This window comes from Streptomyces sp. NPDC043876 (assembly GCF_056435825.1).
In genome coordinates this window covers 1-57671 of sequence record NZ_JBWKDV010000008.1, presented here as the reverse complement: position 1 = coordinate 57671, position 57671 = coordinate 1, and the positions used below count along the sequence as shown (strand labels likewise).

Annotated in this window: 43 protein-coding genes and 3 pseudogenes (1 of these 46 running past the window's edge); 20 read left to right on the top strand and 26 right to left on the bottom strand. The window is 72.2% G+C overall.

Annotated features, from left to right (window positions below):
• The 3 genes in view from AC0693_RS24415 to AC0693_RS24405 are tightly spaced (at most 12 nt apart) and all read left to right on the top strand, a layout consistent with a single transcriptional unit that may run on beyond the window.
• Window positions 1-25 carry the end of an ABC transporter ATP-binding protein/permease gene (locus tag AC0693_RS24415; protein ID WP_356416873.1) on the top strand. Its footprint begins 2369 nt before the window's first position, so only the last 25 of its 2394 coding nucleotides appear in the window; its start codon lies off the left edge, out of view; it ends in the stop codon at window positions 23-25.
• A gap of 12 nt (window positions 26-37) precedes the next feature.
• The gene (locus tag AC0693_RS24410) at window positions 38-745 is read left to right on the top strand and encodes a hypothetical protein (protein ID WP_478802875.1); all 708 of its coding nucleotides are present in this window, start codon (window positions 38-40) and stop codon (window positions 743-745) included.
• Complete coding sequence (locus AC0693_RS24405; protein ID WP_478740208.1) at window positions 742-1797, top strand: serine/threonine-protein kinase; 1056 nt, start codon at window positions 742-744, stop codon at window positions 1795-1797. The genes AC0693_RS24410 and AC0693_RS24405 overlap by 4 nt, the downstream gene beginning before the upstream one ends.
• A 45-nt stretch (window positions 1798-1842) precedes the next feature.
• On the opposite strand, the gene AC0693_RS24400 is transcribed toward AC0693_RS24405, so the two are convergent.
• On the bottom strand, window positions 1843-3141 hold the full coding sequence (locus tag AC0693_RS24400; RefSeq protein WP_469331703.1) for a streptophobe family protein: 1299 nt from the start codon (window positions 3139-3141) through the stop codon (window positions 1843-1845).
• Window positions 3142-3287: 146 nt separating this feature from the next.
• Here AC0693_RS24400 and AC0693_RS24395 point away from each other — a divergent pair.
• From AC0693_RS24395 to AC0693_RS24385, 3 genes and pseudogenes are all read left to right on the top strand, one after another.
• Window positions 3288-4664: pseudogene (locus tag AC0693_RS24395) on the top strand (DUF6777 domain-containing protein); the annotation flags it as partial.
• A 601-nt stretch (window positions 4665-5265) separates the two neighbouring features.
• The gene (locus tag AC0693_RS24390) at window positions 5266-6840 is read left to right on the top strand and encodes an alpha/beta hydrolase (protein ID WP_478802874.1); all 1575 of its coding nucleotides are present in this window, start codon (window positions 5266-5268) and stop codon (window positions 6838-6840) included.
• Window positions 6841-7059: 219 nt separating this feature from the next.
• Window positions 7060-9153: a SpoIIE family protein phosphatase gene (locus AC0693_RS24385; protein WP_478740210.1), complete on the top strand. Its 2094-nt coding sequence runs from the start codon at window positions 7060-7062 to the stop codon at window positions 9151-9153.
• 137 nt (window positions 9154-9290) lie between these two features.
• Here AC0693_RS24385 and AC0693_RS24380 read toward each other — a convergent pair whose 3' ends face one another.
• Window positions 9291-9980 carry a DUF4328 domain-containing protein gene (locus AC0693_RS24380; RefSeq protein ID WP_478802873.1) on the bottom strand — a complete coding sequence of 230 codons (690 nt, stop codon included), beginning with the start codon at window positions 9978-9980 and terminating at the stop codon, window positions 9291-9293.
• Window positions 9981-10209: 229 nt separating this feature from the next.
• Here AC0693_RS24380 and AC0693_RS24375 point away from each other — a divergent pair, with 229 nt between their 5' ends.
• Complete coding sequence (locus tag AC0693_RS24375; RefSeq protein WP_478802872.1) at window positions 10210-13173, top strand: phosphodiester glycosidase family protein; 2964 nt, start codon at window positions 10210-10212, stop codon at window positions 13171-13173.
• Here the strand turns inward: AC0693_RS24375 and AC0693_RS24370 are convergent.
• Window positions 13160-15115, bottom strand: a complete 1956-nt coding sequence (locus AC0693_RS24370) for an ABC transporter permease (protein WP_478802871.1) — start codon at window positions 15113-15115, stop codon at window positions 13160-13162. The two genes, AC0693_RS24375 and AC0693_RS24370, sit on opposite strands and share 14 nt — an antisense overlap.
• A 70-nt stretch (window positions 15116-15185) precedes the next feature.
• Window positions 15186-16007 carry a molybdate ABC transporter substrate-binding protein gene (gene modA, locus AC0693_RS24365; protein WP_478802870.1) on the bottom strand — a complete coding sequence of 274 codons (822 nt, stop codon included), beginning with the start codon at window positions 16005-16007 and terminating at the stop codon, window positions 15186-15188.
• Window positions 16008-16250: 243 nt separating this feature from the next.
• Between modA and AC0693_RS24360 the strand changes: the two genes are divergently transcribed.
• Window positions 16251-16640 carry an RNA-binding S4 domain-containing protein gene (locus tag AC0693_RS24360; RefSeq protein WP_356407260.1) on the top strand — a complete coding sequence of 130 codons (390 nt, stop codon included), beginning with the start codon at window positions 16251-16253 and terminating at the stop codon, window positions 16638-16640.
• 22 nt (window positions 16641-16662) lie between these two features.
• Here AC0693_RS24360 and AC0693_RS24355 read toward each other — a convergent pair whose 3' ends face one another.
• The 4 genes from AC0693_RS24355 to AC0693_RS24340 form a co-directional block, all read right to left on the bottom strand.
• Window positions 16663-17100, bottom strand: coding sequence for a PTS-dependent dihydroxyacetone kinase phosphotransferase subunit DhaM (locus AC0693_RS24355; protein ID WP_478802869.1), 438 nt, complete (start codon window positions 17098-17100; stop codon window positions 16663-16665).
• Complete coding sequence (dhaL, locus tag AC0693_RS24350; RefSeq protein WP_356407294.1) at window positions 17097-17729, bottom strand: dihydroxyacetone kinase subunit DhaL; 633 nt, start codon at window positions 17727-17729, stop codon at window positions 17097-17099. The genes AC0693_RS24355 and dhaL overlap by 4 nt, the downstream gene beginning before the upstream one ends.
• A gap of 144 nt (window positions 17730-17873) precedes the next feature.
• Window positions 17874-18878 carry a dihydroxyacetone kinase subunit DhaK gene (dhaK, locus tag AC0693_RS24345; protein ID WP_478802868.1) on the bottom strand — a complete coding sequence of 335 codons (1005 nt, stop codon included), beginning with the start codon at window positions 18876-18878 and terminating at the stop codon, window positions 17874-17876.
• Between the two features lie 207 nt (window positions 18879-19085).
• Window positions 19086-23312 (bottom strand): S8 family serine peptidase, encoded by a 4227-nt coding sequence (locus AC0693_RS24340; protein ID WP_478802867.1) that lies wholly within the window; start codon window positions 23310-23312, stop codon window positions 19086-19088.
• Between the two features lie 91 nt (window positions 23313-23403).
• Here AC0693_RS24340 and AC0693_RS24335 point away from each other — a divergent pair, with 91 nt between their 5' ends.
• Window positions 23404-24357, top strand: a complete 954-nt coding sequence (locus AC0693_RS24335; protein ID WP_478802866.1) for a helix-turn-helix domain-containing protein — start codon at window positions 23404-23406, stop codon at window positions 24355-24357.
• 24 nt (window positions 24358-24381) lie between these two features.
• On the opposite strand, the gene AC0693_RS24330 is transcribed toward AC0693_RS24335, so the two are convergent.
• Entirely contained in the window at window positions 24382-24942 is a 561-nt protein-coding gene (locus tag AC0693_RS24330; RefSeq protein WP_469316242.1) for a quercetin 2,3-dioxygenase, read from the bottom strand.
• Between the two features lie 108 nt (window positions 24943-25050).
• Here AC0693_RS24330 and AC0693_RS24325 point away from each other — a divergent pair, with 108 nt between their 5' ends.
• The 4 genes from AC0693_RS24325 (at window position 25051) to AC0693_RS24310 (ending at window position 28159) form a co-directional block, all read left to right on the top strand.
• Window positions 25051-25521 carry a MarR family winged helix-turn-helix transcriptional regulator gene (locus tag AC0693_RS24325; RefSeq protein WP_478802865.1) on the top strand — a complete coding sequence of 157 codons (471 nt, stop codon included), beginning with the start codon at window positions 25051-25053 and terminating at the stop codon, window positions 25519-25521.
• Between the two features lie 92 nt (window positions 25522-25613).
• Window positions 25614-26180 (top strand): TetR/AcrR family transcriptional regulator, encoded by a 567-nt coding sequence (locus AC0693_RS24320; protein ID WP_356407240.1) that lies wholly within the window; start codon window positions 25614-25616, stop codon window positions 26178-26180.
• A 108-nt stretch (window positions 26181-26288) separates the two neighbouring features.
• Window positions 26289-27644: a carotenoid oxygenase family protein gene (locus tag AC0693_RS24315; protein ID WP_478802864.1), complete on the top strand. Its 1356-nt coding sequence runs from the start codon at window positions 26289-26291 to the stop codon at window positions 27642-27644.
• A gap of 56 nt (window positions 27645-27700) precedes the next feature.
• On the top strand, window positions 27701-28159 hold the full coding sequence (locus AC0693_RS24310; protein WP_478802863.1) for an SRPBCC family protein: 459 nt from the start codon (window positions 27701-27703) through the stop codon (window positions 28157-28159).
• Between the two features lie 83 nt (window positions 28160-28242).
• On the opposite strand, the gene AC0693_RS24305 is transcribed toward AC0693_RS24310, so the two are convergent.
• The 4 genes and pseudogenes from AC0693_RS24305 to AC0693_RS24290 all read right to left on the bottom strand — a co-directional run bounded on the left by AC0693_RS24305 (window position 28243) and on the right by AC0693_RS24290 (window position 34499).
• Complete coding sequence (locus AC0693_RS24305) at window positions 28243-30363, bottom strand: helix-turn-helix domain-containing protein (protein WP_478802862.1); 2121 nt, start codon at window positions 30361-30363, stop codon at window positions 28243-28245.
• Between the two features lie 51 nt (window positions 30364-30414).
• Window positions 30415-31809, bottom strand: coding sequence for an MFS transporter (locus AC0693_RS24300; protein ID WP_478740279.1), 1395 nt, complete (start codon window positions 31807-31809; stop codon window positions 30415-30417).
• 810 nt (window positions 31810-32619) lie between these two features.
• Window positions 32620-33541: pseudogene (locus AC0693_RS24295) on the bottom strand (IS5 family transposase).
• 196 nt (window positions 33542-33737) lie between these two features.
• The gene (locus AC0693_RS24290; RefSeq protein ID WP_478802861.1) at window positions 33738-34499 is read right to left on the bottom strand and encodes a 4'-phosphopantetheinyl transferase family protein; all 762 of its coding nucleotides are present in this window, start codon (window positions 34497-34499) and stop codon (window positions 33738-33740) included.
• A gap of 33 nt (window positions 34500-34532) precedes the next feature.
• On the opposite strand from AC0693_RS24290, the pseudogene AC0693_RS24285 reads away from it, so the two are divergent.
• A pseudogene (locus AC0693_RS24285) lies at window positions 34533-34757 on the top strand (hypothetical protein); the annotation flags it as partial.
• A gap of 286 nt (window positions 34758-35043) precedes the next feature.
• Here the strand turns inward: AC0693_RS24285 and AC0693_RS24280 are convergent.
• The 12 genes from AC0693_RS24280 to AC0693_RS24225 form a co-directional block, all read right to left on the bottom strand.
• Entirely contained in the window at window positions 35044-36045 is a 1002-nt protein-coding gene (locus AC0693_RS24280) for an aldo/keto reductase (RefSeq protein ID WP_478802860.1), read from the bottom strand.
• 219 nt (window positions 36046-36264) lie between these two features.
• Entirely contained in the window at window positions 36265-37476 is a 1212-nt protein-coding gene (locus AC0693_RS24275; protein ID WP_478802859.1) for a dTDP-4-dehydro-6-deoxyglucose aminotransferase, read from the bottom strand.
• 139 nt (window positions 37477-37615) lie between these two features.
• Complete coding sequence (locus tag AC0693_RS24270) at window positions 37616-38482, bottom strand: TylF/MycF family methyltransferase (RefSeq protein WP_478802858.1); 867 nt, start codon at window positions 38480-38482, stop codon at window positions 37616-37618.
• Window positions 38483-38670: 188 nt separating this feature from the next.
• Window positions 38671-40128, bottom strand: a complete 1458-nt coding sequence (gene desII, locus AC0693_RS24265) for a dTDP-4-amino-4,6-dideoxy-D-glucose ammonia-lyase (protein WP_478802857.1) — start codon at window positions 40126-40128, stop codon at window positions 38671-38673.
• A 64-nt stretch (window positions 40129-40192) separates the two neighbouring features.
• Window positions 40193-42670 (bottom strand): beta-glucosidase, encoded by a 2478-nt coding sequence (locus AC0693_RS24260; protein WP_478802856.1) that lies wholly within the window; start codon window positions 42668-42670, stop codon window positions 40193-40195.
• A 73-nt stretch (window positions 42671-42743) separates the two neighbouring features.
• A complete protein-coding gene (locus tag AC0693_RS24255) occupies window positions 42744-43949 on the bottom strand; it encodes a cytochrome P450 (protein WP_478802855.1) in 1206 nt (401 codons plus the stop codon).
• 37 nt (window positions 43950-43986) lie between these two features.
• Entirely contained in the window at window positions 43987-45210 is a 1224-nt protein-coding gene (locus AC0693_RS24250; protein WP_478802854.1) for a cytochrome P450, read from the bottom strand.
• Window positions 45200-46048, bottom strand: coding sequence for a thioesterase II family protein (locus AC0693_RS24245; protein ID WP_478802853.1), 849 nt, complete (start codon window positions 46046-46048; stop codon window positions 45200-45202). The genes AC0693_RS24250 and AC0693_RS24245 overlap by 11 nt, the downstream gene beginning before the upstream one ends.
• Window positions 46049-46068: 20 nt before the next feature.
• Complete coding sequence (rfbB, locus tag AC0693_RS24240; RefSeq protein ID WP_478802852.1) at window positions 46069-47040, bottom strand: dTDP-glucose 4,6-dehydratase; 972 nt, start codon at window positions 47038-47040, stop codon at window positions 46069-46071.
• 41 nt (window positions 47041-47081) lie between these two features.
• Window positions 47082-47969: a glucose-1-phosphate thymidylyltransferase RfbA gene (rfbA, locus tag AC0693_RS24235; RefSeq protein ID WP_478803033.1), complete on the bottom strand. Its 888-nt coding sequence runs from the start codon at window positions 47967-47969 to the stop codon at window positions 47082-47084.
• Window positions 47970-48308: 339 nt separating this feature from the next.
• The gene (gene gerF / locus AC0693_RS24230; protein ID WP_478802851.1) at window positions 48309-48899 is read right to left on the bottom strand and encodes a dTDP-4-dehydro-6-deoxyglucose 3-epimerase GerF; all 591 of its coding nucleotides are present in this window, start codon (window positions 48897-48899) and stop codon (window positions 48309-48311) included.
• A gap of 65 nt (window positions 48900-48964) precedes the next feature.
• Window positions 48965-49732, bottom strand: a complete 768-nt coding sequence (locus tag AC0693_RS24225) for a TylF/MycF family methyltransferase (protein ID WP_478802850.1) — start codon at window positions 49730-49732, stop codon at window positions 48965-48967.
• 480 nt (window positions 49733-50212) lie between these two features.
• Between AC0693_RS24225 and AC0693_RS24220 the strand changes: the two genes are divergently transcribed.
• Genes AC0693_RS24220 through AC0693_RS24200 form a run of 5 tightly spaced genes read left to right on the top strand, consistent with a single transcriptional unit; the run spans window position 50213 to window position 55015 of the window.
• On the top strand, window positions 50213-51244 hold the full coding sequence (locus tag AC0693_RS24220) for a cytochrome P450 (protein ID WP_478802849.1): 1032 nt from the start codon (window positions 50213-50215) through the stop codon (window positions 51242-51244).
• A 22-nt stretch (window positions 51245-51266) separates the two neighbouring features.
• On the top strand, window positions 51267-51482 hold the full coding sequence (locus AC0693_RS24215) for a ferredoxin (RefSeq protein WP_478802848.1): 216 nt from the start codon (window positions 51267-51269) through the stop codon (window positions 51480-51482).
• The gene (locus tag AC0693_RS24210) at window positions 51479-52459 is read left to right on the top strand and encodes an NAD-dependent epimerase/dehydratase family protein (protein WP_478802847.1); all 981 of its coding nucleotides are present in this window, start codon (window positions 51479-51481) and stop codon (window positions 52457-52459) included. Before AC0693_RS24215 ends, AC0693_RS24210 begins: the two co-directional genes overlap by 4 nt.
• 35 nt (window positions 52460-52494) lie before the next feature.
• The gene (locus AC0693_RS24205; RefSeq protein WP_478802846.1) at window positions 52495-53703 is read left to right on the top strand and encodes a hypothetical protein; all 1209 of its coding nucleotides are present in this window, start codon (window positions 52495-52497) and stop codon (window positions 53701-53703) included.
• Window positions 53633-55015: a glycosyltransferase gene (locus AC0693_RS24200; protein WP_478802845.1), complete on the top strand. Its 1383-nt coding sequence runs from the start codon at window positions 53633-53635 to the stop codon at window positions 55013-55015. Before AC0693_RS24205 ends, AC0693_RS24200 begins: the two co-directional genes overlap by 71 nt.
• Window positions 55016-55082: 67 nt before the next feature.
• Here the strand turns inward: AC0693_RS24200 and AC0693_RS24195 are convergent, their stop codons facing one another.
• The gene (locus tag AC0693_RS24195) at window positions 55083-55925 is read right to left on the bottom strand and encodes a putative RNA methyltransferase (protein ID WP_478802844.1); all 843 of its coding nucleotides are present in this window, start codon (window positions 55923-55925) and stop codon (window positions 55083-55085) included.
• Between the two features lie 267 nt (window positions 55926-56192).
• Between AC0693_RS24195 and AC0693_RS24190 the strand changes: the two genes are divergently transcribed.
• Window positions 56193-57671 (top strand): beta-ketoacyl synthase N-terminal-like domain-containing protein (locus AC0693_RS24190; RefSeq protein ID WP_478802843.1); only part of this gene is annotated, 1479 nt, incomplete at its 3' end.

Sequence of the window (57671 nt, the reverse complement as noted above, 5' to 3'; positions counted from 1 at the left end):
CGAGCCCGCGATCATGCGGAAGTAGGGGGAGCGGACGATGGCGCCGCCGACGGCAGGCCCGGACGGGCCCGACGACTTCCGGCCCACGCACGTCGTGCCGCAGGAGGGGCTGCCCGCGTGGGAGGCCCCGGACCTCTCCCTGGCCACCACGCCGCTGGACCCGTTCCTCCCCGTACAGCTGCTGTCCCGGCGCGGCGAGTGGGGCGAGATCCTCTGCTCCAACGGCTGGTCCGCCTGGGTGGACGGGCGGCTCCTCGTGGCGGTTCCGCAGCCGCCGCCCACCGCCGGCCGGCCGCTGACCCGGACGGAGGACCCGCGCCCGCTGCTCGCGCGCTCCGGGGACGCCCTGGAGCGCTACCGGCGGGCCGTCGAGGACCTCGCCGCCGGGCAGGCGGACACCGAGGGGTTCCGGCGCGGGACCCGGGGGCTGCGCGTCGGGGTGGTCCTCGACGGCGAGGCCGCCTGGCTCTACGACGACACGGACGGGCGCTGGATGTACTGCGACGGGACGCGGCTCGAAACCTACGCCGTCACGGCCGCCCCGGCCGCCCGCCCCTTGAGGGAACCCGGATCCGGCGCCCGCGGGGCGGAACCCGGCGCCCCGTCGGCCGCGGAGACGGCCGTGCAGGACCCGGGGACGCCGGGTGGCGGGCCCGCGTCCCACGCGCCGACCAGGCTCGTCGGCCTGCCCGACGGTGAGCGGGATCCCGGCGGGGACCAGGGCCGGCGCCCGGAGGCGCGATGAGCGCCGCGGGCGAACCGGAGGGCGCGGACGGGGCCGGGGACGCGGCGGAGGATGAGCGGGAGCCCCGGGCCGCCGGTGCTTCCGGCGACGAGCCGGTCCGGGGCCGGCCGTCCGACCTCCGGGGCAAACGGATCGCGGGCTACCAGGTCGAGAGCGAACTCGGCCGCGGTGGCATGGCCGTGGTCTACCGCGCCCTCGACCTGCGCCTCGACCGTACGGTCGCGCTCAAACTGCTGGCGCCGGAACTGGCCCGCAACGACACCTTCCGCCGCCGCTTCGCCCACGAGTCCAAGGTCGCCGCCGCCATCGACCATCCGCACATCGTGCCGGTCTTCGAGGCGGGCGAGACCGACGGGCTGCTGTACATCGCCATGCGCTACGTTCCCGGGCAGGACCTGCGGGCCATGCTGGACCGCACCGGCCCCCTCTCGGTGGAGGACGTCGCGCGCATCGCGGGCCAGGTCGCCTCCGCCCTGGACGCCGCCCACGAACACGACCTGGTCCACCGGGACGTGAAACCGGGCAACATCCTGGTCGCCGGGGGCACCGACAGCGAGCACCCCGAGCACGTCTACCTGACGGACTTCGGCCTGACCAAGAAGTCGCTGTCGCTGACCGGGTTCACCAGCGTCGGGCAGTTCGTCGGCACCCTCGACTACGTCGCCCCCGAGCAGATCTCCGGTAAACCCGTCGACGGCCGCTGCGACGTCTACAGCCTCGGCTGCGTGGTCCACGAAATGCTGACCGGCGGGCCGCCCTTCCAGCGCGACGACGACATGGCGCTGCTCTGGGCCCACCAGTACGACGCCCCGCCCCCGCCCTCCTCGCTGCGCCCGCAGCTCCCGCCCGCCGTGGACGACGTACTCGCCCGGGCGCTGGCCAAGTCCCCGGAGGACCGCTGGCCGAGCTGCCTGGCCTTCACCTCGGCCCTGCGCCGGGCGGGCACCGGACCCGTTCCCCGGCGCGTCCCCACCCTGCCCCCGTCCCCCTCGGCGCCGGCCCCGCCCCCGCCGGGCTGGGCGCTGCCGGTCTTCCGCGGGCGCGCCGTCTGAACGGGGCCGTACCGGGCCGTGGGCCGAAGCGCGGGGCTTCGGCCGTCAGTGGCGTTGAGCGGGCGGAACCGGGTCGGCCCGGCCGGTCCGGTCGGTTCCGTCCTTCCGGTCGCGGCGGCGGACCGGGGCGGCCAGGAGGGCGCCGAGGAACCCGGCCACCGCCCCCGCGAGGAGGGCGAGGGGGACCGTACGCCCCAGCAGGGGGAGCAGGCGGACCTTGCCGCCGAGGCCGTCCACGTCCCCGATGCCGAGCAGGGACAGGCCGAACCGCGCTTCCACCCCGGCCAGCAGGCAGACCACGAGCGTGGCCAGGGCCAGCGCGACGCCCAGGTGCAGGGCGTGCTGCCAGGGGCGCACCCGCGCGGAGGACCGTACGGCCATCAGGAAGCCCGCACCGAGCAGCAGCGCCACGGCCACCGCCACCAGCCACCAGGCCCTGGCGTCCTGCCGGGCCAGCGAACCGACGTCCACGGTGGACAGGTCGGGGGTGCGCAGCACGTCGTCCAGGACCCGGGGCATCGGCAGCCCGAAGGGGCCCTCGACCCGCCCCTGCCAGGCCCCGCCGAAGCCCAGGGTGAAGGCGAGCCAGGTGAGGTTCGGCACCCCGAGCAGGACGACGGCCAGGGTCTCCCGGGCATGCCCCTGGGTCGCCGCGACGACCAAGCCTGCGACGACGCCGAGCGCGGCGTACGCCAGCAGCAGCGCGACGACCGCGAAGGCGGCCGGCCGCACCGCGTCGTGGAAGCGGACCAGCCGGGCCGGCAGCGGCGCGCGCCGCGACACCAGCAACGACACCAGCACGACGCCCAGGATCCACAGGAGGCCGAGGAACAGGGTGCCGGGGAGGGCGGCTTCGAAGCCCACCGTCGGCGCGGAGTCCAGGAGTTCGCTGATCTCCCCGATCGGTGAATCGCCGGTGGAGATGCCGAAGGTGTGCCGGGCGAAGAGGGCGAAGGCGGTCAGGGCGAGCAGCCAGAGCAGCACCAGGGGGGCCGCCCGGGCCAGGAGCCGGCGGGGTCCCGCGACGGCGTGGTGACGCAGCGGACGCAGGAAGCAGAAGGCGGCGGTGAGCGCTCCGGCCAGGCTGACGGACAGCGGCATGACCGACAGACCGGCCTGGGCTCCCGCGAGGAACCCGGCACCGCCCGTCACGTCCACCGATCCGCCGGCCGCCAGCACGACCACGGCGGCCACCACGTGCGGGAACGCCCCGCCGGGCAGACCGTCGGCGCCCGCGCAGACCAGGCCCGCCGCCGCGACCACGGTCATCGCGACGAAACCGGCCAGGACGGCGACCAACGCGTCCAGCCACACCCGCTCGGAGCCCCGAGATGAACGGCTCACACGCAACGGTAGGCACCCTCCGCTTGCGAGCACCACCTGAACGGCGCACACAATGGTCGGCAGGAGTACACGAAATCCGGAGATTTCCGAGCAATGCGGAACATCCACATGGGTACCGGAACTCCTCCGTCTGGGAAGAAGAGCCCGTGACCACGCAACCTTCCGGCCAGTCGCCGTCCGAGCGCCCCACCGGACCGCCGTCGAGGCCCCCCTCCGGGGCGTCGGGTCCGCCCTCCGGCCCGCTCTCCGGCGGGCGGCACGGCCCACCACCCCCGCCGCCGCCCGGTGCGCCCCCCGGCGCCGGTCCGCCGGCCGGGGGATCCGGGCCGCCGCCGCACGTCGCCTGGTGGCGCTCCGTACCGCGGCTCGTCACCGCCCTCATCGCGGTCGCCGCGGCGATCACGCTCGCGGTCGTCCTCACCCGGCCGTCCGGCACGACGGCCAACGCGGGCGAGGTCTTCCTGCAGAACGCCTCGGCATCGGGCCCCGACCCCTTCACGGAGTCGACGGCCGCCGAGCCCGCGGCCGTGGACACACCGGCCACGCCGGAGCAGACGCAGGTGCCGGGCGGCGAAACGCCAACGGCTCCCCCCAGGGGGACGACGGCCCCGACCCGGGGGACCACGGTCACCCGCAGCGTCAGCGGGGCCGCCCCCGGCCTGTACGGGGGCACGAAGGACGTGGCCAGCTGCGATGTGGAGAAGCAGGTGCGGGTGCTGTCGGCCGACCAGTCCAGGAACAGCGCTTTCGCCGAGGGCGCGGGGATCGAGCCCGGCGCCGTCCCCGACTTCCTGCGCTCGCTCACGCCCGTGCAGCTGCGGATGGACACCCGGGTCACCAACCACGGCTACCGGGACGGCCACGTGACCGCGTACCAGTCGGTCCTCCAGGCCGGGACGGCCGTCCTCGTGGACGGCCGGGGCGTGCCGCGGGTGCGCTGCGCCTGCGGGAACCCGCTGGGCGCGCCGGTGGCGCTGCAGGCCGACCCGAAGCGGTACGGGCAGCCGTGGGCCACGTACCACCCGGCGAACGTGGTGGTCATCGCTCCGGCGGTGACGGTCGTCCACAAGTTCGTGATCTACGACTACCACGAACGGCAGTGGTACGAGCGGGACCGCGGCGACCGGCCGCGGCACGACAAGCCGGTGCCTCCGCCGGTGGTTCCGACGCCGCTGGTGTCCCCGTCGCCCTCGGGGACGGTGACCCGGCCGAACTCGCATTCGCCTTCGACCCCGCATTCGCCTTCGACATCGCCTTCGACATCGCATTCGGCTTCGACGTCGCCGTCCAAGCCGGCTTCGCCGTCCAAGTCGCCGTCCGAGTCGCCGTCCAAGTCGGCGTCGGAGTCTCCGGCGCTGCGGCCCTCGGACTCGGACTCGCCGTCGGAGTCACCGAAGTCTTCCTCGGAGCCCCCGTCGAAGTCGCCGTCGGAGCCCGCGTCGAAGTCCTCGCCGAAGTCGGCGTCGGAGTCCCCTTCGGCGTCCCCCTCGCCCTCGCACGCTCCCTCCTCCTCCCCGTCGGAGTCGGCCTCGCCGTCCCATCGGCGCTCCGGCTCGCCGTCCCGGGCCCCCAGCCACTCCGCGTCCCCCGGCCCCAGCGCCTCTCCATCCGTGAAGCGGTCGGCGGCGCCCACGGCGCTGCCGACGCCGACCAAGCAGGAGCCCCTGCCCGCGGTGACGTCCTCCGCGGCTCAGCTGCCCCCGGTACCGCCCGTGCCGCCGGCGCCCTCCCGGCCGCCCCTGCCCACCGCGACGCTCGCACCGCCCGCGCCGTCCGCACCGGCTGCGCCGCTCCCGACGCCGGGCGGCGGCGAGACCGGGTAGCGCGGTAGCCCCGCAGACAGGACCGGGCCGGCCTCCCCCACGTGGGGGAGGCCGGCCCGGTCCTGTCCGCCTGCCGTCGTACCCAAGGGGGAGGGGACTACGCGCCGTTGTGCGGGCGCGGGCCGGGCGGCGCAGGGGAACGCCCCGATCGAGCGGCCGAATCTCGGCCGTCTGTCCGGATATCGCGTAGTACGCGAGAGGGACGAAAGGTCGGCTCTTGTGGGGGATTCGTCCGAAGTGGTCCGTCCAACACAGTGGAGGCGCAAGGGATTTCACCGGAAGAAAGCACGGTCCTCCGCGCATGAAACGTCTCGTCCCGCTGCTCGCCGCCGCCGGCCTCATCGCCACCGCCCTGCCCTGGGCGGCGTCTTCCCAGGCGTCCGCCGCCCAGACCCCCGAATACCTGCGCCAGAAGCCGACGTGGCAGCGGTGCAGCCCGGACAAACCGGAGGTGGTGGAGTGCGCGACCTTGAAGGTGCCGCTCGACTACCAGCATCCCGAGGGGCGCATGCTGGACCTCGCCATATCCCGGATGAAGAGCGGGGACCCGGCCAAGCGGCGCGGGGTACTGCTCGTCAACCCGGGAGGCCCCGGCGCTAGCGGGCTCTACCGCACGATACGGACGGACAGGGAGATGCCCAAGGACGTGCGGGACCACTACGACCTCATCGGCTTCGACCCGCGCGGCGTCGGTGAGAGCAGCCCCGTCACCTGTGGGCTGAACCGCGACGAGCGCGGCATCGGCGGCGCCTACCGGCCGGAGACCTTCGCCTCGGACGTGGCCTGGGCGCGCGGAATCGCCGACAAGTGCCGGGAGAAGTCCGGCGACGTGCTCCCGCACATCACCACCCGCAACACGGCGCGCGACATCGACGTCATCCGCGCCGCGCTCGGGGAGCGCACGATCTCCTACCTCGGCTACTCGTACGGGACCTACCTCGGCGCGGTCTACTCCCAGATGTTCCCGCAGCGCACCGACCGGTTCGTCCTGGACAGCGGCATAGATCCGCAGCGCGTCTGGCGCGGGATGATCCAGGTGTGGGGAACGGGAGCCGAGCCGGCCTTCGAGCGGTGGACCCGGTGGGCCGCGGAGCGCGACGACTACTACAAGCTCGGCGCGACGCCCCAGGCGGTGGCCGACACCTTCTGGGCGCTGGTGGCCCGGGCCGACCGCGAGCCGTTCCTCTACAACGGGCAGAGGATGACGGGCGACACCATCCGGGAGGAACCCTCGCTCTACTTCTCCCCGCATGAGGCCTCGGTCGGCATCAAGGGCCTCAAGGCGGCCGCCGACAAGGCCGCCCAGCCGCCGGGCGGCACGAACGACCCGGCCGGCAAGGCGCCGCTCGGCACGCCGCGCGCCGGGGGCCCGAGCGTCGGCCAGCCGGAGCCCACCACCGCTTCGGACGATGCTCCCGACGACAACGCGATGGCCGCGTACTGGTCCGTCGTGTGCGGGGACACGGACAGCTGGCCGCGCGATCCCGGCCAGTACGCGCGGGACGCGGCGCAGGACAAGGTGAAGCACCCGCTGTACGGGGACTTCGCCTCGAACATCAAGCCCTGCGCGTTCTGGCAGCCGCCGCTGGAGGCCGCGACGCCCATGAAGACCCGGGCCGCCGTGCTGACCGTGCAGAACGAGTGGGATCCCCAGACGCCGCTGACCAGCGGCCAGGGGCTGCACGCGGCACTGCGCGGGTCGCGGATGGTGACGGCTCTGGGCGCCGAGGGGCACGGCGCGTACCTCGCGACCCCCACGGCCTGCGCCAACATACCCGTCAACGCGTACCTCACCACGGGTCGGCTTCCCGCCCAGGACGTGAGCTGCCAGAACCCGCCGCCCAGCACGGAGCCGGGGCAGGGTCACGGCGGCTGACGGCGGCCCGGGCCACGGCCGGCCTGGCCACAGCGTGCCCCGGCCACGGCGGCGCCGTCCGCGGCGGCCCCGGCCGTGACGGGCCTCCGCCTCCGGTGCGGCTGCCGCGCCGGAGGACCCGCCGGTCGCAGGGCGAGGGGCCGCAGCGCCGGGTGGCCGGATCCCGGTCGGTGCGCCGCTCGCCCCGCGCGCCGGGCGGATGGGTGAGATCCTGGCTGCATGGCCGAAAGGGGCGAATCCCTCGCGGTCGACTGGCCTGCCCGTCCGGACCTGAGCCTCGCGCTGAATCGGATGGGCACCTTCGACTGGGACCTCGACAGCGGGCAGATGCATCTGGACCCGACCGCTCTCGAGGTGTTCGAACTGCGCCCGGAGGAGTTCACGGGCACCCCCGGCGGGCTCCGGGCCCGGATACCCGCCGGCGAAGAGGCGCGGCTCGACGCCCGGGTCGCCCAGGCACTCAAGGACGGGCGAAACCATTACGGCGCCTACTTCCGCATCCGCCGCCGTGACGGATCGGCCAGCTGGACCCACATCCAGGGCCACATCCTGCGCGACCCGACCGGACGTCCGTACCGGATCATCGGGATCGTCCGGGACGCGGACCTCGATCCCGGCGAGCCGGGGGCCGGCAGCGAGCGGGACGAGGGGCGGCGCCGGATGACGGGCGTCGTGGAGCGCACCACCGCCATCCTCGCGCACGCCCGGACCGTCAACGACGTCACCGACATCCTCAAGGACCCCGCCGCGCTCGGCCACCTCGGAGCGGTCAGCATCATGCTCGGCGTGGTCGACGGGGGCCGGGTCCATCTGGTGGCGGAGGGGCAGCTGGGCACGTACGTCCCGGAGATCGAGTACACCCGGATCGAAGCCGACCTCCCGATGAGCGAAGCCGTACGCACGCTGCAACCGGTGTACGTCACTTCCCGGGACGAGTTCCAGCGCCGCTTCCCCCTGCTGTGGCGGTACATCCAGCCGCTCAACGTGCGCAGCGGGGTCTATCTCCCGCTGATCGCGCAGGGCCGCCCGATCGGAGCGCTCGGACTGCTGTACGCGCGGGAGGGAGACTTCACCGCGGAGGAGAGCAACCTGCTGGTCGCCCTCGGCAGCGGCATCGCGCAGAGCCTCCAGCGGGCCATCCTCTTCGAGCAGGAGCACGACCTCGCCGAAGGGCTCCAGCGGGCCATGCTGCCGCGCAGCATCCCGGAGGTGCCGGGCGCGCTGATCGCCGTGCGCTACCGATCGGCCCGGATGGGGCGGGACATCGGCGGGGACTGGTACGACGTGATCCCGCTCGGCGAGGGCCGGGTCGGCGTGATGATCGGCGACGTGGAGGGTCACGACACCGACGCGGCGGCGGTCATGGGGCAGCTCAGGATCGTCCTGCGCGCCTACATCGCGGAGGGGCACACCCCGGGCACCGCGATGGCACGGGCCTCGGCCTTCCTGCGCGAGCTGGAGACGGAGCGCTTCGCGACCTGCACGTACGCGGAGATCGACCTGACCACCGGGATGCTCCAGATCGTCCGGGCCGGTCACCTGGACCCCGTCGTGCGGCGCGGCGACGGCAGCTGTCACCGGGTGTCCGCGGCCGGCGGCATGCCGCTGGGGCTGCCGCCGCGCGACCGGTCCGGGGCGGATTCCGGTTACCCGGTGACCACCATGGAGCTGCATCCGGGAGACACCCTGCTGCTCTGCACGGACGGCCTGATCGAGCGGCCCGGGGCCGATGCGGACACCGGCATGCGGGAGTTCATGGACGCGGTGTGCGACGGACCGGTGGACGTGGAGGAGCTGGCCGACGTGCTGTGCGATCTGGTCGGCGACTCCGGTACGGGCGACGACATGGCCCTCCTGCTGCTGCGCCGCCGGGGCACCCCCACCCCGCGCGGCGGCGGCCCGCTCCGGCAGCGGCTCCTGCCCGGCGACCAGGAGGGCCCGACGCTGGCCCGGCACCTGATCCGCGCGGCGGTGGCCGCCTGGGGCGCCCGGGACATGGCGGACGAGATCGAGCTGGCCGCCGACGAGCTGATGACCAACGCCCTGGTGCACACCGACGGCGGCGGCCAGGTGAACCTGCGGCTCACGGTCGAGGGCCGGATCAGGATCGAGGTCGAGGACTCGTCCAGCGCCCTGCCCCGGCGGCGCGAGGCGGGCGACTGGGCGGTCTCGGGGCGCGGGCTGATGCTGGTGGACCGGCTGGCCGACGACTGGGGCGTCGAGCCGAAGGGCGCGGGCAAATGCGTCTGGTGCGAGTTCGCCGTCCCCGTCGTCGCGGCCCCCGCCGCCGCGGCGCCCGTGCCCGCCGGGTGAACGCGGGCGCGCCCCGTAGCGCGTGCCCGGTGCCCGGTGCCCGGTGCCCGGTGCCCGGTGCCCGGTGCCCGGTGCCCGGTGCCCGGTGCCCGGTGCCCGGTGCCCGTTGTCGGGTGACAGGTGGCCGTGAAGGAGCGTCAGGCGAGGGCGTTGGGTCCTTCGGTCGCCTTCGTGACCTGGAGGGCGGTCAGCTTGCGGACGAAGAGGACCGCGAACAGCGCCGAGACAGCCGACAGCAGGTCGCCGCCCGCCTCGCTGGCGCGGCCGACCAGGTTCGACCCGATGAAGGTGAACCACCAGACGGTGACGGGCGTGACGCCGAGGGCGCGGGCGGAGCCGTCCGGCCCGTACCGGACGCTGGCCCGCCAGGTCTGCTTGGCGATCCGAAAGGGCAGGAAGAGGTTCCCGATCGGGATGAACCAGGATCCGATGGCCCAGCCGGGCCCGTTGTCGAAGAGGTCGGGCCGGAACACTCCGCCGTTCACGCGGACCCGGTGGAACCAGATGATGAAGACGATCCCGGTGCCCAGCAGGAGGACGAGCTGGACCAGCGCGACGGAGCCGGACAGGAGCGCGTCGCCGCTCAGCGCGTCCGTGCCGTCGCCGACGGCGATGTCGCTGACACCGGCGCCCTTGCCCAGCCCGATCAGCGCCGCCGCCAGGTCGACGACGCCCGCGACGCCCAGCAGGATCGTGACCGCGAGGCCCAGTCCACTGGGAGAGCGGAGCGCCGGGGCGGGGGCGACGGGGCCGGAGCCCGGTACGGGCGGATCGTAGGGACCGGGTGCGCCGGACGGACCGGGCGCACTGGTGGCGTCGTAGGACATGACGGAGGACCCCCCACGGGTACATGTGGTGCGCGCATGTGGTGCGCACAAAGAAACCCGCCGAGGGCGGGTCCCGCGCGAACATATGAGAGAGGATCGTCCTCTGTCCAAAGCTTTCCGGCCAGGGTTCTGACGATGCGCGAAGGGTCCGCCCGGCGAATGGCTGAACCGGCCGCGCAGCCGCGGGTTCATCCGCTTGTGTGCTGAGCGGACAGATCATTCTGCCGTGGTGTCCCCACTCCGTCCGTTGCTGGTCCTGCTCCTCGCCACGGCCGCGCTCGCGGGCCCCGCCCCCACCGCTGCCGCCGACCCGGGCCCGGTCGCGGCCACCGGCACCGAGACCGCCCGGACCGGCCGTCCCCTCGCCCCCGGCGTCCGGTTGGAGTCCTATGACCGCCTGGAGCGCGACCGCTGGCTGCGGATCGACGAACTCGCCGTGGACCTCGGGGCCCCGGGCGTACGGGCCGAGTACCTGGGCGGGGGCGGCCCGGCGACCGTCGCCGATTCCGCGGCCCGCCACCCGGCCGGACCGGGCCGCCGGGTGGTCGCGGCCGTGAACGGCGACTTCTTCGACATCGGGGGTACGGGCGCCCCGCTCGGCCCCGGCGTCCGCGGCGGCCGACTGCTGCACGCCCCCGCCCCGGGCGCCGGGGCGGCCATCGGCTTCGGCGCGGACGGCGCCGGACGCATCCTCACCCTCGGACTCACCGGCGGCGTCACCCTGCCCGGTGGTCCGGACGGTGCGGACGGTCCCACCGGCCCTGGCAGCCCTGGCAGCCCCGCCGGTCCCGGCAGTGCGCGAACCACCGTCACCACGCACCCGCTCGCCGGGTACAACACCGCCCGGCCGCCCGCCGAGGGGTACCTCGCCTACACCGCCGACTGGGCCAGTGGAACGCTCCCCGCCGCCGGTCCGGGGCCCACCGCCGAGGCAGACGTCGCCAACGGGCGGGTCACGTCGGTACGTTCGCCCGCGCGCGGCATCCCGCCCCTGCCCGGCGTCACCGTGCTGGTCGGCCGGGGCGGGGCGGCGGCCCGGGTCGCCGCGCTGCGCCCGGGAGACCCCGTCACCCTCTCGGCGGCGCTCCGGCGCGACGACGGCGGGCGCGAGCCCCTGGTGTCCGCCCTCGGCGGGCGCGCGGCCCTGGTGGTGGGCGGCGTACCGCAGAACCACGACGGCGGGCCGAACGACGCCTCCGCCCCGCGCACCGCGGTCGGCCTCTCCCGGGACGGCCGCACGCTCCGCCTCGTCACCGTCGACGGCCGCCAGCGGGACAGCGGAGGCCTCACGCTCACGGGGCTCGGCCGGCTGATGCACGGCCTCGGGGCCCACGACGCGCTGAACCTCGACGGCGGCGGTTCCACCACCCTGCTCGCCGCACGCAGCGGGACCTCCCGGCTCGACCTGGAGAACTCCCCCTCGGACGGTGCGGCCCGCAAGGTCGCCAACGGGCTGGTCCTCACCGTCCCCAGCGGCCCGGGACGGCTCACCGGCTACCGCGTCGAGGCCCTCGGCGGCGCCACCCGGGTCTTCCCCGGCCTGACCCGCACCCTCACCGCCACCGGCTACGACGCCGCGCTCGGCCCGGTGCCGACCGCCCCCGGCGCGCCCGGGCCCCGCTGGTCGGTGGACCCGGGCGGCTCCGGCCGGGTGGACGCCGCGGGCGTCTTCCACGCCCGGCGGCCCGGTGGCGCGTCGGTGCGGGCCCGCGCCGCGGCGGCCGGCGGAGCGCTGCGCCTGGACGTCCTCGGCCCGCTCACGGGCCTGCGCCGGAGCACACCGCGGCTGGGCCTCGCGGACCGGGCCGAGACGGGCACCTTCGCGCTCACCGGGCGCGACGTGCAGGGCCGGGCGGCCCCGGTGGAGGGGCGCGACGTGCGCTGGGAGTACGACCGTACGCGCTGGCGGATCGGCGAGGACGGGCGCGGCGGCTTCACGGTGACCGCCCTCCAGCCGCGGGCCACCGGCCTGCTCCGGGCCACCGTGGCGGCGCCCGGAGCGCCCGTGGTGACCACCGAACTGGCCGTGGGGGTGGGGCTGGTGGAAGAGGACCTGGCGGACCTCGGCGACGCGGAGCGGTGGAAGGGGCCGGGCGCGGGCGCGGCCCCCGGGCACCCGGGGACCGGACTGCGCCTCGACCTCACCGCGGAGGCCGCCGGAGCGGCGCCGCGGCGGGAGCGGCGCCGCCCCGCGTCCCCGGCCCGGCGGCAGGGCGGCTCGGCCGCGGCGGAGCCGCCGCGTCCCGTACCGCTGCCGGACCTCGCGCGTTCCCTGGCCCTCTGGGTCGAGGGCGACGGGTCGGGGAGCCGGATCGCGGCGCGGCTGCGCCAGGGGGACGGGGCGGAGGTGGTCCTGCGCGGGCCCGCCGTCGACTGGACCGGCTGGCGCCGGGTCAGCCTGCCCGTCCCTGCGTCGGCGGAGCGGCCGCTGGTCCTCGACCGGCTCTCGGCGAGCGCCGGGTCGCGGCCGGGCACGGTGGTGCTGGACACGCTGACGACGGTGGGTCCGCAGGCCGGTGCGGCGCCGCGGAACCCGGTCGTCCGGGACCCGGCGCTGGCCGCGACACCCGCCGAGGTCGGTGCGCGACCGTGGCGGTTCGCGCTCCTGCCCGGCGGCCAGTCGGCGGCCGACCTGCGGCGGGCCCGGGAGGAGATCGGGGCGGAGCGGCCCGACGTGGTGCTGGCCTCCGGCGACGCGCCCGGTTCGTGGGTGCACCGGGGCGTACGGTTCCTGCGCTTCGACGGGACCCGCCGCACCCTCGACGGGGGCGGGCTGGAGCGCCTGCGGGCGCTGCGCGAGGGGATCGCCGCGGCGGGCCGGGAGGCCGCCACCGGGGCGCTGGTCGTCGTACAGGACGACGGGACGGCAGGACGGTCGCCGGTGGACCGGAAGGAGGCGGCGCTGCGGGACCGGCTGCTGGCGGAGTTCCGGTGGGCGACCGGCAAGGGCGCGGCGGTGGTCGTCCTCGGCGGCGGCGCGCCCGAGGTGGGCCGGAGCGAGGGGGTCGTGTCGGTGACGGCGGGAGGCCCCGGCTGGGTGCTGGTGGGGGTGGACGGGGCGGGCAGGGGCCCCGGCGGAGAGGGCGGCGGCGAGTGGCTTTCCGTGCTGCCGCGGCCGGTCCTTGCGCCGACGCCCCGCTCCGCGCCGGCTGCTGCCGTTCCCGTAGCGGCCGCCGGGGTCAGAGGGCGATGAGGGTGACCTCGGTCGCCTTCACGCTCGTCCAGACCTCGGCGCCGTCCGCGAGGCCGAGTTCGGCGGCGGCCTGCGGGGTGATCTCGGCGACCAGGTCGGGGGCCTCGGGCGAGGAGACCAGGATCCGGAGCCTGCTGCCGATCGCCGTGATCTCGCGGACGGTGCCGGGCCACACGTTGCGGGGGCTGCCGCCCGGCCGGTCGCGGTGGACCGAGACCGCCTCGGGGGCGATGATCGCCAGCGCCGCGGCGCCGTCCGGCAGGGTGTCCGCGAGCACCAGCCGGCCGCCGCCCGCCAGCGCCAGGCCCTCTCCGGTCGCCGTGCCGGGCCATGCGTTGCGGCCGAGCATGCGGGCCACCCACGGAGACCGCGGATGGCGGGCGACCTCGGCGGGCGGGGCGTCCTGGAGGGCGCGGCCGTCGGCGAGCACGAGCACCCGGTCGGCCAGGGACACGGCCTCGACGGGGTCGTGGGTGACGATCAGGCAGACCCCGCCGAAGCCCGCGAGATGGGTGCGCAGGGTGTGCCGTACGTGCGCCCGCGTCGTCTGGTCGAGGGCCGCCAGGGGCTCGTCGAGGAGCAGCAGCCGGGGCCGGGCCGCCAGCGCACGGGCCAGGGCCACGCGCTGGGCCTGACCGCCCGAGAGCTGGGCGGGCTTGCGGCGGGCGAGGTGGCCGACGCCGAGCCGGTCGAGCCACGTCTGCGCCTCGGCGCGGGCCTCGGCGCGCGGAACGCCCCGGGCGCGGAGTCCGTACGCCGTGTTGGCGAGGGCGTTCAGGTGCGGGAAGAGGGCGCCGTCCTGGGGGACCCAGGCGACCTGCCGCTTGTGCGGGGGCAGGGCGCTGACGTCGAGGTCGCCGAGGGTCAGTGCGGCGTGGGCGCGCGGGGTCAGCCCGAGGAGGGCCCGGAGCAGGGTGGTCTTGCCGGCGCCGTTCTCCCCGACGACGGCGATGGTGGTGCCGGGCTCCGCGTCCAGGGTCAGTTCGTTGAAGCCGGTGACGGTCGCGTGCAGCGGCCAGCTCCCGCCCGCCGCAGCGGCGGAGCCGCCGGGCGCCGCCGCGCCCTCGACCGGGGGCCCGGCCGCGGGCTCGGGAGCGGCGTGGGCGCCGGTGGTCTCCGTACGGCCGACGGCGGGCGGTGCCCCGGTCCACCGGCCGCGCAGCCCGATCAGGACGGCCATGGCGATCGCGAGCAGCAGCAGCGACAGCGAGGTCGCGGCCTCGGGCTGGTCCTGGAGGAGCAGGTACACCTGGAGCGGCAGGGTCTGCGTGGTGCCGGGCAGGTTCCCGGCGAAGGTGATGGTGGCGCCGAACTCGCCCAGCGCACGCGCCCAGGTCAGCGCGGCTCCGGCGATCAGCCCCGGGGCCACCATGGGCAGGGTGACCGTGAAGAACACCCGGACCGGTGCGGCTCCGAGGGAGGACGCGGTCTCCTCGTAACTCTGCCGGAGCCCGCCGAGCGCCCCCTCCAGGCTGATCACCAGGAACGGCATCGCGACGAAGGTGGCTGCGATGACCGCGCCCGAGGTGTGGAAGGGGAGGGTGACCCCGAAGGTTTCCTCCAGCCAGGGACCGAGCAGTCCGCGCCGCCCGAACCCGAGCAGCAGGGCGACGCCGCCCACGGTCGGCGGGAGCACCATCGGCAGCAGGACGAGCGAGCGCACGAGGGGCTTGCCCGGGAACCGCACCCGCGCCAGGAGCCAGGCCAGCGGCACCCCGAGCAGCAGGGAGAGCCCGAGCGCCCAGAACGAGACGAGGAGCGAGAGCCGCAGCGCCTCGACCACGCCCGGGGTGGTGAGGTGCGTGCCCAGCCGGCTCCACGGGGTGCGCGCGAGGATGCCGAGGAGGGGCAGGAGCAGGAAGGCGACGGCCAGCAGGGCGGGCAGCGCGAGGGCGAGCGGCGGACGGATCCGGGTCTGCGTCCGCGTACGGGATCTGGCCATCTGCGCTGCCTCTTCTGCTTCTGCCACTGCCTCGGACGCCGCGTCCTGTGCCTGTTCCACCGGACGGCGGTCAGGCCGGCTGGAAGCCGGCGTCCTGCAGGATCCGCTGCGCCTCGGGGGTGCTCAGCCACGCCACGAACGCGGTGGCGGCCTCGGCGTTCCCTGAGCCCTTGAGGGCGGCGGCGGGGTAGGAGGCGACGGCGTTCTGCCCGTCCGGGATGTCGATGGCCGTGACCTTGTCCTTGGACTTGTCGGAGTCCGTCTTGTAGACCAGGCCGGCGTCGGCCTCACCCAGCTCGATCTTGGAGAGCACCGCGCGCACGTTGGGCTCCTGGGAGACCGGCTTCACCTCGATCTTCTGGGCGTCGAGGATCTGCTTGCCGTACCGGCCGACCGGGACCTCGGGCGCTGCCAGGACCACCTTGATCTTGGGATCCGCGAGGTCCTTCAGCGCGGCGATCTTGAAGGGGTTGCCCTTGCCCGCCGCGATGACCAGGCGGTTCTTCGCGATGACCTTCGAGGCGGTGGTCTCGGCGGCAAGTCCGTCCATGGTCTTGGTGTCGGCGGTGACCAGTGCGTCGGCCGGGGCGCCCTGCCGGACCTGGGCGGCCAGCTCCTGGGACCCGGCGAAGGAGAAGGTGATCTTCGTGCCGGGGTGGGACTTCTCGTACGCGGCGCCGGCCGTCTTGAAGACGTCGGTGAGCGAGGAGGCGGCGAGGACGGTCAGCCGGGCCGGCTTCGGCCCGGCGGCCGACGCGGAGCCGGACGCGCTCGCGCTGTCGGCGGCGGGCTCCTTCGGGTCGTCCTTGCCGCAGGCGGTCAGCGGGACGAGCAGGGCGGCGCCGAGGACGGCGGCGGCCGCGCGGCGGCGGTGGGTACTCGTGGAGAACACGGGTTCGGCTCCTCGGGTCTGGCAAGGACCCGCGCCGGGGACGGGCGGAGCGGGTAGGGCGGTGGGACCGCAGGTGCCACACGTTAGGGCCACTTCTGCCGCATGTGCAATCACCTTCGGGCGATCTACCTGGCACCTGCCGTGCGATTTGGCGCATCCGCCAAGGATGCCGCGCCGAGCCGCCCCGGGGACGGCGGTCCCGGCGGATCCCGCGCGGCCCGGCCCGGTGGATAGAGTCGGGGCATGGCTGAAGAGGGAACCGCAGCGGGAACGGGAACGGCGCGGGTGGACGTCTGGATCTGGTCGGTCCGGCTGACCAAGACCCGCTCGATCGCGGCCGCCGCCTGCCGGGCGGGGCACGTGCGGGTCAACGGCGAACGCGCCAAACCGGCCCAGGCGGTCGGCCCGGGGGACGAGGTGCGGCTCTTCCACGCCGGGCGCGAGCGCATCGTCGTGGTCCGCCGGGCCGTGACGAAGCGGGTCGGCGCGCCCGTGGCCGCCGAGTGCCTGACCGACAACAGCCCGCCCCCGCCGACCCCCGTCGAGGCGGCGGTCGTGGGCATCCGCGACCGGGGCGCGGGCCGCCCCACCAAGCGCGAGCGGCGCGAGATCGAGAACCTGCGGGGCCGCTGAGACGGGCCGCGCCGGGGCGGGGTCAGACCTTCCGGTACGCGTAGGCCTCGCCCGCCGCCGCGGCCACGGCGTCCAGCGGGGCGCCGGTCGCCGCGGTCACCACGGCCGCCACCGCGCCCTCCAGGAAAGGCGCGTCCAGCAGCCGCGACCCCGCCGGCAGTTCCTCGTCCAGCAGCAGCGCCTTGACGGTCAGCACCGAGCTGCCGAGGTCGGCGATCAGCGCCACCCCGGCGCCCCGGTCCACCGACCGGGCCGCCGCCGCGATCAGCTCGGCGCTCGTGCCCAGCGCGCCCTCGGGCGTGCCGCCCGCGGCGGCCACCGGGACGGCGGGCCCGCCCGCCACCAGGTCCCCGGCCAGCTCCGCCACGGACCGGGCCACCGCCGCGCTGTGCGACACCAGCACGATCCCGACGAGGGCTCCGTCCCCGGTCCCGGCTTCGCCGTTCGCCGTCGCGCTCACTGCCCGGCCTCCGCCGGTCCTGCGGCGTCGTCGGCATCGGCCGTGTCGGCGAGCGCCCGCAGCAGCAGCGCCGCCGAGGTGGCCCCCGGATCCTGGTGCCCGATGCTCCGCTCGCCCAGATAGCTCGCACGTCCCTTGCGGGCCTGGAGCGGAACGGTCGCCAGCGCCCCGTCCTGCGCCGCCAGCGCCGCCGCGCGGTACGACGTGCTCAGCGCCGCGATCCCGGGAACCAGCGCGTCCAGCATCGTCTTGTCGCCCGGCGCGGCCCCGCCCAGCTGCGCGACCGCGCCCACCCCCGCGTACAGGGCCTGGCGCAGCTCCTCGTCGGAGACCCGCGCGGCGTCGCCGAGTTCCTTGCCGGTGCGCCGCAGCAGGGTTCCGTACAGCGGGCCGGAGGCCCCGCCCACCGTGCTGATCAGGGTCCGCCCAGCCAGCTGGAGCACCGCGCCGGGGGACTGCGGCGGCTGGTCGCCGAGTGCGGACCGTACCGCCAGGACACCGCGCAGCAGATTGCCGCCGTGGTCGGCGTCGCCGATGGGGGAGTCCAGCTCCGTCAGCCGGTCCGCCTCGCGCTCCACCGACACGGCCACGGCGGCCAGCCAGCGTACGAAGAACTCCGCGTCCCGCACCGTGTCCCGCCCCTCGTCCGGGTCCCGCTCCGCGTCTCGCACCGGATCTCCTCGCAGCCGATCGACGTCATCCTGCCCGCTCCGTTGTGACCGCTCCCAGCCTACGGTCCCGGAGCCCGCGTTCCCGGAGCCGCGCTGCCCGTGTCAGCGGCCCCAGCGCAGGGCGGTGGTCTGCACCGGCGCGTCCCACAGCCGCAGCAGTTCGTCGTCGGCGCGGCACAGGGTCAGCGAACACCCCGCCATGTCCAGCGCCGTGACGTAGTTGCCGACCAGGACGCGGGCCACGGGCACGCCCCGCTCCGCCAGCACCCGCGCCACCTCGGCGTGGAACCCGTACAGCTCCAGCAGTGGGGTCGCGCCCATCCCGTTGACCAGTGCGAGCACCGGACCGCCCACCGGTCCCACCTCGTCCAGCTCCGGGAGGACCGCCTCGACCGCGATCTCCGCGATCTCCCGGGCGCTCGTCACCGGTCGCCGCTCGCGGCCGGGCTCGCCGTGGATGCCGATGCCCAGCTCCAGTTCGCCGTCCGGCAGGGCGAAGGTCGGGCTGCCCTTGGCCGGGGTGGTGCAGGGGCTCAGCGCGACGCCGAAACTGCGGGAGGCCCCGTTCACGCGCCGGGCCAGTGCCACGACCCGCTCCAGAGGCGCTCCCTCCTCGGCGGCGGCTCCCGCGATCTTCTCGACGAAGAGGGTGGCGCCGGTGCCGCGCCGTCCGGCGGTGTGGAGGCTGTCGGTGACGGCGACGTCGTCGTCCACCAGCACCCGCTCGACCCGGATGCCGTCCTCGTCGGCGAGTTCGGCGGCCATCTCGAAGTTGAGGACGTCCCCCGTGTAGTTCTTGACGACGAACAGCACCCCCTCCCCGCTGTCCACGGCGGCCGCGGCCCGCAGCATCTGATCGGGCACGGGGGAGGTGAACACCTCGCCGGGGCAGGCCGCCGACAGCATGCCGTACCCCACGAACCCGGCGTGCAGCGGCTCGTGACCGGACCCGCCGCCGGACACGATCCCGACCCGCCCGCTCCCGCGCACGTCCCGCCGCAGCACGATCCGCCGTTCCACGTCCACGTCCAGCTCCGGATGCGCGGCGGCCATCCCCCGCAGCGCGTCCGCGACGACCGTCTCCGGACTGTTGATCAGCATCCTCATGCGCGTCTCCCGGTGGGGTGGGCGGGTGATGCGCCGTCAGCCGCAGGCCCGGGGCGCATCGCTCACCCCGACCGTAGGGGAGCCGGCCCCGCGGCGACAGGTGGAGGGGCTCCCGGCGTGCCGTGGGACCACGCACGACTGCCGTGGCCGGCGGGAAGGTCCCGTCGGCCACGGCAGTCACGCGGGCGCGCGTCGGCGCCGGGCGGGTCAGCGGTGCAGCTTCAGGCGGTGCACCCCGCCGTCGACCGTGCCGACGTACAGCGTGCGGCCGTCTGGGGCGGCGGCCAGCTTGGTGGTGTCGGTGTTCTGCAGGCCGCCGGAGACGTTCTCCCAGGTGAGGCCGTTGTCGGTGCTGCGCAGGACGCCCCGGCCGCCCTGCACGAGGCCGGACTCGGTGGAGCGAGTGGTGGCCGCGTAGAGCGCTCCGCCGACCCGCAGCAGGTCCGACACGTGGACCGCGAGCGGGCCGGTGTCGGCGGTGCGGAACGTCTTGCCGTCATCGGCGGTGATCCGGACGGACGAGCCGCCGACGATCAGGCGTCGGCCGTCCATCGTGAGCGCGGTCACCGGGCCGTCGGCGACCTTGGTCTTGGTGACGCCGCCGTCGTCCGAGCGGTAGAGGCCCGAGGCGTTGCCGAGCCACAGGCGCCGCGGGTCGCGCGGGTCACCGGCCATGGCGTCGAACGACCTTTCGTGGAAGAGGTTCTTCCACGTCCTGCCTCCGTCGGCCGTCGAGAACAGCCCGTCGCCGAAGATGCTCCGGAAGCTGATCGCCACCCGGTCCGGGTCGGCGGGGTGGACCAGGAGGGAGGTCGGTATCTCGGAGGACGTGCCCTTCACCTGCCAGGTCCGGCCGGCGTCGCCGCTGCGGGAGACCTCGAAGAGGCCGGTCGCGGTGCGCCGCACCTGCCACGCCACCTTGGAATCCTTCGGCGAGACGGCGATGTGCGAGGTGAGGCGACCGGTCATGCCCTCCGAGCCGGACTGGCCCCACTCGGGTCCGGCGACGGGGATGGCGGTGCGGTAGGTGCCGCTCACCGTGCCGGCGAGCAGTTGGTCGCCGCTGGCTGCGAGGGCGAGGGTGGTCAGGCCCTGGACGCCGATCCTGCGGTAGCCGGCGCCGTCGGCCGAGCCGCGGTACAGGCCGTCCTGTTCGCTGGACACGGTCACCGAGCCGTCGGCCCAGCGGTCGTAGTCCATCGCGATGGCCGCCTTCGAGGGCGCGGCCACGGGCTTCCAGGTCCTGCCGTGGTCGCGGCTCACCTGCCCGGCGCCGAACAGCGCGCGCAGGTACAGGTCGCCGCCGGAGGCGGTCAGCCCGTTGCCGCCCTCCGGCAGGGTCAGCAGGGTGGACCAGGTGCGGCCCTTGTCGTAGGAGCCGCGGATGCCCGTACCGGGGACGTAGGCCGCGACCACGGTGGAGTCGGCGGCCAGGCCGCGGATGGTGTTCACCGGCTCGTCGAGGATGCGGTGCGCCGTCCCGGGGTCGCCCTTGCCGACGCCGTCGATCCGCCAGACGCCGTCGAAGGTCGCCAGGTACAGGGTGTCGCCGACGAGGGCGGCCTCGCGGACGCCTCCGGTGATGCCGGTGGGGTACGTCGCCCAGCTGTCGCCGGCGTCGGTGCTGACCAGCAGCGAGCCGTCGACCATCGCGGCGAGGGTACGGGTCTGCTCGTCCGCGACGAGCTCGTCGATGTGGGCGTCGGGCACGTCGAGCTTGCGCCAGGTGCGGCCGTTGTCGTCGGTGCGCAGGATGGTGCCCCGGCGGGTGGGGTCGGCGGCCGTGTTCACGGCGTACCACCAGCGATCGGGGCGGCGGGCGTCGACCACGACCGCTCCGGTGCCGTTGCCGTCGGCGATCGGCAGCCTGCCGACCTGGCGCCAGTGGGCACCGCCGTCGGTGGTCAGCCAGGGAGCGGCCTTGCGGTACTGGGTCACGACGGCCTGCTTCGGCCGGGCGGGCGAGAGCGCGACGTAGCCGGCCTCGCTGTTCGGACCGATGGGCTCCCAGCGCTCGCCGCGGCTGTTGGCGGGGGTCACCTCGAAGGCGCTGGACCCGGTGATCCGGCGGCCGTCGGTGGTCGTGGCCTGGACGGCCACCAGGTAGGCGCCGGCCGCCTTCCCGGTCACGTCGGCCTGGTAGTAGCCGGCGCCGTTCATGGTGGTGGGCAGGGTGAATGCCTTGCCGTGCGGCGGCGTGACCTTGATCTCCGGCGGCGCGTCGAGGGCGGCCGGCGCGGCGATGTGCACGGTGGAGCGGCCGTCGCTCGGGTCGGGGGAGGCCTGGACGACCAGGTGCCGGACGACGAGCAGGTAGGGCACCTGGAGGGCCGGGCCGCGATCGGGGGTGGCCGTGATCCGGCCGCTGATCTCGGTGTCGGTGGCCGGACGGTCGGCGCGCAGGGTGGCGGTGACGGTCGCGGACCCTCCGGCGGGGAGGGTGACCCGCGCCGGGGAGACGGTCGTGGGCCCGCTGCCGGTGAGGGTGACGGTCAGCGGCGTCTTGCCGGGGTTGGCCAGGCGCACCTGCGCGGAGGCGCCGACGCTCTTGTCCGCCAGGTCGGCGAGGCCGAAGGACACGGCCGTCGGGGAGGAGGTGAGGGCGGCCGAGGCCGCGGCGGCCACGTCGAGCCGGCCGCTGCCCTGGACGGTGGGTCCGGTGCCGGCCAGCGGCTTCGCGCTGCCGACCAGGGCGGACTTGACGGCGTCCGGGGCCTGGTCCGGGCGCAGTTGTCGCAGCAGGGCAGCGGCTCCGGCCACGTGCGGGCTCGCCATCGAGGTGCCGGACATGCGGTAGACGCCGGGTGCGTACATGGCGGTGGGGATCGTGGAGCGGATCTCCACGCCGGGGGCGACCAGGTCGGGCTTGAGGCCGAAGCCGGTGCCCGGTCCGCGCGAGGAGAACGAGGCGATCTCGTCGGTGGAGTCGGTGCCGCGCAGGGTGACGGACACCTTCCCGGCGGCCAGTTCACGGCTCAGCTGGGCGTACTGGGTGGTGTCGATGCCCATGACGACCAGGCGGTCCATGCGCAGCGAGTCGCCGGACGCGGTGGTCCGGCCGAGGCCGGGGCGGGCCGGGGTCGCCGGGACCTCGACCGTGCCCGGGGTGGCGGCGGCGAGCACGGGCCCGTCGTGGGACGCAAGGCCGCCGAGCACGGCGAGCGCGCCGCGCTTCTCGGCCTCGCGCGCCCAGTCGATGTCGCTCCCGCTCAGCACCTCCGTACTGGGCGGGACGAGGATGTCGGCCCGCAGGATCTTGCCGCGGACGTCACCGACCCGCTTCCAGTCCTCGGGGGTGCCCGCGCCGACGTCGACGAGCGGGGCGGTGACCGGCTCCCGGGGCGGGTTCGCGGACAGGATGCCGCGGTACGTCTGGATCAGTTCGGGCTTCCTGCCCGCCAGGTACGCGCTGGGCATCCGCACCCCGCTGGTGGAGGCGCCGACGGCGATGACCCCGTCGGCGGATGCCGGGGAGCTGACGGTGCCCTTGCCCGGCCCGGAGTTGCCCGCCGCCGCGACGACGACCACTCCGGCCCGCACGGCGGCGGTCGCCGCGCGGCCCAGCGGGTCGGTGCCGTCACCGGGGCCGCCGAGGCTCATGTTGATGACGTCGGCCGGGTGGGGGCCCGCCGGGTCGGCCGCCGCCTCGATGCCGGCGATGATGTCGGAGGTGTAGCCGCTGCCGTCGGCGCCGATGACCTTGTAGGCCAGCAGGCTCGCGTCGGGCGCCATGCCGGTGACGCCCCCCTTCGCGGCCGCCTTGCCCGCGATGATGCCCGCGACGTGGGTGCCGTGGCCGTTGTCGTCCATCGGGTCGTCGTCGCCATTGGCGAAGTCGTAGCCGCCGACGACCTTGTGGCCCTTGCCGAAGCCGCCGCCGAGGTCCGGGTGGCCGTAGTCCACGCCGCTGTCCAGGACCGCCACGACGGTGCCCTTGCCGGTGGCCTTCACCCCCGACGGGTCCGTGCGCTTCCAGACCTCGGGCGCGCCGGTCAGCGGCACGCTGGCGTCCGTCTGCACCTGGACCCGGGTGTCGGGCCGGACGCCGAGGACACCGGGCTGCGCGGCCAGCCGCGCCGTCTCGGAGCCGGGCACCGTCATCGCCACCGCGTTGACCAGCAGGCCGAGTTTGCGGGGGGAGGCGGGGTGCAGGCCGGCCCTGCGCACCGTCTCCACGAAGGCGTCCTGGCGTACCGCGAGGGCCCGCCGGGCGTCGGCCACGGTGGACGCGGGACCCGCGGCCAGGGAGGTGAGCGAGCCGCCGGGTGCGGCGGCGACGGCGGCGTCCCCGGACAGTTCGACGATGACCCGCTGGTTCGGGTCGGGTGACTGCGCGCTGGCGGTGCCGGGTATCGCGGTCAGCGTCCCGGCCAGGGCGACCGTGGTGACGGTGAGGGCCACCAGGCGTCGGCTTCTTCGTGCGTTCTTGGCCATGGAGAGAAGTCCTAGTGCCGAAGTCACTCTCCGTACAACGGATCCCGGCGGCCCATTGCTGCCTGTGGCACAAGTGGGCCAGTATCCGGATATGACGAACGATCTCACCGCGGCAGGCATCGATCCGTTCGACGAGAGCGTCTACCGGGCCGTGCTGACCCGGCGTACGGCGGCCCCGACCGAGCTCGCCGCCGACCTCGGCTGCTCCCCCGTGCGCGCCGCCAGGGCGCTGGACCGGCTGCACGACCACGGTCTGGTCGGGCGGCTCGCGGGGGTGCGCCGCCGGTACGCGGCGATCGAGCCGGGGGCCGCGGTCGAGTCCCTCGTGCGCCACAGGGCCGCGGAGTTGGACCGGGTCCGCTCGGCGGCGGCCGAACTGTCGCGGCTGTTCGCGGCGGCCCAGGCGGGCACCGCGGGGGAGGAGGAAGTGGAGATCACCACCGGCCGCGAGGCGCTCGGCCGCTGGTTCGTCCGCCTCCAGCAGGAGGCGCGCGAGGACGTCATGACGCTGGACCGGCCGCCGTACGCGCTGACCACCTCCAACCCGGTGGAGAGCACGGCGCTGGGCCGCGGTGTGCGCTACCGCGCGGTCTACGCCCCCGAGGCGCTGGAGTGGCCGGGGGTGCTCGACGACATCCGCGGACTCGTGCGCCGCGGTGAGCAGGCCCGTGTCATGCCGGGCCTGCGGATCAAACTGGCCATCGCGGACCGCCGGTTGGCCCTGATGCCGCTCTCCCTGGACCTCGACGGGGTGCGCGCCGCGGTCATCCGCCCCTCGGCGCTGCTGGACGCCCTCACCGACTACTGGGAGCTGTGCTGGAAGCAGGCCCTGCCGCTGGACGTCCCCGCCGAGGACCCGCTCGACGAGGAGGACCGCCTGGTGCTCACCCTGCTGGTGAGCGGCCTCAAGGACGAGGCCATAGCCCGCCAGCTCGGCTGGTCGGTCCGCACGATGCGGCGGCGCATGAGCCGCCTCCACGAACTCCTGGGCGCGGTGAACCGCTTCCAGGCCGGCGTCGTCGCGGTCCGCCGCGGCTGGATCTGAGCGACCCTCGCCGGGGCCGGGGGATCAGGCCTCGGTGCGCCACTGGTGACCGGGCAGGAAACGCACGTCGTACCGCTGCGGCACGGTGGCGAACTTGTGCGGTTCCGGTACGTACGGCTCTGTCGGCAGGCCGAGTTCCTCGGTCGGGACACCGAGGTTCTCGAAGAACCGCTCGAAGGTGCCGCCGGGTCCCGCGGCCACGCCGACGACACGGCTGTGGTGGCGCTCGATGCGGTAGGCGTGCGGGCAGTTCTTCGGTACGAAGCCGAAGTCGCCCGCCGTGAGCAGGCGTTCCTGCTGCTCGCCCGCCAGGTCCTCGACGAACAGCCGGACCGCGCCGTCGGTGATGTAGAAGACCTCGTAGGTGTCGGAGTGGACGTGCGCGGGGATCACGTCGCCCCTGGGGCCCTCCACGGTGAAGAAGTTGAAGGCGTTCTCGGTCTGCTGGCCGCCCGCGTAGACGGTGACCAGGTCGGTGAACAGGTGGGCGCGGTCGCCCATGCCCTTCTCGATGAAGTACGGCTTCCCGGGCTCGGCCGGGATGAGCGAGCGCGAGCGGCTGGGACGGGCGAACTCCATGGTCATGAGGACCTCCGGCGCGACGGCGACGATGAGTGTCAGGTTACCTGACATGCAGGCCCGGGCGCGCCCCCGTACGGTCTCTGTCCACGCCACCCCGTCCCGCGAGGAGCCATGACCACCCCCGCGCCCCACCCGCCCCACCCGCCCCACCCGCCCCACCTGCCCCAGCTGCTCACCGAGGCCAGGCGCTGGTTCGACGACGCGTTGCTGGCCAGCATGCGGGCCGCCGGCGAACGGCCCGTCACCGCCGGGCAGGCGGCCGTCTTCGCCGCCCTCGACGACGGGGGCACCACGGTCTCGGCGCTGGCCCGCCGGATGGGCGTCACCCGGCAGACCGCCCATCAGGCCGTGCACGCCCTCATCGGCATGGGCCTGCTGGAGCAGGCGCCCGACCCCGCCTCCGCCCGCAGCCGCCTGATCCGTCCCACCCCCGAGGGGGCCCGCGTGCACCGGCGCGCCCAGGGCGCCCTCGCCGTCATCGAGGGCGTCCTGGCGGAGCGCATCGGAGCCGATGCCGTCGGCGCCCTGCGGGAGGCGTTGACGCTTCCCCTGGGGGAGCCACCCTTGGTCGAGGTGCCCTGAGCGATGGGCGGGGTGGCTGACGCGCGTCCCCTCCACGCCGTCTTTGCCGTCGGGGGTTGACGCGGGGGAGGTGTGAGTGGTCTATTACTCACATGAGTGCGACGAAGACCCGACAGCTGTCCACGGCCGACGCCCGACGTGGCGAGGTGCTCGCCACCGCCGCCCGCGTCTTCGCCGGGCGCGGCTACTACGGCACCTCGACCACCGAGGTCGCCAAAGGGGCCGGGATCTCGCAGTCGTACCTCTACCGGCTCTTCCCGGACAAGGAGGCGCTGTTCGTCGCCGTCGTCGAGAACTGCTCCCGGCTGATCCGCGAGCGGCTGGCCGAGGCGGTCGCCGAGGTGGCCAGCGCCGAGCCCGCCGCCGTGCTGGACGCGATGGGGGACGCGTACGCCCACCTCATCGCGGACCGGGACGACCTGCTCAGGGTGCTGATGCACGCGAACTGCGCGGCGAGCGAGCCGGCCATCCGGGAGGCCGTCCAGGGCATGTACGCGCGCCTGGTGGAGTACGCCCGCTCGGCCTCCGGGGCTCCGGATGCGTTGATCCAGGGCTTCTTCGCCACCGGTTTCCTCTGCAACGTCGCCGTCTCGATCGGCGCCACCGAAACGGACGCGCCGTGGACGCGGACGCTGCTGACGGGCATCCGGCACTACTGACCCGCCCGGAGGACGGCCGCGCCGACGCGCGGCCCTCTCTTTGACCAAAAGAGAGAGTGGTCAATCACTCTCTTCTTCCTCCTTCTTCCTCTTCTGCGGAGTCGCGTCATGAACGAAACGGCCAAGCCCTACCTGACCGGGCACTACGCGCCGGTCGCCGACGAGATCACCGCCCGCGGACTGACCGTCCACGGCACGCTCCCGCCCGAGCTGAACGGCCGCTACTTCCGTAACGGCCACAACCCCAAGCCCGGGGTCAGCCCCACCCACTGGTTCAAGGGCAGCGGCATGATCCACGGCCTGCGGCTCCAGGACGGCCGGGCCGAGTGGTACCGCAACCGCTGGGTGCACACCCCCGCCCTGGACGGCGCCCCGTACATCGGCGCCGACGGCGTTCCCGACCTGCGCGTCAGTGACGCGGCCACCCACGTCATCGAGCACGCCGGCCGGATCCTCGCCCTCCAGGAGGCGAACCTGCCCTACGAACTCACCCCGGAACTCGACACCATCGGCGCCTACGACTTCGGCGGCCGCCTCACCAGCGCGATGACCGCCCACCCCAAGACCGACCCGGTCACCGGCGAACTGCACTTCTTCGGCTACGGACCCTTCCCGCCCCACCTCACCCACTACGCCGCCGACGCCACCGGCACGATCGTCCGCGCCCAGACCGTCGACGGAGCCGGACCGTCCCTCATGCACGACTTCGGCCTCACCGCCCACCACGTGATCTGGCTCGACCTGCCCGTCGTCTTCGACCCCGCCGAGCACTCCGGCATCCCCTACCGCTGGAGCGACACCTACACCCCGCGCATCGGCGTCATGCCGCGCTCCGGAGCGCCCGAGGTCACCTGGTTCGAGGTCGAACCCGGCGCCCTGCTGCACGTCGCCAACGCGTACGAGGACGAGCGCGGCCGGATCGTCCTGTCCGGTCCGCGCTACGACCGCTCCGCCTGGGGCCAGACCTGGAAGTGGTGGACGGGAAGCCTGGGCCACGCGCCCACGCCGATCGTCGGCGCCACCGCCCACCGGTGGGTCCTGGACCCCGCGACCGGCACGGCGCGCGAGGAGGCCCTCGACGACCTGGTGGCCGAGTTCCCCACGATCAACGAGGAGCGCACCGGCCTGCCCCACCGCTTCGGCTACTCCGTCGCCTTCCCCGGGGCGGGGCTGACCGAGCACGCCCTCGTCAAGTACGACCACGTCACCGGGCGCCGGGAGGTGGTGCCGACGGGCCGCGACCGGATGCCGGGCGAGGCCGTCTTCGTACCGGCGGCCGGGGCCACCCGCGAGGACGACGGCTACCTGCTCACGGTCGTCAGCGACCTGGTCGCGGACGCCTCGCAGCTGCTCGTCCTGGACGCCTCCGCACCCGGCGCCGGACCGCTCGCCACCGTGGAACTCCCGCGCCGGGTGCCCTCCGGCATCCACGGCTCCTGGATCCCCGACGTACCCGGGCACTGAGCCGTGCCTCCGGCCCTTCCCGCCAGTACCAGCGCCAGCACCCCCGAGGAGACCTCATGATCACCACCCGGCACACGGTCACGATCGACGCCCCCGTCGAGGAGGTGTGGTCCCTGCACCTCGCCATCGCCGCCTGGCCCGAGTGGAACCAGGGCATCGACACGGCCGTCATCGAGGGGGAGCCCTGCGTGGGCGCCACCTTCCGCTGGCTCACGCACGGCCTCGACATCACCTCCACGATCACCGCCGTCGACCCCGGCCGGAGCATCGGCTGGAGCGGTCCCGCCGCGGGGATCGACGGGATCCACCACTGGACCTTCGACCCCGCCCCGGGCGGCGGGACCCTGGTCACCACCGAGGAGTCCTGGGCGGGCCCGCCCGTGGACGCCGACCCGGACGCCCTGCTGACGGCCCTCGACGCCTCCTTGACCGCCTGGCTGGCCGATCTGAAGGCCACGGCCGAAGCGCGGGCGGCGCGGGTGGCCGGGCGCGCGGGCGCGGCGCCGCGGGGCTGACCACCGGCGACGCGGTCCGGTCACCGTCCCCCGGGGTCCGGTCACCGTCCCCCGGGGTCCGGTCACCGTCCCCCGGGGTCCGGTCACCGTCCCCCGGGGTCCGCGGCGCCCGGGGGGTTCGGGCCGCCCTCCGCCGGCGCGGGCAGCGCGGTGCCCGTGATCCGGTGGACGCGCAGGGCGAGCTGGATCTCCAGGGCGCGGGAGGGGGTGTTCCAGCTCTCGCCCAGGAGCCGGCGGATCCGGTCCAGCCGCTGTACGACGGTGTTGACGTGGACGTGCAGCGCGTCCTTCGCCTTGGCCAGGCTGGCGCCGTGGGCGAAGTACGCCTCCAGGGTCCGGATCAGCTCGGTCCCGCGCCGGCGGTCGTAGTCCAGGACGGGGCCGAGCACGTCCTCCACGTAACCGCCCACGTCGGCGCGTTCGCCCAGCAGGATCCCGAGGAAGCCCAGATCGGGCAGGGCCGCGCCGTGCCCGGTGCGGCCCAGCGCGTGCAGGGCCTCCAGGCAGCGCGACGCCTCCGCGTACGTCGCGGGCAGGGCGGCGGGCCCGGTCGCCGGGCCGGCGGACCCCACGGTGACCGGGCTGCCGAGGACCTGCCCCAGGTCCTCGGCCAGTGACCGGGCCAGCGGACCCGGCGCCGCGGCCTGCGCGAGGAGCACCACCCGGCCCTCGTGCACGGCGGCGAGGCCCTCCAGGGCCCGCGCCCGGCGAGCGCCCTCCGCGGCCAGCCGGGCCCGCGGCGCGGCGTCGCAGTGCAGCACCAGCACGGCGTGCGGCCGGCTCAGGTCGACGCCGAGCTTGCGGGCCCGCAGGGCCCGGCCGTCGGGATCCCGGACCCGGCCGTCCGGCCCGGCGGACAGCAGATCGCCGAGCAGTTCGCCGCGCACCCGGTCCTCGGCCTGCGCCAGGGACCGGCGCAACAGCAGGAGCAACGCCGTGACGAGCGCGCTGCGTTCGAAGAGGCGGCGGTCAGAGTCCGGCAGGTCCGGGCGGCCGGTCAGGCTGATGCTGCCGAGCAGTTCGGGCCCGGCCAGGACCGCGCAGACCCATGTACCGCCCACCCGCACCGCCCGGCCGCCGGACCGGGAGGCCGCGACCCCCTGCTCCCGCGCGGCGCCGGGCCCTCCGGTGCGGGGCGGGAAGGCGACGGACGGATCGTGGGCGTCCCGCGTGTCGGGGTCCCGCGCACCGGTGTCGGGGGCACCGGCGTCCGGGCCGCCGGGGATGGGCGCCGCGGCGACCCGGGCGAGCTCGCTGCCGTCGGAGTCGTGGACCACCAGGCCGCCGCCCAGCAGGGCCGCGACCTCGCGGGCCAGGTCGGCCGTGTCGGCGCCGCGCAGCACCAGTTCGGTCAGCCGGTCGTGGGTCTCGGCCGCCAGCCGCATCGCCTCGCTGTGCGCGCGTACGGTGTCGTTCGCCACGCCGAGGTCGACGAGGGCCGCGCGGGTCTCCTCCAGCAGCCGGGCGCTGTCGATGGCCACGGCCGCGTGGTCGGCGAGCGAGGAGAGCAGCGCGACGGCCTCGGGCGCGAAGTCGCGGACCGCGCGGTCGGCGGCGTACAGCACCCCGATGACCCGGTGGCCGACCCGCAGGGGCACCCCGAGGATCCCGCGCAGCCCCTCCTCGCGCACCCCGCTGTCGATGGCGGGGGTGTGCCGGAAACGGCCGTCCACGCGGTAGTCGGCGGAGGCGTACGGCCGTGCGCTCTGCGCGACCAGACCGCCGAGCCCCTCGCCCATGCCCAGGCGCAGCTGCTGGAACGCGGCCGAGACGGACCCGTCGGTGACCCGCATGTACGTGTCCCCGGCGGCCGGGTCGTTGAGGGTGAGGTAGGTGACGTCCGTCCCCAGCAGCAGCCTGGCCCGGTGCACGATGGCCCGCAGGACCGCGTCCAGATCGCGCAGGGCGGCCAGGTCGCCCGCGGTGTCGAACAGGGCGGTGAGTTCCGCCTCGCGGCGCCGGTGCTGGTCGAGCGTGTGGCGGATGTCCAGGGCGACCCGGGTCGCCTCCTCCACGAGCGCCTGCTCCGCGGCCCCGGCCCCGGCGGCGCGGGCGTCCGCCGCGGGCCGGGCGAAGTGTTCGAGCGGAGCGCCGCGGTCGAGCAGGCCGAGGAGCTCCCGCAGCGCGGCCGCGGCCGGGGCCGCAGCCGTGGGCGGCGCCTCCTCCGTCGGAGCGGCGCCGCCGGCTCTTCCCACCGAGGTCATACGGGAGTCCCTTCCCCTGGGGCCCGGTCCGCGGACGCGGCCCGGGCCCGGTCAGGCGGCCCGCTGGGTCTGCGCCGCCTTGCGCCCGGCCCGTCCGGACGCCCCGGGCGCCGAGGTGTCGCTCACGGTACGCGCCAGGTCGCGGCCGCGGGTCTCCTTGGCGAAGGCGACCGTGAGGGTGGTCACCACGGCGGCCGCGCAGAGGTAGAGCGACACCGGGACGGAGGAACCGTAGTCCTTGAGCAGTTCGACGGCGATGATCGGCGCCAGTGCCCCGGCGACGATCGAGGCGAGCTGCGAACCCATCGAGGCGCCGGAATAGCGGACCTTGGTGTCGAACATCTCGGAGATGAACGCCGCCTGCGGTCCGTACATCGCGCCGTGCAGCAGCAGCCCGACGGTGACGGCCGCGGCGATCACGGGGAACGACTCCGTGTCGAGCAGGGCGAAGAACCCGAAGGCCCACAGGGCCATGCCCACGGACCCGATCAGGGTCACCGGGCGCCGCCCGATGCGGTCGGAGAGCGCGCCCCAGGCGGGGATGGTGACGAAGTGGACGGCGGAGCCGATCAGGACCGCGTCCAGTGCGGTGGTCTTGGGCAGACCGAGGTGCGCGGTGACGTACACGAGGAGGAAGGAGGTCAGGACGTAGTACGAGATGTTCTCGCCGAAGCGGGTTCCGATGGCGGTCAGCACCTGGCGCCAGTCCCGGCGGAACACCTGGATGACGGGGGCCTGTTCCCGGGCCCCCGCGGCCGCCTCCGCATCGGCCTTGGCGCGGGCGGCGAGGAAGACGGGGGACTCGGAGACCGAGAGCCGGATCCACAGTCCGACGGCCACCAGGACGCCGGAGAGCAGGAACGGGATCCGCCACCCCCACGCCAGGAACGCGGCGTCCGACTGGAGGGAGGCGAGCAGCGCGAGGACCCCGGTGGCCAGCAGGTTCCCGCCCGGCGCCCCGGACTGCGGCCAGGAGGCCCAGAAGCCCCGGTGCTCCGCCCCGCCGTGCTCCGAGACGATCAGCACGGCGCCGCCCCACTCCCCGCCGAGCGCGAACCCCTGCACCAGCCGCAGCAGCGTGAGCAGCACCGGCGCACCGACCCCGATGCTCGCGTGCGTCGGCAGCAGCCCCATGGCGAACGTCGCCCCGCCCATCATGAGCAGACTGAGCACCAGCAGCTTCTTGCGCCCGACCTTGTCACCGAAGTGCCCGAACACGACCCCGCCCAGCGGCCGCGCCAGGAACCCGATCGCGTAGGTGAGGAAGGCGATCAGCGTCCCGGTCAGCGGATCGGCCGTGGGAAAGAACAGCTTGTTGAACACGAGCGCCGCGGCGGTGCCGTAGAGAAAGAAGTCGTACCACTCGATGGTGGTCCCGACGAGGCTGGCGGCGACGATCCGCCGGATGCCGGATGGGGTCTGCGGGACGGTTCCGGGGGAGACCATGTGCACCACTTCCAGGGAGTCTGCGGGGACGTCGGGGGTGGCCACAACGTAGAAGTCCCCAGCTCACGGGCATATGTGGGCCGCCCTCACAATCCGGCTACGACTGATGTGCCCGCGCACTACATGGCTCGACTATCGGCCCCGGAACCCCTCCGGAACGGGGTCGTGAGACCCTGCCGGAATTGCAGAGCTCGCCCCATTTTGGGGAGGCGGTACTCCCTCCCGTGCTGGTTTGGTGCTGGTTACGCTGCGTTGAGCGGGTCGAGGCAGGGTCAGCCCTGCGCTTGGAGGAAGGCGTCAGCGTGGACATGGCCGTACTCGTCGCGACTGTGGAGCAGGACGGCGACTACACGGCCCGTCCGGCCGACTGATGCAACAACGTCGATCGGCGGCAGCAGCCTCGTTTGCGCGGTCCGGCCAAAGAGCCTTGCGGCCGTGCCACCCGGCGGCCGCAGCGCGATGTGCTGGCCCGATCGGACCGAGTGGTGGGTTGCCGTCGGTACCGCGCTGCCGGACGTAGGCCGCTTGGCTGATGCGGCTGAGCCCGTAGGTGAGGCGCACCGGACCGGCTGACTCGTACACTTCGTACGACTTCACCCCCTGGCCGTCGGCGTGATGAAGGTGCCCCGGCCCGCGACCGGAGGCGGACGCGTCTCCCTGGATGGAGTTCACACGGGCCGGCTCCGGACGACGCCAGCCCAGTTGCCGCCGTGGCCTGCAATGCGGACGGTCAGCGCGACGCCGTGGTGAGGGTGGTCGTGCGGGTCCCGAAGGCCCCAGGCTCGCGCGGGCTCCGGTGGCGCGGTCAGGCTAGGCAGTGTCTGATGGCTCTTTGATGAGGTCGCGGAGCCAGATCACGATGGCGGCGGTGGCCAGGGTGCCGTTGAAGATGTGGTCGCGTTTGTCGTACCGGGTTGCGACGGCCCGATGCTGTTTCAGTTTGCCGATGCAGCGTTCGACGGTGCTGCGTTGGCCGTACTGCTCACGGTCGAAGGCCGGCGGGCGGCCACCGGCCCGGCCGCGCCGGCGGCGCTTCGCGCGTTGGTCGTCCGGCTGCGCGATCGTCGCCTTCATCCCGCGTTTGCGCAGGTAGACGCGGTTGGCGCGACTCGAGTGGGCCTTGTCGCCGCGGGCCCGGTCCGGGCGGGTGCGGGGACGCCCGGTCCCGGTGCGGGCCACGCTCAGGGCCTGCATGAGCGGGATGAACATCGGACTGTCCCCGCGCTGGCCCGGCGAGGTCAGCCATACCAGCGGCCGGCAGCGGTCATCCGCCAGGAAATGGACACCTTGCTGGTCAGTCCGCCCCGGGAGCGTCCCAGGGCCTCACGGTGCTCTGGATCCACACGTGTGCCACTCCCTTTTCGGGGTGGTCGGCCGGGGGTGCGTGCCGGGCCCCGGCCGCGTGCTGGTGGGCCCGGCACATGGTGGAGTCGACGTTGACCGCCCACGCACCGTCCGCGTCCCGGGCGGTGGCATCGGCGCCGGCTTGCAACGCTCGCAGGATCTTCGACCAGGTGCCGTCGGCCGACCAGCGGCGGTGGCGTTCGTAGACGGTCTGCCAGGATCCGTAGCGTACGGGCAGGTCACGCCGGGGAATCCCCGTCCGGGTCCGGTAGAGGACACCGTTGACCACGGTGCGGTGATCCGCCCACCGCCCACCCGGCCCGCCCGTCTCCGGCAGCAGCGGAGCTATGTGTTCCCACTGAGCATTCGTCAGTTCATGCCGACGCACGATGACCGACCCATGCCCGGAACAGCGGTAGATCCACCACCCCGGGCAAGAACCATCAGACACTGCCTAGCCCTGCCTGTCAGCGCTTCGTCAAGCTCACCCGTACGTAGTTGTCTTGATGACGGCCAGACCTGGCCGGCGGATCGAACGGCCGCGGTCCCCTTCGCCCTGGTGGCGGGCGCAGCGCTGCCGCCGTTCAGCGTTCGACGGTCACGGCGGTGGCGGCGATGCCGTCGCGTACCAGCCACCGGCCGGTGAACCCGTTTAGCTGCCGGCCGTCGACCGTCGGCCCGGGCACGAGCAACCGCGCCCTGAACCGGCCGTCCGGCTGGAAGACGATGTTCGCCTCCTCGAAGCCCAGCCAGCGCCGCGTGAGCGGGAACCACGCCTTGTAGACGGCCTCCTTGGCACAGAACAGCAGTCGGTCCCACGGGATGTCGGACCGGGTCAGTGCCAGGGCGGCCAGCGGCCCGCGTTCCGCCTTGATCGTCACCGCCTCGAACACGCCCTTCGGCAGGGGAAGAGCGGGCTCGGCGTCGATGCCCAGTGAGGCCACGTCCGCCTCGGGCGCGACCGTCGCGGCGTGGTAGCCGCCACAGTGGGTCATGCTGCCGACGACACCGGGCGGCCATCCCGGCGCACCGCGCTCACCGGGCACAAGGGCCACCGGCCCGAATCCGAGGCCGGCCAGCGCGCGCCGCGCGCAGAAACGCACGGAGGTGAACTCTCGGCGCCGCTCGTCGACGGCCTTCGCGATCGCCTCCTCTTCTTCGGCGAACAGCCGCGCCTCGGGGTATCGGTCGGCGTCCAGGACGTCGCCGAAGACGTCCACCGACACGGCGGAGGACGGCAGTAGTTTGCCTATCAGCCCGGCCGACTGCGGCACCGACGCGGCCGCCCCGGCTTCGGCAGGGGCGTGTACGGACGCCAACTTCCCGGTGCCTGCGGTGGGGGTCATGCGGCCTCGACCGAGGGTCACCCCAGCCATGCGGCCCATGCCGTCCTGGCCGTCGTCTGCGCCGATGAACACGCCTGCCATCCAACCCGGAACGGACTGATGCCACTCACCTGTAAAGAGATCCAACGCCTGTTCACCACCTTGTTCATCCGGTTCGTGCACGATGCCGCCCATCGGCTCCGCTGGTCCGCATGGCGACGCCGTCGCCATGGGCTGTGCCGTAATCCGCGGTGGACCAGTGCGCGGCGTCGGATGTGATGCCTCGCACGGCGGAGGGTCATCCTCGTGCCGGGCGATCCGACAACGCGGCGGGGTGCCGTAGTCGGTGTCTCGCGTCCGCCGGGGATTGCGGGACATGCCCTTGGGTCCGAGCCCACACCAGTCATTGCCGCCGCCAAGCCGCGAACCGGACATGGAGATCACGATCCACGGCTGCAACACAGGTAGATCGCGCGGGGATGGTCGGCATATTCCTCATGGACCCATCCCTTCGGCCGCCGCAGCCCGGGCTCCTATGCGGGGCCGTGGTGGCCTCATCGGTGGCTCATTGCGGCGCTTTCTCTCGAATTGGAAGAAGCAAAGGCCGATTCGCTTCCTCGGGCGTCGTCCGCCTACCGGCGTCGATTTCCTGGCGTCCGCGCCGCGTCTCTGCCGCCGTGGTGCCAGGGCCGGTCTCTTCATCGGCGTGTCGCGTTCGTCCGAGCGCGTTCAGCCGGGCCAACTGGTCATTGGTGAAAACGAGGTCCGACGCCGCGACGTTCTCCCTGAGATGCGAGGGCGAGCTGGTCCCGGGAATAGGGATGATCGTCGGGGAGCGGTGCATGAGCCAGGCAAGCGCCACCTGACTCGGAGTCGCCTCCAGTTCGGTGGCGATGTCGGTCACCGGGCTCCCCTCGGCCGCGAGTTCACCGCGGGCGATCGGCAGCCACGCGATGAACGCGATCGAGTGCTTCTCGCAGTACTCGACCACCTCGTCGTTGTGCCGGTCGGTCAGGTTGTACAGGTTCTGCACGCTGGCCACGGTGATGTGCTCACGGGCCTCTTCCAGTTCCGCGACGGTGACCTTCGACAGCCCGATGTGCCGGATCTTTCCTTCGTCCTGCAGTTCCTTGAGCGCGCCGAACTGCTCGGCCGCCGGCACCTTCGGATCGATCCGGTGCAGCTGGAAGAGGTCGATGCGGTCGAGTCCCAGCCGGCGCAGGCTCAGCTCGGCCTGCTGGAGGAGGTACTCCGGTCGGCCGCACGGCACCCACTGGTCGGGGCGGGGCCGGCACTGCCCGGCCTTTGTCGCGATCACCAGGCCGTCGAGGTACGGGCGCAGTGCTTCGGCCAGCACCTCCTCGCTGGTCCCCAGCCCGTAGGAATCGGCCGTGTCGATGAAGGACACACCGAGGTCCACGGCCAGCCGGGCCACGCTGATCGCCGCCTCACGGTCTTCCGGCGGACCCCAGTGCCCCGTGCCGGTCAGCCGCAGGGCGCCGAATCCCATCCGGTGAACCGCAAGGTCGCCACCCAGAGAGAAGGTGGTCCTGACGGGCTGTGCCATTCGTTCCTCCTGGACGACGTCCGTGAACTCGGTTGGGGCACGTGGTGACTTCGGTGCGGGGCGCGCCGGTGACTGCGGCTGTGCCGCAACGGGTGGGCGCGCCACCTCTGGCGACAACCACCGTAACCCGGCCCACCACCCGGTCGACGCCGACGCCGACGCCCGCCCGGCCGAACCGACGGGACGGCCTTCGCCATCCGGACATGGTGGATCCCCTGATCAGGGGGCCATCGCGGAGGGCACCCGCTCGTCGGCTCTGCGGGTCACCTCGTGTCCCCGCTCCAGAGTGAGCCGTACGATGTCGCAGACCCGACGGATGTCCTCGCGAGAAACGGTGGGACCAGTGGGCAGGGCGAGCACCTTCTGCGCGAGCCGTTCGGTGTGGGGCAGGGACACTGGCCGCTCCGAGCGGTGGGGCTCCATCTCGTGGCAGCCGGGAGAGAAGTACCGCTGGCACATGATGTTCTCCGCCCTCAGCACCTCGTCCAGCAGGTCCCGGTGGACACCGGTCACCGAGGCGTCGACCTCCACGACCAGATAGTGGTAGTTGTTGCGCTCGGCACGGTCGAACTCCATGACCTTCAGCCCGGCGAGCCCCGCGAGTTCCGACCGGTAGTCGTCGTAGTTGGCCTCGTTCCGGCGAACCGTCTCCTCGAAGGCGTCTAGTGAGGTGAGGCCCATCGCGGCGGCGGCTTCGGTCATCTTCCCGTTAGTGCCGGTCTCCGTCGACACCCGTCCCTGGGTGAATCCGAAGTTGTGCATCGCGCGGACCCGCTGGGCCAGGTTCTCGTCGTCGGTCACCACCGCGCCGCCCTCGAAAGCGTTGACCACCTTCGTGGCGTGGAAGCTGAACACCTCGGCTTGCCCGAAACCGCCGATCGGCTGCCCCTCCGACGTGCAGCCGAGCCCATGTGCGGCATCGTAGAAGAGCTTGAGGCCGTGATCGGCCGCGACCTTCGCGAGCCGGTCGACCGCACAGGGACGGCCCCACAGATGGACCGGGACGACCGCACTCGTACGGGGGGTGATCGCCGCCTCGACCAGTGCGGGGTCCAGGCAGTTGGTGGCCGGGTCGATGTCGACGAAGACCGGGGTCAGACCCAGCCAGCGGAACGCCTGGGCGGTCGCAGGGAAGGTCAGCGACGGCATGACGACCTCGCCGGACAGATCGGCGGCGCGGGCCAGCAGCTGGAGGGCGACGGTCGCGTTGCAGGTCGACACGCAGTAGCGAACGCCGGCCAGCTCCGCCACGCGCTGCTCGAACTCCCGGGCCAGCGGCCCGCCGTTGGTCAGCCACTGGTGGTCCAGCGCCCAGTTCACACGGTCGAGGAACCGGGCTCGGTCACCCACGTTGGGCCGACCCACGTGAAGCGGTTGCAGGAACGCCGACGGACCGCCGAACACGGCGAGATCACCGAGATTGCGTTTCATGGTCATACCTCCCCGGTGCATGGAAAGGTGCACCCGGCAGCAGCCGGCACAAAGGACGTGGACGTGCCGAAGGGACAGAGACCGCATGTGCATGACGGCTTCTCCGCCGTGCACATGCGAAAAGGGCGTACGGACTCGATCAGTGCTCGCGGCGCCAGTAGACGCCCGTCACGTCCACCGTCTCGATCGGCTCGTCGATGCCGTGTTCGCTCCGGTAGTCGTGGACGGCCTGCTTGCACGCCGGGATCAGGTAGTCGTCCACGATCACGAACCCGCCCACGGACAGCTTGGGGTAGAGGTTGACCAGCGCGTCCATCGTCGACTCGTACAGGTCACCGTCCACCCGCAGCACCGCGAGCCGGTCGATCGGCGCGGTCGGCAGCGTGTCGGCGAACATGCCGGGCAGGAACCTGACCTGCTCGTCCAGCAGACCGTAGCGGGCGAAGTTCTCCCGCACCTGCTCCTCGGAGCAGCTCAGTACCCAGTTCAGGTTGTGGAACTCCATGGCCCGGTCGAGCGGGTGGCTGTCTTCGGACGTCACCGGGACACCGGCAAACGAGTCGGCGAGCCACACCTTCCGGTCTTCCACGCCGTGCGCCTTGAGGAGCGCGCGCATCAGGATGCAGGCGCCGCCGCGCCACACGCCGGTCTCGATGAGATCGCCGGGAACACCGTCCTGGAGTACCTGCTCCACACACATTTGAATGTTGTCCAGGCGGTGCAGGCCGATCATGGTGTGCGCGATCGTCGGCACGTCCAGGCCTTCGGCCCGGTGGTCGGCATCGAACGTCCCGCGGTCGACGGCCGGGCCTTCCGCGCCCGGACGCATACGGTCCGCCAGTTCCTTGTCCAGGACGTTCATCCCGACCGGGAAAGTCGGGTGATCTCCGTAGATGGTGTTCGACACGACGTTTTTTATGAGGTTCACATAAAGCTCGCGGGTCTGCACAGTCGAAATACCTCCGGCCGGATAATTGAACAGAGAAAGAATTTGGTTCGACGGCATCTGTGGATGCGGCTGGCCATACGATTTCGGAATCGCTTGCGCTTCTCGCCCATCCGCCGTCTGCGGGTCATTGTTTCACCGCCGTACAGCCCATTGCAATCCTCGCCTGCAGGAATCCCGGTAATGGAACGCGACGTTGGTGAATTCCGGTCGGTCGCCCCGAGGCGGCGCGGGCCGCCGTGCTCACGTCACCGCAAGAAGCCGCGTGCGTCCTCCCAGCCCGCCACGACATCGGCCTCCAGCTGGTTGAGCCGTGCCGCGACCACTTGGTCGAACCCGTCCATGAAGTACTCGTCACCGGCGTGCGGCGCTATCCGACGGCCGTCGTTCACGAATCGCTCGACGACCTCCGCCAGGGAGGTGCCCGGCCCTACCCGGCCCGCGATGTACCGTTCCGCTCCGGCGAGATCCGGGAACCCCGCCTCCCGGTACAGGTACACGTCACCCAGCAGGTCCACCTGTACCGACACCTGGGGATGCGCGGACTGGCGCATGGTTCCGGGCCTGATCCTCAGCAGCTCGGCGTCGGCGCCGGTCTTCAGGCTGTGCAACGCGTAGCCGTAGTCGATGTTCAGCGTGGGGGTCCGCTGGCTCACCTGCTCCTCGAACGCGAGCAGTCCTTCCTGGAGTTCGGCGCGTTCGGCCTCGAACAGCCTGCCGTCCTCCCGGCCGCTGTAGTCCTCGCGCACGTTCAGGAAGTCCACCGGCCGGTCCGGCGCCGCCTCGTTCAGCTCGGCGATGAAGTCGACGAGGTCGAGCAGACGGTGGACGCGCCCGGGCAGCACGATGTAGCTGAGCCCGACCCGGATCGGGCTCTCCCGCTCGGACCGCATCTGCTGGAAGCGTCGCAGGTTGGCGCGGACCCGTCCGAAGGAGGCCCGCTTACCCGTAGTCTCCTCGTACTCCTCGTCGCTGAGCCCGTACAACGATGTGCGCACCGCGTGCAGGTCCCACACCCCGGGCTGTCTGTCCAGCGTCCGTTCGGTGAGCGCGAACGAGTTCGTGTACACGGTCGGCCGTAGGCCGCGAGCCGCCGCACGGCTGCTGAGCGCGCCCAGGCCCGGGTTGGTCAGGGGCTCCAGACCGCCGGAGAAGTACATGGCGTACGGGTTGTCGGCCGGTATCTCGTCGATGACGGACTCGAACATCGCGTTGCCGGACTCCAGCGCCGAGGGATCGTAGCGCGCACCGGTCACCCGGACACAGAAGTGGCAGCGAAACATGCAGGTCGGCCCCGGGTACAGGCCCACTACGTAGGGGAAGGTCGGCTTGTGCGCCAGCGCCGAGTCGAAGACCCCCCGCCGCTCCAGCGGCAGGAGTGTGTTCTGCCAGTACTTGCCCGCCGGCCCGTTCTCCACGGCGTGGCGCAGCTCCGGGACGCGGCCGAAGAGGCCGAGGAGCCGGCCGAAGGAGGCCCGGTCGACGTCCAGCAGCCGGCGTGCCTCCTCCAGGGGAGTGAAGGGGTGGTTCCCGTAACGCTCGGCCAGCCGTACGAGCCGGCGCGCGAGCGTCGGGCCCTCGTCGGCACCGACGTGGCCGTCGGCCACCAGGGCGCGGTGCACCGTGTGGACCGCTGCCGGGAGGTCGGCGCCGGGGCGTGCGCAAAGGGCGACCGGATCGGCCGGGGCGGAGGCTTGAGGGGTCATCCTTCATGTCCAATCGTCTGCGTCCGGGTGCTCGGTCCGTTCCCCGGGAAACACGGCGGGGCGGTCACCGGGACGGCACCGTGACGGATGTGGTCAGGGACGTCTCGGCGGCGGACGGGCCCACGTGCACGGACCTCTTGCCGGTGCCCGGCTTCCACGTGCCGGCGGAGACGTCCCAGTAACGCAGTTGCTGCTCGTCGACGGGGACGGTGACGCGCCGCTGTTCTCCCGGCCGGAGCGTGACCTTGGTGAATCCGGCGAGTTTGCGCAGCGCCTGGGGGGCCTGGGTGTCCGGGCTGGCCCCGAGGTAGACCTGGACGGTCTCCCTGCCCGCCCGGTCACCGGTGTTGCGGACGGTGACCGTGGCCTCCAGCCCCCGGGCAGTGCGCGCCACGGACAGGTCGCTGTAGGCGAAGGTGGTGTACGACAGGCCGTACCCGAACGGGAAGAGCGGTGCCACGCCGGTCCGGTCGTACCAGCGGTAGCCGACATCCAGTCCCTCGGAATAGGTCTCCCTGCCGTCGACACCCGGGTAGCGGTGCGGGTCACCGGCCATGGGGTGGCCGGTCTCGGTGGCGGGGAAGGTCTGTGTCAGCCGACCGCTGGGATTCGCGTCGCCGAACAGCAGGGAAGCGGTGGCCTCCGCGCCCTCCTGTCCCGGATACCACATCTCCAGCACGGCGGCCGTCTCACGCAGCCAGGGCATGAGCACCGAGGAACCGGTGTTGAGGACGACGATCGTGCGGGGGTTGACCTTGGTGATCGCCGCGATCAGCTCGTCCTGCCGGCCGGGCAGGGACAGGGAGGACCGGTCGACGCCTTCGGCGCTGTCGTCATGGGCGAAGACGATGGCGGTGCGGGCCTTGGCCGCCGCCGCGACGGCGCGGCTGAAGTCGTCCCGGGCAGCCTCGGGAGTGACCCAGCTCAGTTCCACCGACAGGGGGGTCTGTTCGAAGGCCCAGCCGTTCATGGTCACCTCGTGCGTGCCGCGGGTCAGCCGCATCGTGGTGGTGACGGTGCCGAACGCCTCGGTACCGAGGACAGCGGACTGCCCCGCGATCCGCAGGTTGGCGACCCCGCCGACGGCGGTGAAGGCGATCTTGTAGTCACCGTCGGCGGGGACGGTGAGCCGACCCTCGTAGAAGACGCCCTGGCCGTTGGGATCCAACTGCTTCCCGCTCTTGAAGGCGGGGGTGAGCGAGCTGTCGGGCACGGGCACGCCGACCAGGTCCTCACCGGGCTCATGGACGACCCGGGCCTTGTCGCCGGCGCGCCGTGCGAGGGCGTCGACGGGGGCGGTCGCCCGGTCGGGTATGACGTGCGCGCTGCCGTTGCCGGTGACCTTGGGGTGCTCGGCGCTGTTGCCGATGACGGCGATGTCCGTGGCGTCCTCGCCGGTCAGGGGCAGCGTCCGGCGCTCGTTGCGCAGCAGCACACCGCCGTTCTCGGCGATGGTGCGGGCCGCCCTGCGGCCGGCCTCGGGGTCACGCCGCGGGCGCTCGGTCGCCTTGCCGTCGAGCAGGCCGAAGCGCTCCATCTGGCCGACGATGCGTATGACGGACCGATCGAGCGTCGCCTCGGGGACGCTGCCGTCCCGGACGGCCGTCCTGAGCGCGGAGGAGAAGTACTTTGAGTCCGGCACCGGCTGACCCAGAGTCAGCTCGACGCCCAGTTCCTGGTCGAGGCCCTTGGTGATGTCGCCGGTGGCGTGGGTCGCCAGCCAGTCGGACACCACCCAGCCGCGGAAGTCCCACTGTTCGCGCAGTACCTCCTGCAACAGATGCTCGTTGCCGCAGGCGTGCGCGCCGTTGACCTTGTTGTACGAGCACATCACCGAGGCGGCTCCCGCCCGCACGGCGCTGCGGAAGGCCGGCAGCTCCACCTCCTGGAGCGTCTGCTCGTCGACCACGGCGTCGACGGTCTCCCGCTGGTACTCCTGGTTGTTCGCGGCGAAGTGCTTGACCGTGGCCATCAGGCCCTGGTCCTGGATGCCGCGGACCTCGTGGGCGGCCATCCGGGACGACAGCAGCGGATCCTCGCTGTACGTCTCGAAGTTCCGCCCGGCGTGCGGCACCCGGATGACGTTGGTCATGGGACCGAGGACGATGTCCTGCCCGAGGGCTCGTCCCTCCCGGCCCAGGACGGTGCCGTACTCCTCGGCGAGGTGTTCGTCGAAGGTGGAGGCGAGCGCCACGGGCGTGGGCATGGCGGTGGCGGTACCGCCGAGCAGACGGATGCCGACCGGGCCGTCGGCGGTGCGCAGCTCGGGTATGCCGAGCCGTGGAACGCCCGGCAGATAGCCGATGCCGGTCATGGTCGGCCCGCCCACGGGCCCGGTGGTCCAGTGGACGAACGAGATCTTCTCGTCGAGGGTCATCTTCGCCACCAGGCCGCGCACCCGCGCGGTCCCGGGCTCGGCGTCCGGAGCGCCGGTGGCGGAAGGGGCGGTGAGGAGACCGCCGACGCACAGGGCCGCCAGCGCGCAGCCGACGGTGCGCCGGATGCGGCGGCGGCTCGTCCTCCTTCTTGTGCCGAACAGCATGCTGACGGACGTCCTTTCTGCTGAGGCTGCCGTCCTCATAGGGGCAGGGTCGTTTCTGTCCGTGCCGCCACGCTCACCAGCCCACGAGCATCGTGCGCGGTCCCCGCACCACCATCTCCGTCTTCCACTCAACGGCCCGGGCGAGGTGCAGCCCGGGGAGTCCGTCGAGCAGGGTCCGCAGCGCCTCCTGGAGCTCCAGCCGCGCGAGGGACGCGCCGAGGCAGTGATGCGGACCGTGTCCGTAACCCAGGTGCTGGCGGGCGTCGTCGCGGGTGATGTCGAGCACGCCGGGCGAGCGGAAGCGCAGGGCGTCCCGGTTGGCCGCGTTCATCTGGATCAGAACCGGATCGCCCGCCCGCACCAGCGTCCCGCCCACCTCGACGTCCTCGGTGGCGTAGCGCGGGAACCCCGCCTGGCTGCCGAGCGGAACGAACCGCGTCAGCTCTTCAACCGCGTTGTCCAGCAGGTCCGGACGGTCGCGGAGGAGGACCAGCTGGTCCGGCTGTTCGAGCAGGACCAGGATGAAGTTGCTGATCTGGCTGGCCGTGGTCTCGTGCCCGGCGAACAGGAGGAAGACGATCAGGTTGACCAACTCCTCCTGCGAGAGTCGGCCCTCGGCGTCGCGGGCCTCCACGAGTGCCGATACGAGGTCGTCCCGCGGCGCGGCGCGGCGGTCCGTGATCAGGTCCGCCAGATAGCCGGTCAACTCGCCGGCCAGCCGCAGGTGGTCCTCGGGGGTGAGCGAGCTGGTGGACATCGCTATGTCGCACCAGCCGCGGAACAGCGCACGGTCCTCCTCGGGCACGCCCAGCAGGCCGCAGATGACCGCCACGGGGATCGGGACGGCGTAGTGTTCCACGAGGTCGACGGGCGAGCCGAGCACCCTCATGTCCCGGAGCAGCGACTCGGTCATCTTCCTGACGTGCGGCCGCATGGCCTCCACGCGGCGCGGAGTGAACGCCTTGGTGACCAGCCCGCGCAGCCTGGTGTGGTCCGGCGCGTCCATGCCGAGGATGCCGTTGGGAGTCCGCAGCTCCCGCATGCGCGGCGCGTCGTTCTCCGCCTCCGCGGCGTGGCTGAACCGCCGGTCGCCGAGGACGAAACGCGCGTCGTCGTAACGGGAGACGAGCCAGCCCGGCTCCCCGTGCGGCATGTGGACCCATAGAAGTCCTTCGCTCTTCTGGGCCTGCTCGTACGCCTCGTCCAGGTCCAGTCCCTCCGGGCGGCCGAAGGGATAGGAGACGGGTGCGGACTTCGTGCTGGTCAATTCGGACCCCATATCGAGTCGTTCGGGTTCTTTCTCGTCCTGGGACGGATCACTCGGCCGGGTCGCCCCAGGTGACGGGGACTGCCTCGGGGGTGCGCATGAGGGAGCCGGCCCGCCAGCGGAGCTCGCTCGCGGGGACGGACAGCCGCAGCCCCGGCAGGCGTTCGACCAGGGTGCTCAGCACGACCTGCAGTTCGAGCCGTGCCAGGGGGGCGCCCATGCAGTAGTGGGCGCCGTGACCGAAGCCGAGGTGCGGGTTCTGGGCGCGTGTGAAGTCGAGGGACGCGGCACCGGGAAACGCCGTGTCGTCGAGGTTCGCGGACGCGATCGAGGTGATGACCGCCTCGCCCGCGCGGATGAGCGTGCCGCCGATCTCGACGTCCTCCAGGGCGATGCGGGCGAACCCGTCCATGGTGCTCAGCGGGGTGAAGCGCAGCAGCTCCTCGACGGCGGCGGGAACCAGGTCCGGGTCGGCGACCAGGCGCTCGTAGAGTCGGCGGTCGTCGAGGAGGAGGTGGACGAAGTTGCCGATCTGGGTGGCGGTGGTCTCGTAGCCGCTGATCAGCAGGCCGGAGCCCATCATGAGAAGCTCGGCCTCGGAGAGCCGGTCGTCTTCGTCGCGGGCCTGGACCATGGTGCTGAGGAAGTCGTGGGTGGGCCGGGCGCGGCGATCGGCCACCAGCTCGGCCATGTAGGTGGTGAAGTTTTCTGTCGCCCGCTGCACTTCCGCGGGACCCAGGGAGGAGGAGACCAGCGCCTCGGAGAAGTTCCGGAAGAGATGGCGGTCGTCGTAGGAGACGCCCAGCAGTCTGCAGATCACGGAGATCGACACGGGCAGCGCCAGATCTTCCATGATCTCACCGGACGGCTCGTCGCGCGCGACCATGCCGTCGAGCAGCTCATGGGTGAACCGCGAGACCTGCGGGCGCAGTTCCTTGACCCGGCGGGCAGTGAACGCCTTCCCGGCCAGCCGCCGGAGCCTGGTGTGTCCGGGCGGGTCCATGGAGATGAGGCCGCCGGCGGGCAGCGGGTACTCGGTGGGCCGGGGCACGTCACGTCCAGCCCCGGCCTCCATGCTGAACCGCGGGTCGCCCAGGACCGCCTTCACGTCGGCGTGCCGGGTCAGCAACCAGGCCTCACCCCCGTACGGCATACGGATCCGGGACACGGGCTCGTGCTCCCGCAGGTGGCTGTAGAGCGGATCCAGCGCGATGCCCTCGGGTAGGGAGAAGGGGTACGGGCGAGTCCGGTGGACCGGACAACTAGACGTCATGGACGCTCTCTCGGTCATACGGGGCGGCGGGAGGGCTTGAGGGGTGCGGGCGCCGTATGGCGAGCCCGGTTGCCGTCCGGATCGTCCGGCACACCGCTTCGGCGTGCTCGGTGAGGTAGAAGTGGCCTCCGGGGAAGGAACGGAACGCCGTCTCCCCGGTGGTCAGCTGGTGCCAGGCCAGGGCTCCGCCGGTGGGGACGTGGGGGTCCGCGCTTCCCGTCAGCACGGTGATCGGGCAGGCGAGCGGCGCCCCCGGGCGCCAGGTGTATGTGGCGGCGGCCCGGTAGTCGTTGCGGATAGCGGGCAGGGCCAGCCGCAGGACTTCCTGGTCGGCCAGCACCCGGGGGTCGGTGCCTTGCAGTTCGGCGAGCTTGGCGACCAGTCGGTCGTCACTCAGGAGGTGCGCGGTGGTCCGATAGGCGATGGTCGGGGCGACGCGGCCGGAGACGAACAGGTGCGCCACCCTGGCTTCCGGCGCCTGTTCCGCGAGGCGGCGGGCGGTCTCGAAGGCCACCAACGACCCGAGGCTGTGCCCGAAGAGCGCCACCGGCCGGTCCAGCCAGGGTCCGAGCGCCCCGGCGATGTGCGTCACCAGGCCGTCGACGGTGTCCACGAACGGCTCCAGGCGCCGGTCCTGCCGCCCGGGATACTGGACGGCGAGCACCTCGACCGAGTCCGGCAGCAGGTGGGTGAAGGGGAGGAAGGCGCTGGCGCTGCCGCCAGCGTGCGGAAGGCACACGAGCCGAAGCGCGGGGTCGGCGACGGGCCGGTAGCGGCGCAGCCAGAGGTCGCCCGCGTCGGTGGAGCCGGGCGCGGTCGCGGCGGAACCTCCGCTCATGCGTGATCCGCTTCCGGGCGTCACGGTTTCAGCGCCTTCCACCACGTGCCGTTGTCCCGGTACCAGTCGACGGTCTCCGCGAGCCCGCGCTCGAAGGCGACGCGGGGAGCCCATCCCAGCTCCTCGGTGATCTTCCGGGTGTCCACGCAGTAGCGACGGTCGTGCGCCGCCCGGTCCGGCACCCTGTCCACCACGGACCAGTCGGCGCCGAAGACGCCGAGAAGACGACGGGTGAGGTCGACGTTGGACAGTTCCGTACCACCACCGATGTTGTATACCTCTCCGGCCCTTCCCCGGTCGGCGACCATGGCGATGCCTCGGCAGTGGTCGTCCACGTGCAGCCAGTCGCGCCGGTGGAGGCCGTCGCCGTACAGGGGTAGGCGCAGGCCCTCCAGCAGGTGGGTCACGAAGAGCGGGACGACCTTTTCGGGGTGCTGATGGGGGCCGTAGTTGTTGGAGCAGCGCGTCACCCGGACGTCGAGGCCGTGCGTGCGGTGGAAGGCGAGCGCCAGGAGGTCGGAGGAGGCCTTGGACGCCGCGTAGGGCGAGTTCGGGTCCAGTGGGTCGGTTTCGGCCGAGGAGCCCTCGGGGATCGAACCGTACACCTCGTCGGTGGAGACGTGGACGAAGCGGCTCACGCCCGCCTCGAGCGCCGACCGCAGCAGTGTGTGCGTCCCCAGCACGTTGGTGGTGATGAAGGCGGCGGAGTCGGTGATCGAGCGGTCCACGTGCGATTCGGCGGCGAAATGCACCACCAGGTCGATGCCGCGCAGGGCCTGGGTGACCGTGGGCCGGTCGCAGATGTCGCCGTGCAGGAAGGTGTGACGGGGGTGGCCGGCGACCTCGGCGAGGTTCTCGGTGTTCCCGGCGTACGTGAGCTTGTCCAGCGAGAGGACGTGGCTGTCGGCCAGCTCCGGATAGGAGCCCGACAGGAGCTGTCTGACGAAGTGCGAGCCGATGAAGCCCGCCGCCCCGGTAACCAGGACGCGCATCCTTGGTCTGCCTTTCTGCCGTGCTGTGTGGGGAGGGGTGATCAACCCGTGAGCGTGGCCCCGAGTCCCGAGGCGACCTCCATGAGGTAGCCCCCGTAGCTGGAGGCGCTCAGCTCCTCACCCAGCCGGTAACAGGTGTCCGCGTCGATGAAACCCATGCGCAATGCGATCTCCTCGACGCAGGCGATGCGTACGCCCTGGCGCTGCTCCAGCAGTTGGACGTACTGACCCGCCTGGAGCAGGGAGTCGTGGGTCCCCATGTCCAGCCAGGCAAATCCACGACCGAGCTGGGTCAGCCGCGCCCGGCCCTGCTCCAGATAGGAGAGGTTGATGTCCGTGATCTCCAACTCGTTGCGGGCGGACGGCTTGAGGGCCTTCGCCAGCTCCACCACGTCGTTGTCGTAGAAGTACAGCCCGGTGACCGCGAGGTTGGAGCGGGGACGGCTCGGTTTCTCCTCCAGCGACAACAGGTTCCCCTGCTCGTCGATCTCGGCGACGCCGTAGCGCTCGGGCGACTTGGACGGATAACCGAACAGTTCACATCCGTCGAGACGTTGGAGGGAGTGCTTCAAGACGGTGGAGAATCCAGGGCCGTGGAAGACGTTGTCGCCCAGAACGAGCGCCACCCGGTCGTTCCCGATGTGTTTGTCGCCGACCAGGAACGCGTCGGCGACACCGCGCGGTTCGTCCTGGACCGCGTAGTCGAGGTGGATACCGAGGCGTGAGCCGTCGCCGAGCATGACCTGGAACGTCTCCACGTGCTGGTACGAGGAGATGATGAGGATGTCCTGGATTCCGGCCAGCATCAGCACCGACAGCGGATAGTAGATCATGGGTTTGTCATAAACGGGCAACTGCTGCTTGGAAAGCGCACCGGTCAGCGGCTGCAGTCGAGTGGCGCTGCCCCCAGCGAGGATTATCCCCCTCACCTTGGGGCGTTTCAGCGGTGTCTCGAACACGTTTGGTCCTCCGGGCCTGTATTGCCGATATGGGGGGGTGGAGAGGCTGTCCGAAGGGGCCGGCCGGACCGGCGATCGTCTCGCGGACACAGCGGCAGACAGCATTCACCCCGACCCGGGATCAGTAATCCGAACACGAGGAATGCGGTGTTGGGAATGCCGAGGGCGAGGAGTGCCTTTTGGTCTGCCGCGAAGCGGCGCGGCGCTTCCGAACCGCTGGGGATTCTCAGGCGACGGCAAGGAAAGGAACCATGGCCGTGCCTCCTCCACCGGAACGGTCTCCGGTACGGCGGGCTGTGCTCGGACGCCCTATGCTTCCGCCTGCTGCTGTTCCTGCCACGCCTGATAGGTCGGCAGTAATCCAAGACGTTCGGCCGTCGCGAGGGTCGGGGCGTTCTTGTCCCTGTCGGAGAGCAGCGGCTCGATGTCGGCCGGCCACACGATTCCGAGGTCCGGGTCGAACGGATTGACGGAGTGCTCGCGTTCGGGAGCGTACCCGGAGGAGCACAGGTAGACGAGAGTGGCGTCGTCGGTGAGGGAGAGGAAAGCGCGGCCCAGTCCCGCGGTCAGATAGACGGCGGTGTTGCGTTCCGCGTCCATGGGCACGATTTCCCAGCGCCCGAAGGTCGGCGAACCGATGCGGACGTCCACGATGACGTCGAGGCCCGCTCCGCGCACACATACGCTGTACTTGGCCTGACCGGGCGGGATCTCGGTGTAGTGGATCCCGCGCAGCGCGCCGCGGTGGGACACCGCGACATTGACCTGGGCTACCGGGAAATCATGACCGAACGCCTGGCGGAACCTCTCGCCCCGGAACCACTCGTGGGACCTCCCGCGGTGGTCGGCGTGGATGACGGGATCCTGCGACCAGGCCCCCTCGATGCTGAGTGGGTGCATCGCGTTCTGTCCTTCGGACCGATTGGTTGGGCAATGGCAGGGCTGAGTGGTCACGGCCGAGCCAATCAGCTGGAGCGTCTCCAGTAGGAACCCTGGCGGTCGATCTGGTGGATCTCGTCTGTGATGCCGTGCTCGTCCCGGAACTCATGGACAGCCTGTCGGCACGCCGGAATGCAGTAGTCGTCGACGATGATGTATCCGCCGGCCGACACCTTGTCATAGAGGTTCGTGAGCACAGCCTTGGTGGCTGCGTACGAGTCCCCGTCGAGCCTCAGCACCGCGAGCTTCTCGATGGGAGCGGTCGGCATCGTGTCCTTGAACCAACCGGGTAGGAATCGGACCTGGTCGTCCAGGAGTCCGTAGCGTGCGAAGTTGCTCTTCACCGTCTCCACGTCGACCGGGATGCTGAGGACTTCGTTGTACTGGCCGAGGTCGATGTCGACATCCAGCTGATGATCGTCCTCGGTGGTCTTGGGGAAACCCTGGAAGGAGTCCGCGACCCACACCTTCCGGTCCCGCACGCCGTGCGCCTGGAAGACGCCGCGGGCGAAGATGCAGGCCCCGCCCCGCCAGACCCCGGTCTCCGCGAAGTCCCCCGGTACTCCGTCGCGCAGCACGTCTTCGAGACACTTCTGCAGGTTGTCGAGCCGCTTGAGGCCGATCATCGTGTGCGCGACGCGCGGGTAGTCCTCGCCCGCCGCGCGCAGTTCCGCAGAATACGAGCTGCTCGAGATGAAGCCAGCGACGTTGGTCTGGTCCTCGTAAATGGTGTTCGTTACGACCTTCTTCAGAAGGTCGAGATACAAGTCTGCGCCGACAGGTATGACCGTCATTTTCCTCGCCTACGGGTAGCAGTGCCCAGCGGGCGGCTCGTTCAGGGCAGGCCGCCGGGGCTGAATTCGCTGTATCCACGCTGATGAGTTGGATGCGGTGACCATCTAACCGCAGTGATCACATTCGGGCAAGGGTCGAAAACGAGCCATGTCAAGTGCCGTGCCTGTCTGGAAATAAAGGTCATATGGCGCAAAACGGCAATGGTTGCTCTGGTCGTCCCTTGCTGGGCCGCAGACCGTGTGCTTGCATGTTGGAGAGAGATCAACTCCTCACGATTGCGTTTAGGGCGAGGAAATCCCTTGAAATCTTTGAAAGTTGCTCACAATGGCCCTCCGGAATCAGGTGTGGCATGGCCCATTGCGCGTACTTGCCCCTTTGGTCTCCCCGATCAGTACGCTGAGAAGCGCAAGAGCGAGCCCATATGCCGGGCTCAGATCTGGGATGGCTCCAGGACCTGGCTCATCACCAAGCACGAGCATGTGCGAGCCCTTCTCGCCGACCCCCGGGTCACCGTCGATCCGGCCAAGCTGCCCAAGCTCTCCGCCTCCGACGGTGACGGCGAGGGTTTCCGGTCGCTGCTGACCATGGATCCGCCGGACCACAACGTTCTCCGCCGCATGCTCATATCTGAGTTCAGCGTGCGTCGCGTCCGGGAAATGCGTCCGGGCATTGAACACGCGGTGCACGGACTGCTGGACGGAATCCTCGAACAGCGGGGCCCGATGGACCTGGTGGCCGAACTCGCGCTGCCGATGTCCACCCTGGTGATCTGTCAGCTCCTCGGAGTGCCGTACGAAGAACGCGAGTTCTTCCAGGAGCGCAGCGAACAGGCCACGCGGGTGGGCGGGAGCCCGGAGTCACTGGCCGCCCTCCTGGAGCTGCGTGACTATCTGGACCGGTTGGTGACCGCGAAGATCGAGACGCCGGGTGACGACCTGCTGAGCCGGCTCATCGCCAGTCGACTGCACACCGGTGAGATGCGACACGCCGAGATCGTGGACAACGCCGTGCTGTTGCTCGCCGCCGGCCACGAGACCAGTGCCAGCATGGTGGCGCTGGGCATCCTGACGCTGTTGCGGCACCCCCGCGCCCTGGCGGAGTTGCGCAGCGACGGTGCGCTGCTGCCGCAGACGGTCGACGAGCTCCTGCGTTTCCACTCCATCGCGGACGGCCTTCGACGGGCGGTCACGGAGGATATCGAGCTCGGCGGCCTCACGCTGCGCGCCGGAGACGGCCTCATCATCTCGCTGGCCTCCGCCAACCGCGACGAGAGCGCCTTCGCCTCCCCGGACGGCTTCGACCCGCACAACCCGGCGAGCCAGCACGTCGCCTTCGGTTACGGCCCACACCAGTGCCTGGGACAGAATCTGGCCCGGCTGGAGCTGGAAGTCACACTGGGCGCGGTGGTGGAGCGCGTTCCCACGCTCAGGCTGGCCGGCGAAGTCGACGCACTGCGCGTCAAGCACGACTCGACGATCTTCGGGCTGCATGAGCTGCCGGTCGAGTGGTGACGGAGGGGGACACAGCGTGCGGGTGATAGTGGAACAGAGCCGGTGCCTGGGAGCCGGTCAGTGCGAGCAGCTGGTACCGGAGGTTTTCCGCCAGGACGAGGAAGGACTGAGCCGGGTCCTGGTCACCGAGCCCGAGCCGGCATCATGGCCGCGGGTGCTCCAGGCGGTACAACTCTGCCCCGTACAGGCCGTGATCGTCGAAGACGGCCCTGGTCACGCGCCGCAGGACACCAAGTGACCGCTGAACGCTGGGCCGGCCGCACGGTGCTCGTCACAGGAGCGCTGGGGTTCATCGGCTCCCACTTCGTCCGACAGCTGGAGGCGCGCGGAGCCGAGGTGCTGGCCCTGTACCGTACCGAACGGTCCGAAGTGCAAGCCGAGCTGGCCGCACTGAGCCGGGTCCGCCTGATACGGACAGAGCTGCGGGACGAGTCGGACGTGCGGGGAGCCTTCAAGTACCTGGCACCCTCCATCGACACCGTCGTCCACTGCGCGGCCATGGACGGCAACGCACAGTTCAAGCTGGAGCGCTCGGCCGAGATCCTCGACAGCAACCAGCAGACCATCTCCCACCTGCTCAACTGCGTGCGGGACTTCGGCGTGGGCGAGGTCGTCGTCATGAGCTCCTCCGAGCTGTACTGCGCGCCGCCCACCGCGGCGGCGCGCGAGGACGATGACTTCCGCAGATCCATGCGGTACACGGACAACGGCTACGTCCTGTCCAAGACCTACGGCGAGATCCTGGCCAGGCTCCACCGCGAGCAGTTCGGCACCAACGTCTTCCTGGTGCGACCGGGCAACGTCTACGGGCCGGGGGACGGTTTCGACCCCTCCCGGGGCCGGGTGATCCCGAGCATGCTGGCCAAGGCCGACGCGGGCGAGGAGATCGAGATCTGGGGGGACGGCAGCCAGACCCGGTCCTTCGTGCACGTCACCGACCTGGTACGGGCCTCGCTGCGCCTGCTGGAGACGGGCAAGTACCCCGAGATGAACGTGGCTGGCGCGGAACAGGTCTCCATCCTGGAGCTCGCACGGATGGTGATGGCCGTCCTGGGACGGCCCGAGCGCATCCGCCTCGACCCCAGCCGCCCGGTCGGCGCCCCGAGCAGACTTCTGGATCTGACCCGAATGTCGGAAGTGATCGACTTCGAACCCCAGCCCCTGCGGACCGGGCTGGAAGAGACCGCTCGCTGGTTCCGCCTCCACAAGCGCTGAACCTCCTCTCGAACACCCCTGGAAGGTAAATCGTGGTGACACACGCCCCGAACTCGTTGATCAGCGACATAATCCGGGCCTCCGGCGGGCATGACGCCGACCTCAAGGACCTGGCCGCGCGACACGCTCCGGCCGACATCGTCCGCGTGCTCCTGGACGAGATCACCACGCGCTGCCCCGCTCCCGTGAACGACGTCCCCGTCCTCGTCGAGCTGGCCGTCCGGGCGGGAGACCAACTCTTCCCCGCCTACCTGTACGTCCTCAAGGGCGGCCCGGTGCGCCTCGCCGCCAAGGACGAGGCGTTCGTCGCCATGCGCGTCGAGTACGAGCTGGGCGAACTGGTGCGGGAGCTGTTCGGACCGGTGCGGGAGAACGTCACCGGTGTGCGCCGGACCACCCTCTTCCCGTACGTCGCGGACGCGCGGTCGGAAGGCGAGGAGGACTCGGGAGCCGAGCACATCGGCACGCACTTCCTGGCCGCGCAGCAGGGCTCCCAGACCGTGCTGGCCGGCTGCCATTCTCACAAGCCGGATCTCAGTGAACTCTCCTCGCGCTACCTCACCCCGAAGTGGGGTTCGCTGCACTGGTTCACCCCCCACTACGACCGCCACTTCAGCAGCTACCGTGACCAGCAGGTACGCGTTCTGGAGATCGGCGTCGGCGGTTACAAGCACCCCGAGTGGGGCGGTGGCTCACTGCGCATGTGGAAGCACTTCTTCCATCGCGGTGAGATCTACGGCCTGGACATCGTCGACAAGTCACACTTCGACGCGCCGCGCATCACGACCCTGCGCGGCGACCAGAGCGACCCCGACTACCTGCGGTCGATCGCCGAGGAGTACGGCCCGTTCGACATCGTCATCGACGACGGAAGCCACATCAACGACCACATCCGTACGTCGTTCCAGGCGCTGTTCCCGCATGTGCGGCCCGGCGGCCTCTATGTGATCGAGGACCTGTGGACCGCCTACTGGTCCGGCTTCGGCGGCAACGAGGACCCGAAGCAGTACAGCGGCACGAGCCTGGGTCTGCTCAAGTCCCTCGTGGACTCGATCCAGCACGAGGAACTGCCGGAGGCCGGCGGCCACTGCCCCGGCTACGTCGACCAGCACGTGGTCGGCATGCACCTCTACCACAACCTGGCCTTCATCGAGAAGGGCACCAACGCCGAGGGTGGCATCCCCCCGTGGATCCCGCGCGACTTCGAGACGCTGGTCGCCGTCTCCTCCGGGGGACACGAATGAGGAGCCGTCGGCACCAGCCACCGGGACACACCCGACCGGAGGGCAGGGGGCCGGCGTGCGCGTGACCTTGCTGAGCGTGGGATCCCGAGGCGACGTACAGCCGTTCGTCGCCCTGGGGATCGGCCTGAAGGCCCGCGGCCACGACGTCACCCTGGCCGCTCCCGCCACGCTGCGGCCGCTGGTCGAGCGCGCGGGACTGACGTACAAGCTGTCGCCCGGGGACCCCGACGGGTTCTTCAACATGCCCGAGGTCATCGAAGCGCTGCGGCGCGGTCCCTCGTTCAAGAACATGCTCGCGGGGATGCCCGAGGCACCCGAGAGCTACACGCAGCAGGTCGTCGACGCGATTCACGACGCCGCCGAGGGCGCCGACCTCATCGTGAACGCGCCCCTCACCCTGGCCGCCGCGTACGGGCACCCGCCCGCCCCGTGGGCCTCGGTGTCCTGGTGGCCCAACAGCATGACCTCGGCGTTCCCGGCCGTCGAATCCGGGCAGCGCGGGCTCGGTCCGCTGACGCCCCTGTACAACCGCTACACCCACCGCAGGGCGGCCCGCGACGAGTGGGAGTGGCGGCGTCCCGAGGTCGACGGCTACCGGAGACGACTCGGCCTCCGGCCCTTCGGCGACGAGTCCCCGTTCCTCCGGCTGGGCCACGACCGCCCGTACCTGTTCCCCTTCAGCCCCAGTGTGCTGCCCAAGCCGCGGGACTGGCCGCGCCAGAGCCATGTCACCGGCTACTGGTTCTGGAACCAACACTGGGAGCCGCCCGCCGAGCTGGAGGCGTTCCTGGAGGACGGTGAGCCTCCGGTGGCGCTCACCTTCGGCAGCACCTGGTCACTCCACCGGCAGGAGGAAGCCCTCCAGGCCGCTCTCGAAGCCGTCCGCGGCGTCGGACGCCGACTGGTCATGGTCGACGGGCCGGACGGCGACCTGCCCGACGACGTGCTCCGCCTGCACCAAGTGGACTACGCCACCCTGTTCCCCAGGATGGCCGCGGTGATCCACCACGGCGGCGCCGGCACTACCGCCGAAGTCGTACGGGCCGGAGTGCCCCAGGTCATCGTGCCGGTCTTCGCCGATCACCCCTTCTGGGCGGCGCGGCTGTCCAGAATAGGCGTCGCCGCCCGGCCGGTGCCCTTCGCCCGGTTCAGCCGGGAGGCACTGGCACAGAGCGTCCGTCAGGCGGTCACCGATCCCGCGATGGCGGTCCGGGCCAGGCGGCTGGGCGAACTGGTCTCCAAGGAACGGGGAGTGGACACCGCCTGCGACATCCTCGAGAAGTGGGCGGAGGCGGCACGGGCCTCGGCCTGAGACGCCCACCGGCGGGCGGGCCCGGAACCCGCTCGCCCGCCGGCCGACGGCCCCCGGAACCGCGCCGCTACGCCGACAGCCGGTAGGCGGAGAGCCGCACGGAGAGCGTGACCCGAGACGGCACCGGCAGCCGCTGGATCGTCTCCAGATCCCGCTGCGCGTCACGGTGCCAGGCGTTGGGCCCCATGCCGACCAGGTGCGCCAGAGCCTGGTGGTCAAGTGCCATGGTCCGGGTCAGCCGCTCCGTGGCGACGGCCGAGAAGTGCGGGGCGAGCTGCTCCGCGAGACGCGACTCCTTGCCTTCGTCCACCTGCAGCAGGCCGAGGGCGCCGATGACTTCCTGCAGGTGATCGGGCAGGGGAGTGACGACCAGGAGGACACCACGGGGATGGAGGATGCGATGCAGTTCAGGACCGTTGCGGGGAGCGAACGTGTTGATCACCACGGCGGCGGAACCGTCCTGCAGCGGAAGCGTCTGCCAGGCATCGGTGACGGCGGCCGCGATCCGTGGATGGGCCTTCGCGGCACGTCGCACGGCGTATTTCGAGATATCCAGCAGCTGTCCGTCGACATCAGGGAACGCGTCCATGACCTTGGCGTGATAGTGGCCCGTTCCACCACCGATGTCGACGATGCAACCGGGCACGGCCGGATCGGCCGTCCGCCGCGCCAGATCGACCAGCGCATCCATCACGGGATCGTAGTGACCCGCCGACAGAAATGCGTCCCGGGCCTCCACCATTTCCTTTGTGTCCGCTCGCAGCTTCGTCGCCTTGGGAAGCAGATTCACATAACCCTGCTTCGCGATGTCGAAGGAGTGTCCGGCGGGGCAGAAAAGTGCGTGGTCGCCCAGCGCCAGCGAAGCGCGGCAGTGCGGGCAGGCGAGGTAGCGCACGATCCTGTTGAGCATGTGGCACCGTTCCTTCGGGCGAGTCGGCAGACCGGCCAACCCTAACGCAGGCGTCCCACCGCCGACCGCCTGGCGCAGTGCCGAAGAGCCACCGTGACGCGCACCGCAGCGGGTGAACCCACATTGCGCGCACCGTACGACAACTGGCCAATCACCCGGCGATTCCTTATGGAATACCGCGGATGTGGCCTCACTGATTTCAGCAAATGCTGACAGTCGACCTGTTCTGTCAGCGTGACAGCCCCTATCGATCGACCAGGAGTTCCGATGGCCCCGAAGAGTGGTGCGCAGCGTTCGAGCGACATAGCCGTCGTCGGCATGTCCTGCCGCCTTCCGGGGGCACCTGGCATCGATGAGTTCTGGGAACTGCTGACCACCGGAGGCAGCGCGATCGAGCGTCGCGCCGACGGCACCTGGCGCGGCTCCCTGGAGGGGGCCGCCGACTTCGACGCCGCCTTCTTCGGCATGACCCCCCGCCAGGCCGCCGCCGCGGACCCGCAGCAGCGACTCATGCTAGAACTCGGCTGGACCGCCCTGGAGAACGCCGGGATCGTCCCGGGCAGCCTCGCCGGCACGGACACCGGCGTCTTCGTCGGGATCGCGGCTGACGACTACGCGGCACTCCTGCACCGGTCCGAGACCCCCGTCAGCGGCCACACCGCGACGGGCCTGAGCCGGGGCATGGCCGCCAACCGCCTCTCCTACCTCCTGGGCCTGCGCGGTCCCAGCCTCGCGGTGGACAGCGCGCAGTCCTCCTCGCTCGTCGCGGTCCACCTGGCCTGCGAGAGCCTGAGCCGCGGCGAGTCCGACCTCGCGATCGTCGGCGGCGTCAGCCTGATCCTCGCCGAGGACAGCACGGCGGGCATGGAGCTCATGGGTGCGCTCTCGCCGGACGGCCGCTGCTACACCTTCGACGCACGCGCCAACGGCTACGTACGCGGTGAGGGCGGAGCCTGCGTCGTTCTCAAGCCTCTGAACCGGGCACTGGCCGACGGGGACCGCGTCCACTGCGTCATCCGAGGCAGCGCAGTCAACAACGACGGCGGCGGCTCCACCCTGACCACACCCCACCGCGAGGGCCAGGAAGCCGTGCTGCGCGCGGCGTACGAACGGGCCGGGGTCGGCCCGGATCAGGTGTCCTACGTCGAACTGCACGGCACGGGAACACCGGTCGGCGACCCCGTCGAGGCGGCGGCTCTCGGCGCGGTGCTCGGCAAGGCCCGGGGCCGGAGCACACCGCTGTCCGTGGGATCGGCCAAGACGAACGTCGGTCACCTGGAAGCGGCTGCGGGTCTCGTGGGATTCGTGAAGGCCGCCCTGTGCGTCCGTGAGGGCGCGGTACCGCCGAGCCTGAACCACACGACGCCCAACCCCGCCATCCCCATGGACCGGCTCAACCTGCGCGTACCCACTCGACTGGAAACCTGGCCGCAGCCGGACGAGCAGGCAACCGGCCGGCTGCGACTGGCCGGCGTCTCGTCCCTCGGCATGGGTGGGACGAATGCGCATGTGGTGTTGGAGGAGGCGCCGGCCTTGGAGGGTGGGGAGGCAGTCGGGGCTGGTGTGCCGTTGGCTGTGGTGCCGGTGGTGGTGTCGGGTCGTTCGGCGGGTGTGGTGGGTGAGCTGGCGTCCCGTGTCAAGGAGACGTCTAGGTCTGGTCGGTTGGTGGATGTGGGGTTGTCGTCGGTGGTGTCGCGGTCGGTGTTCGAGCATCGGTCGGTGGTGCTGGCGGAGGACTCTGCTCAG

Bases quoted from the DNA above. Each gene is read 5' to 3' on its own strand.
- AC0693_RS24255 (WP_478802855.1), bottom strand. From the start codon at position 43,949: ATGGGGTCCGAATTGACCAGCACGAAGTCCGCACCCGTCTCCTATCCC.
- AC0693_RS24330 (WP_469316242.1), bottom strand. From the start codon at position 24,942: ATGACCATGGAGTTCGCCCGTCCCAGCCGCTCGCGCTCGCTCATCCCG.
- AC0693_RS24275 (WP_478802859.1), bottom strand. From the start codon at position 37,476: ATGAAACGCAATCTCGGTGATCTCGCCGTGTTCGGCGGTCCGTCGGCG.
- AC0693_RS24385 (WP_478740210.1), top strand. From the start codon at position 7,060: ATGGCCGAAAGGGGCGAATCCCTCGCGGTCGACTGGCCTGCCCGTCCG.
- AC0693_RS24195 (WP_478802844.1), bottom strand. From the start codon at position 55,925: ATGCTCAACAGGATCGTGCGCTACCTCGCCTGCCCGCACTGCCGCGCT.
- AC0693_RS24360 (WP_356407260.1), top strand. From the start codon at position 16,251: ATGGCTGAAGAGGGAACCGCAGCGGGAACGGGAACGGCGCGGGTGGAC.
- AC0693_RS24260 (WP_478802856.1), bottom strand. From the start codon at position 42,670: ATGCTGTTCGGCACAAGAAGGAGGACGAGCCGCCGCCGCATCCGGCGC.
- AC0693_RS24390 (WP_478802874.1), top strand. From the start codon at position 5,266: ATGAAACGTCTCGTCCCGCTGCTCGCCGCCGCCGGCCTCATCGCCACC.
- AC0693_RS24405 (WP_478740208.1), top strand. From the start codon at position 742: ATGAGCGCCGCGGGCGAACCGGAGGGCGCGGACGGGGCCGGGGACGCG.
- AC0693_RS24340 (WP_478802867.1), bottom strand. From the start codon at position 23,312: ATGGCCAAGAACGCACGAAGAAGCCGACGCCTGGTGGCCCTCACCGTC.
- AC0693_RS24245 (WP_478802853.1), bottom strand. From the start codon at position 46,048: ATGAGCGGAGGTTCCGCCGCGACCGCGCCCGGCTCCACCGACGCGGGC.
- AC0693_RS24250 (WP_478802854.1), bottom strand. From the start codon at position 45,210: ATGACGTCTAGTTGTCCGGTCCACCGGACTCGCCCGTACCCCTTCTCC.
- AC0693_RS24300 (WP_478740279.1), bottom strand. From the start codon at position 31,809: ATGGTCTCCCCCGGAACCGTCCCGCAGACCCCATCCGGCATCCGGCGG.
- AC0693_RS24290 (WP_478802861.1), bottom strand. From the start codon at position 34,499: ATGACCCCCACCGCAGGCACCGGGAAGTTGGCGTCCGTACACGCCCCT.
- AC0693_RS24310 (WP_478802863.1), top strand. From the start codon at position 27,701: ATGATCACCACCCGGCACACGGTCACGATCGACGCCCCCGTCGAGGAG.
- AC0693_RS24270 (WP_478802858.1), bottom strand. From the start codon at position 38,482: ATGCCGTCGAACCAAATTCTTTCTCTGTTCAATTATCCGGCCGGAGGT.
- AC0693_RS24280 (WP_478802860.1), bottom strand. From the start codon at position 36,045: ATGGCACAGCCCGTCAGGACCACCTTCTCTCTGGGTGGCGACCTTGCG.
- AC0693_RS24315 (WP_478802864.1), top strand. From the start codon at position 26,289: ATGAACGAAACGGCCAAGCCCTACCTGACCGGGCACTACGCGCCGGTC.
- AC0693_RS24370 (WP_478802871.1), bottom strand. From the start codon at position 15,115: ATGGCCAGATCCCGTACGCGGACGCAGACCCGGATCCGTCCGCCGCTC.
- AC0693_RS24325 (WP_478802865.1), top strand. From the start codon at position 25,051: ATGACCACCCCCGCGCCCCACCCGCCCCACCCGCCCCACCCGCCCCAC.
- gerF (WP_478802851.1), bottom strand. From the start codon at position 48,899: ATGCACCCACTCAGCATCGAGGGGGCCTGGTCGCAGGATCCCGTCATC.
- AC0693_RS24305 (WP_478802862.1), bottom strand. From the start codon at position 30,363: ATGACCTCGGTGGGAAGAGCCGGCGGCGCCGCTCCGACGGAGGAGGCG.
- AC0693_RS24320 (WP_356407240.1), top strand. From the start codon at position 25,614: ATGAGTGCGACGAAGACCCGACAGCTGTCCACGGCCGACGCCCGACGT.
- AC0693_RS24410 (WP_478802875.1), top strand. From the start codon at position 38: ATGGCGCCGCCGACGGCAGGCCCGGACGGGCCCGACGACTTCCGGCCC.
- dhaK (WP_478802868.1), bottom strand. From the start codon at position 18,878: ATGAGGATGCTGATCAACAGTCCGGAGACGGTCGTCGCGGACGCGCTG.
- AC0693_RS24335 (WP_478802866.1), top strand. From the start codon at position 23,404: ATGACGAACGATCTCACCGCGGCAGGCATCGATCCGTTCGACGAGAGC.
- AC0693_RS24380 (WP_478802873.1), bottom strand. From the start codon at position 9,980: ATGTCCTACGACGCCACCAGTGCGCCCGGTCCGTCCGGCGCACCCGGT.
- AC0693_RS24225 (WP_478802850.1), bottom strand. From the start codon at position 49,732: ATGACGGTCATACCTGTCGGCGCAGACTTGTATCTCGACCTTCTGAAG.
- rfbB (WP_478802852.1), bottom strand. From the start codon at position 47,040: ATGCGCGTCCTGGTTACCGGGGCGGCGGGCTTCATCGGCTCGCACTTC.
- desII (WP_478802857.1), bottom strand. From the start codon at position 40,128: ATGACCCCTCAAGCCTCCGCCCCGGCCGATCCGGTCGCCCTTTGCGCA.